The following is a 41,113-nucleotide window of genomic DNA, read 5'->3' as shown; positions in this document are numbered from 1 at the left end:
CTTCTAAAAAGTCCTTTATTATGTTTGCTCCTAATTCATCAGTCATTTTTTTAACTACATCAACAAGTTTTGTTAAATCCCATTCTTTTGATATAGTTTCCTCAACATTTTTTATTAATTTAGTAGTGAAATTTATTAAATGTTGTTGTATAATATTATTCAAAAGAGACACCCCCTTATTGGTTTGTGTGTTTTTTTCACTTTTATTTTATCACAGGGGTTGTCTCTTTTAAATTTTTGTCTTTTTTCGTCCTACAATAATTTTACACTATGATTTTGTTAACAAAATCTTTAAACCCTTGATAAATCTCATTTTCTTTTGTCGTCGATCCCCGGCACTTTTTGCAGGATTGGAGGTCGACGACAAATTAAAAGAATGTAAAAAGGCAGGATAACTCCTGCCTTTTATGTTAAATTTATTTACTTTGTCGGTTTCATTGTTGGGAAGAGGATTACGTCTCTAATTGAATATGAGTCAGTTAAGAACATAATAAGTCTATCCACTCCTATACCTAATCCCCCTGTTGGAGGCATACCTATTTCAAGGGCATTTATAAAGTCTTCGTCCATCATATAAGCTTCATCGTCTCCAAGTTCCCTTTCTCTTAATTGTTGTAGGAATCTTTCCTTTTGATCGATTGGGTCGTTTAATTCTGAATAAGCGTTTGCTATTTCTCTACCATATACATATGCTTCAAATCTTTCTGTAAACATAGGATCGTCAGGTTTTTTCTTTGTAAGCGGTGAAACTTCAACTGGATAATCTAAAATAAATGTAGGCTGAATTAGGTGCTTTTCTGCATATGTTTCAAATACTGCAACTAATATATCGCCCTTAGTGCAATCCTTTAATTCCTTCTTAAGTTCATCTAGAACATTTAACTTCTTTGCAATTTCCCTTGCTTCTTCATCTGTTTTTATTTCATCGAAATCCACATTGGCATACTTCTTTACCGCTTCCTTCATTGTAAGCCTATTCCATGGTGGAGCAAAATCAATTTCTGTTCCTTGGTAGTTTACTTTAGTTGTTCCTAAAACTTCTTGACAAACAAATGCCACAAGGTTTTCTGTAAGCTCCATCATGTCATTATAATCGGCATAGGCTTCGTAAATTTCTATCATATTAAATTCAGGATTATGTCTTATATCTATTCCTTCATTTCTAAAGTTTTTACCCATTTCATAAACTTTTTCAAATCCACCAACGATAAGTCTTTTTAAGTAAAGCTCTGTAGCAATTCTAAGATATAGGTCAATATCAAGGGCGTTGCTATGAGTTATAAATGGTCTTGCTGCAGCACCACTTGCAATTGGTGATAATACTGGTGTTTCAACTTCGATAAAGTCCCTATCATCAAGGAATTTTCTTATAGCTCTAATAATTTGAGTTCTCTTAAAGAAAGTATCTCTTACATCTTGATTCATTATAAGATCAACATATCTTTGTCTGTATCTTAAATCCGGGTCCTTAAGCCCATGCCATTTTTCAGGAAGTGGTCTTAAGGATTTTGTTAGCAATATATAGTCCTTAACATGGATCGAAATTTCTCCAGTTTTAGTTTTAAATACCGTTCCTTCAACTCCTATGATGTCACCAATATCCAAAGTTTTGAATGCCTTTAATTTTTCTTCTCCTATGTCATCAATTTTTACATAAAGCTGAAGCTTACCATACCTGTCATGAATGTCAGCAAAACCAGCTTTACCGTGTATTCTCTTTGTCATCAATCTTCCTGCAACTTTAACATCCTTACCTTCAAGTTCTTCATAGTTGTCTTTTACTTGCTTTGATGTATGAGTTCTATCATATTTTGTTATAAGGAATGGATCCTGACCCTTAGCTCTTAAATCCTCTAGCTTAGCAAGTCTTTGCTTCATTAACTCATTATACTCAGCCTCAAGATTTTGAAGTTCCTGTTGATTAAGTTCCTCATTAGTATTCGCCATAGCTCACCCTCCATTAATGCCTTTTTATTTCTAATATCTCAAAAGATTCAACTCCATCTGGAACTTGAATCTCTACTTTGTCACCAACTTTTTTGCCTAAAAGTCCCCTTCCTATTGGTGCTTCATTAGAAATCTTCATTTTAGCTGGATCTGCCTCTGCTGAACCAACTATTGTAAATTCAAGCTCATCTCCATACTTCAAGTCCTTAACCTTAACTGTTGAACCAATTGAAACAACTTCAGTATTTATTTCGTCCTCATCGATTATCTTTGCATTCTTTAACATGTTTTCCAAAGTTGCAATTCTACCTTCAACAAACGCCTGTTCATTCTTTGCTTCATCATATTCTGAATTTTCGCTTAAGTCTCCAAAGGAAATAGCTGTCTTAATTTTTTGTGAAACTTCCTTTCTTTTAACGGTTTTTAGATATTCAAGTTCTTCCTCTATCTTTTTAACTCCTTCGTATGTTAAAATCACTTGTTTGTTATCGCCCATAAATACTCTCCCCTCTTTTTTGCTTAGGATTTATAGATATTATATGCACATTAATTTATGTAATTCCCCTAATTTTTAAATAACTTAGGAGAAGGCTTAAATAAACTAATAACAAGCACTATAAAGACATCTTTATAGTGCTTGTTAATATTCGTTATATGGTATTATAAATCACACTAATTACTATGTCAACATATTTTGTAATTATATTTCCATTATTAAATTATTCTGTAATTTAAATTTTGAAATTTTAAATCCTTCTTCTTCAGCGTTTTTCCATATCCTTTCATAGCCCTTCATTTCTAAAAAACCCTGCGCTAAAATACTATCGTAAAAGTCCTTCTCATCCAATGTTATATCAACATCATCAAAGCATAATCCATTGTGACAAATTGTTTTATTTAATAAAAGTGTTGGCTTTTTCGGGTCTATCAAAATTTCATACCTCTTATCCGTTATTATCATAGCCTGGCATAAATTAGCTGCCTTTATAGGATCTTCTATTACAGCTACTGATATTCCATAATTTTTTAATGCAAATTCCATATCTTTAATTAAGTTTTCCCTTTTATCTGCAAGCAAAATTATTCGCCGTGCAAAGTTTAATAAATATCTAAAACAAATTTTTCCTAAACTTTTTTCTGCATCAGCAATTAGGACTTCGTTCAGTCTTAAATCGCATCCATGTTTTATCGTAAAAATATCTAAAGCTCTAATCAGGCATGAAATTATAAAATTTAAGTCAATGTTGATCCCTAAATCCTTTGAAAGCACTATGCTTTCTTTACCAAACCTTTTTATTGCTATGTTTAATTTAATATTTTCTAACCCATCAGGTATTTTTACAATTTCCGCTTTAACATCTTTTAATTTATATTCCCTTTCTTTATACGGAAGCAATAACTTATTTATACCAATAATCTTGCTAAAATAAGGATGAACAATATTAATTTCTTCTAAAGATGCCTTATTTAATACCAAAATTTTGTTCAAATATTGCCTCCTAAAATTGTTTTATTAAATTATATTAGCCTTAGCATCTACAAATTCATCGTTTAAATAAACTACTCTTGGTTTGAAGTTAAGTTTTTCAAGTAAAATTTCATAGTCCTTTGGTGTTATATCATCAATGTTCTTTTGCATTATTGAAACCAATACTGCCTCCATGACATTAGTTCCAAAGGATCTTCCATTAAATTCTGGTGTTGTCGTTACAAGCATTTTAGCACCTAAATTTTTCAATTCTTCAATATCATCCTTTGTTACTGTGTTTGTAATAATTATTTTTCCTTCTAAATTATCAGGCATATATCTTTTTATAAAAAGGTAATCCCCAGCTATTATATCAGCCTCATTGAAATATTTTTCATGTTTTGGTGTTCTTTCTTCTTGACTTTTACCTGTAGGATAAAGTTTTTCAAAGGGCATCCTTGTAGCAATAGGTAAAATAACCTTTGCAAGGGCTTGAAATACTTTAACTGATTTTAAAGGTATAGGAATATCAAGGGAAAACATCAAATCCCCAATAATTAGCTCTGCCCCTAATTCATAAAAAGCCTCTAACATTCCGAATCTATCTGTTGCACTAACCATTAAGACCGATTTGTCTTTAATTTTAAATATATTTTTATCTATGTATTTTATTACATTTCTTTCAAGTGTATTTTTAAGACCTGAACCATCCACAATTGGTGTTTTCTTGGCTGCCTCTTTAATAACAATGGCATCCTTTATCTCATATCTTTTTCCTGCAGCATATAAGTATAAATCAATGCCACCCATTCCAAAGGCATCGACTTTACCATCCATTTCCCTTATAAGCTCTAAAACCCTGTTAAAATCACCATCTGTTCCTATTCTCTCTATTATAAAATTTTCACCTAAAAGCTCAGTTTCAACCCTATGATTTCTCTTAGAAGATCCTAAACTTACAGAAACAATATGCTTCATTTTAATCCTCCTACTCTTTTATACTTTCAACAATTTTTAAAACTCTATTAACATCCACATATACATCTTCTTTTAAGGGCGACTTGCCTATATCAATCGTATAAACATGGCAATCTAATAAGGCTGATAAAAGCTTTGATCTTGCATTTGAGGCTAAAATAATACAATGCTGATATTTCCTTACTTTAGAAATAATATCAAAAAGCCCATTAACAAGTTCAAGCCCACTTTGATCCTTTACAAATCTTTGCCTTTCTTCTTCTGTAAGTAAGAAAATAAAATCAACTCCTGTTTTTTTAAGTTCCCTTTCAAGCTCCTCTTTATTTGCAACAGGAAATCCTACAACTGCAATTTTACCTCCCTTTCTCACCTCTCCTATACTCTCTAGCCTTGATATAAACGTCCTATCTATATTAAGTATCTTTGCAACTTCCTGTTGTGAATATCCTTTGCACCTTAATTCTAATATTTCATCAATTGTTGAATTAATTTTTGATATACTAATCACCTTATCTCCTATCCTTACATAGTCCATAAAACCCCTCCCGTGCACATGATGTGCTCAATTACATTTTATACCTTTTTTGCAATTTTTACAACAAAAAAAGATACTACAAAATGTAGTATCTCAGATTGTAGACAAACCTTCTTTGGTGTTCAGACTTTGCAAGAGCCCTGTGAATGGATTTCAAAAAGGCATCTCTCATAAGCTTTAGCAATTCTTGCTTTTCGACTTTTCAAAAGTCCGTAATTCTGCACACGGACGTGCAGAGCCGAGTGGCCGACACGGATGTCGGCTCACGAGGGTAGGACTTTTGAAAACAAAGAAAAGCTTAGAATTGCTTAGCGAAATGAGCGAATGCCATGGAAATCCTTCACAGGGCTTATCAAAAAACAACTTTTTCAACAGTCTGAGATACTACAAAATGTAGTATCTAAACCAAAGTTTTTTTATATTCAATCAAAACTTCTTCAATTTTTTCTCTTTGGTCAAGCCTATTTACCATATCTTTAACATAAGTGGAATTTTTAAGCCCCTTTAAATACCAGGCAATATGTTTTCTCATCTCGATTATTCCCTGTCTTCCTTTAAATTCCTCAGCCATTTTAAGATGTCTTAATATAACATCAAACTTTTCCTCAATTGAAATGTCGGGAATTTTTTGTCCAGTTTCGAAATAGTATATTATCCTTTTAAATATCCAAGGGGTTCCTAAAGCTCCTCTTCCTATAAGGATGGCATCGCATCCAGTCTCATCAAACATTTTTTTTGCACTATCCTCATCCACAACGTCTCCATTTCCTATAACTGGAATTTTAACTGCTTCCTTGACCCTTCTTATTATATCCCAGTCAGCATGTCCTGAATACATCTGCTCCCTTGTTCTGCCGTGAACTGCAATAAAAGATGCCCCTGCTGCCTCCACCATTTTAGCAAATTCAACGGCATTTACTGAATTCTCATCCCATCCCTTTCTAAACTTGACAGAGACAGGTTTTTTAGATTTTGAAACAACTTTTTTAACAATCCTTTCGGCCAGTTCAGGATTTTTCATTAGGGCACTTCCTTCACCATTTTTAACTATTTTAGGTGCAGGACACCCCATGTTTATATCAATAGAAACTACCTTTTCATTCTCGCTTATTTGCTCTGCCATATCAGCCATAATATCAGGATCGCTTCCAAAAATTTGGACAATAACCGGGGCTTCCTTATCATCTATATCTAAAAGTAAATTGGTTTTTTTGCTGCCATAATACAATCCTTTAGAACTTACCATTTCGGTATAAACTAATCCACAACCATATTCTCTGCATAAAATTCTAAAGGCCTTATCCGTTACTCCAGCCATTGGTGCCAAAAATACATTGTTAGGTGTTATGTAATTTCCTATTTTCATCATCATCACCTATTTTTTTCATAAATTATCCTCAAACCCTCTAATGTTAATATTGGATTAACCTCTTGAATAGTCCTGCTTTCTGAGGATATTAATTTTGCAAGACCTCCTGTTGCAACAACATAGGGTTTCTTTTCGCCAAGTTTTATCATTTCATCCATCATCTTATTTACTATATAATCAACCAGACCTACATAACCATATATTATCCCCGCCTGCATGCTACTTACAGTATTTTTACAAATAACAGTTGGTGGCTTTACAAGTTCAATCCTTGGAAGCTTTGCAGCCCTTTCAAATAGTGCATCGCTGGATATTTTAATTCCAGGGGATATACATCCTCCATAATAATCCCCCTTCTCTCCAACCGCACAAAATGTCGTTGCTGTTCCAAAGTCTACTATTATTAAAGATCTTTTATATATCTCCAATGCCGCAACAGCATTAACTATTCTATCCGCCCCAACTTCTTTTGGGTTATCATATTTAATATTAATCCCTGTTTTTACACCTGGTCCTACAACTAATGGTTCAACGCTAAAATACTTTCTTATCATATGTTCCAATGAATACATTATATTTGGAACTACAGATGAAACAACTACGGCATCAACATCTTTATAATTTAAGTTTGCCTTTTCAAACAAATTTATTACAATCATTCCATATTCGTCGGAAGTCCTTGGGGGATTGGTTGATAATCTCCAAACATCCAAAAGTTTTCTATCTTCATATACTCCTAAGACTATATTTGTGTTTCCAACGTCAAAAACTAAAAGCATAGCAACCTCCTAAATACTAAATATCTCCTTCTTCTGGAACTATACAGATAAACTTTAACGTTTCTTTACCCTTATTCATAAACTGGTGTAAAGCATTTGAAGGAACATATGCAAAGGATCCCTTCTTTATCTCATAGTCTTTACCTTCAACATGTAGAATTCCTTCTCCTTCAAGAATATAGTTTATATGTGGCCAAGGATGTGTATGTCTTGGAGTAAATCCACCCTCTGACAATTCAAAAACCCTCATGACATATCCTTCCCAACCTTCCTTAGGTGTTATAAGGACCTTCTTAACAGCATTCTTTACAAGGTCGTTATTGATCTCAATCCCCTTTACATCATCAATATGGGAAACTATCATAACAAACACCTCCTTAAAATATTTTAACTTAAACATTTTAATTTTACAATTAAAATTAAAGGGTGCCAAAGCACCCTATTTAACCTTATTATTTACCCTCTGCATGAACCTATCTACATCTATTATAAATCTTTCGTGGGTTCCTTCCATTATCTTTTCCATCTCATCATAGGCTTCAACCTTGAAAATAAGCCTTTCCCCATCCACCTCAACTAGCTCTGCTATTGCCTTAATCTTCATTCCAATCGGAGTTGCTGCTAGATGCCTTACATCTACCTTTATCCCAACTGTCGAATAACCTGTTGGAAGATGCAGATCAACAGCATTCTTGGCTGCACATTCCAAAAGTCCTATTAGAGATGGAGTCGACAGAACATCTATAAAACCATTTACATAGTTTGCTGCAGAGTCTTTTTCCTGAACTGTAGTTTCTATAACAGAATTAAGTCCGACTTTTATTTTATCAAAAAGCTCCTCCTTCAATTTTCTCCCCCCAATCATATTTAAACCTCGGGAAATCCCGAGGTTTTATGCTTCATTAAAAATCGCTTCAAATTCGTCAGCTTCAAGCTTTTCTTTATCAAGAAGAGCTTCAGCGACTTTATGAAGTTTATTCATATTTTCCTTTAAAAGTTCTTCTGCCCTCTTGTATGCAGTTTCGATTATTCTTTTAATTTCCTTATCTATAAGAGCTGCAACCTCTTCGCTGTAGTTTCTTGTCTTTGCAAAGTCTCTTCCCAAGAATACTTCATCGTGGCCTGTTCCAAACTCAATTGGTCCTAAAACTTCGCTCATACCATATTCCATAACCATTTTTCTTGCTATATTTGTTGCCCTCTCGATATCGTTCTTAGCACCTGTAGATATATCGTTTAAAACAAGCTTTTCTGCTACACGGCCACCTAAAAGACTTACAATTTCTTCTTCTAATTCTGTCTTGGAAGCATAATACTTATCTTCCTGTGGAAGGGCTAAAGTATATCCTCCTGCTCTTCCCCTTGGTATTATGCTGATTTGATGAACAGGGTCAGTATTAGGTAAAAGCTTCATTACAATAGCATGCCCTGCTTCATGATATGCAGTAAGCTTTCTTTCCTTTTCACTCATGATTCTGCTCTTTTTCTCAGGTCCTGCAATTACTCTTGTTATAGCCTCTTCAAGCTCATCCATACCTATAAGCCTTTTTCCCTTTCTTACTGCTAAAAGTGCTGCCTCGTTCATAAGGTTTTCAAGGTCAGCTCCTGTAAAACCAGGTGTTCTTTTAGCTATTATTGACAAATTAACTTCGGCTTCAAGAGGTTTATTCCTTGCATGAACCTTTAATATTTCTTCCCTTCCTTTAACATCGGGAGTATTTACAACAATTTGTCTATCAAATCTTCCTGGTCTTAAAAGGGCAGGGTCTAAAATATCAGGTCTATTTGTCGCAGCAAGAACTATTATACCTTCGTTAGTTCCAAACCCATCCATCTCAACAAGAAGTTGATTTAGAGTTTGCTCCCTTTCATCATGTCCTCCACCAAGCCCAGCACCTCTTTGTCTACCAACAGCGTCAATTTCATCTATAAATACTATACATGGTGAATTTTTCTTTGCATTATCAAAGAGGTCCCTAACTCTTGAAGCACCAACTCCTACAAACATTTCAACGAAGTCAGAACCGCTTATGCTAAAGAAGGGAACTCCAGCTTCTCCAGCAACTGCCTTTGCAAGAAGGGTCTTACCTGTTCCTGGAGGTCCAACAAGAAGTATTCCTTTTGGAATTCTTGCTCCCATCTCAATATATTTTCTTGGATTCTTTAAAAAGTCCACAACCTCTTGAAGCTCAGCCTTTTCTTCGTCTGCTCCTGCAACATCATCAAAGGTTATCCTCTTTTTATCATTTGTAACAAGTTTTGCTCTGCTTTTACCGAAATTCATTACACCTTTTCCTCCACCGCCGCCTTGGGCCTGTTGAAGGAAAATGAACCATATAACAATAAGCATTATTACCATTATTATATTGGGCAGAGCAGAAACCCAAAATGGGAATTTTGAAGGTGGAACATATTTTAACTGAACTTTTTGAGCATGAGTTTTATTATATTCGTTTATTATCTTTTCAAATTCCGTCGTATTTATATTAACTGTGGTAGTAAAGGAGGTTCCATCTCTAAATTCCCCTGAAGCACTACCAGTATCTATGTCAATATATATGCTCTTTACATTCCCTCTCTCAATTTCGTTTATAAGTTCAGTGTAAACTATTTCGCTTTTCTTAGTTGTTCCACCATCTAAAAGAGTCATTGCAACAAAAAAAGCCATTATTATTAGAAGCCATGCACTTGCACTTTTTAAGAAATTTTTATTCATTCTAGGCCCCCCTTTCGCTGTGTGTTACCATAATATTTTAATATACACGATTGTTTACTTTTTGTAAATATCTTCTTTTAATATACCTATATATGGTAAATTTCTAAACATCTCGGCATAATCAAGTCCATACCCCACTACAAATGCATCTGGTATTTTAAAGCCTACATAATCCCCTTCTATATTTACCCTTCTTCTATCGGGCTTATCTAAAAGGCAGCATATTTTTAATGTTCTTGGATGCCTTGCCTTAAGATATTCATATAAGTATTTTAAGGTAGTCCCAGTATCTATTATATCCTCAACGATAATAACATCCCTACCTTCAATATCAAAATCCAGGTCCTTTAATATTCTAACTATACCAGAAGTTTCAGATGAAAGTCCGTAACTGGAAACCGCCATAAAATCCATAGTAACCTTTAAATTAAGGGCCCTCATGAGGTCTGAAACAAAAATAACTGATCCTTTCAAAACTCCAATTAAAATCAAGTCACCATGTGGGAAATCCTTCTCAATCTCCTTTGCAAGTTCATTAACCCTTTTTTTAATTTCTTCTTCTGTTAATAATACTTTTTCAATAGCACCTTCCATCATTTATCCCCTTTCAATTTTTAATTTTAATACATTTTTTGTATTTTCATCGATTTTATAATTTTTAGTATCCCTAATATTATAAACCCATAGGATTTCTTTGCCTAATGCAACAAGAGGAATTTCATCCCTTTTATCCTTTGGGATCTTGCTATCAATAAACAAATCCTTTATTTTCTTTTTTCCATTTAATCCTTTAGGATAAATAAAATCCCCTTCTTTTCTATTTCTAACTATTAATTCACCTTTTATTTTATCATAATCAAAATACTTTATAAAAGCACTATCTTTCAAACTTCCTTCATTTTTTATTAGCTCTGCCGAAATTTTTAAATTTAGCTCATCTATTATAATCGTCCCTGGAATAATAATACTGTATTCAAAGCCATTTTTTTTGATTTGTTTTTCTTTTTTTATATAAAAATTATCATAGGAAATTTCCGCAATTAAATTTTTTGGTAGACTTATTTTTTTACCCGTTTCCCCTTTTTCAATGAGCTTTAAACAATCATCAACATGAATGTTTTCAATGGCATTTAAATCACCTTTAACATCCTTTATCATATTTCTGATAATCCTTCTTTGTATCGCTATGTTAAGTTTTTTAAATTTACTTATGGAAATTCCTTCATCAGCCTTTACTGATTCATAAGCCTTTATTGCCTCCATTTCAATATATTCATCTTCGTCCCTTAAAATTTCCGATGACTTAAAAAGATTGTCTATTATATTTTCGTTTATATTTTCTTTTATATAAGGAATCAATTCTAACCTTATTTTATTTCTTAAATATATTGCTTCTCTATTGGTGCTATCGATGACAGGATTTAAACTGTTTTTGTTGCAATATTCCTCTATTTCTTCCCTTGAACAAATAAGTAAAGGTCTTATAATGTTACCTCTTATAGGTTTTATTCCACTAATTCCTCTAAGCCCTGAGCCCCTTAAAAACTTCATTATCATCGTCTCCGCCTGGTCATTTTTATTATGGGCAAGGGCTATTTTATTTCCTCCAACTTCTTTTAGAACTTTTTCAAAGCATTCATATCTTACTAATCTTCCTGCTTCCTCAGAAGACAATCCTTTATCCTTTGCTAAACTTAAAACATCTATCCTAAATGAATAAAAGGGAACACCAAATTTTTTACAAAAATCCCTCGCAAATTCCTCATCCCTAAAGGCCTCTTCATCTCTTATCATATGATTTATATGAACAGCAAAAATTTCGATATTGAAGATACTCTTTAATTGAATAAGAATATGTAATAGGGCAGTAGAATCGGGGCCACCAGAAAAGCCTACAACAATCTTGTCTCCATCCTTTATCATAGAATATCGTTTTACATAATTTAAAACCTTATCAAGCATAGCATCACCTTTTTCTTTTTATAATAGCAAATACTCAAAAAATAGACAATAATAAAGGAACCAAAAGGTTCCTTTACATCTTCCATATTTTTGATACAATTACCGTTAAATCATCCTTTATATTGTCCCCATATTTTTCCTTGGACCTTTGTAATATATAATCAGCAAGGTCCCTTGGGTTACCCCCACTATATTCCCTTAATAACTTACTTATCCATTTATCCTTTAATTCATTATCAGCATCGATAACACCATCAGAAACCATAATAATCATATCTCCATTTTTAAACTGATAGATTTCGCTCTCTATCTCAATATCCTCAATTATACCTATAGGTAAATTTTTATTTTCTATGATCTCAACATCAAAGCCTGATTTAATAAATGTTGACACCGCGCCAACCTTTATAAATTCTCCTATACCTTCATATAAATCGATAATACCTAAATCCACAGTTGCAAAGGATTCGCTGTTGTTTTTTAATAAAAGAATCGAATTGATTGCCTTCATAGTAGTATTTCTATCAAATCCTGCCTCCATAAACTTCTCAATTAAAGTTATGGTTGTGTTGCTTTCCATAGCAGCTTCAAACCCACTTCCCATTCCATCGCTTATGGCTATGATATATTTACCTGGAGCTACATTCCCAAAATAATAGCTGTCTCCTGAAATTTCTTCCTTAGAAAACCTTGCAACAGCAGATGCAACACCAAAATTTTCCGCCTCAATGAGTTTATAATGGCACATTTTATTGTTTTCATCTAATTTACACATAGCATTTTCTCTAATCATCCTTTTTCCCAACACTTGTGAAACAAGCTTTGGAACATCACTGCTGCAGGATGTTTTACCCTGGCATGGCACTCCATATATAGTTACTTCATATTTATTATTAGAGTTTTTTGTAACCATAACATCGTTATATTTTATTCCATTGATATCAAACACCATTGATATTTTATCTTCCAATTCATTTTTAAATTCCACAGATTTAGTTATATCCTTTACAAGATCTGAAACAACAACAGAAATTCCCTTTATCTGCTCTGCTAATACTATCTTTGAATTTAAAAGTTTTTTATTCCATCTGTTATTTAGTCTTATAATTTCCATTTCAAAATTTATCTGTCTTATTATCTCATTGAGCTTTACGCATTTTAAGTTAAAGGAATTCGGAACTTGTTTTATATCTAATTTACCATTCTTTTCTGCCATTCTTAGCATTTCACAAAAAACATCATAAGTATAATATGTTTCCCTTTGCCAGCAAAAATGCCTTCCTTCACAATTTGAGCAAACTTTGTTTGCTATCTTTTCAACAGTTCCCTTTACTTCGTTGACCTTTGATAGGTTATTTTCATACCTTTCTGCTAAAACACTGGCTAAACCATTTAAGGATTTAGAAATTATATTAAGCTTTCCATTTATATAATCCTTTATTCTTTCAACATATAATTTTTGCGGAACTTCTCTTTTATTTTCAAAATCTAAAGCTAAATTTAGCTTATCCAATATCGAAGAAGGTAATAAAATAAAAATAATTGACGCAAATAGTATATTAACTTCTAAAGTAAATAAAACATCAACCTTATTAGCATACATCATTACTACAACTGAAGTTATCATAAAGGCTACAGATGTAATTATCCTACCTAAATCCTTTAACGCACCAGCAACAAGACCACACAATCCGTATACAGCGACTAAATAAACCGAAATATTTCCTGCAAAACTTGAAACCAATCCAAGCAAAAGGCCAACTGAAGCTGCTACTTGTCCATCTTTTATATAGGCAGATGTCAATATAACTAAAACCGCCAAAACAGATTTTAAAGAAACATATTTATAGCTAATATCCCACAATCCTGCATAGGATATTAAAAATATTAATACAAGGCTAATTAGCTCTTCTTTTAAAAGCTCTACATTTTTCTTGTTGAAAAAATATGCTAAACCATATGTAAACAAATAGGCTGATGAAATAATAATTAAAGATTCAAAAGAAGATATTATAACATCGTATAGAACTAAATTCTTTAAAAAATACTTATGAGCAAAAACAGAAGCCAAAACATTTAATATGGAGGTTGATGCTAAAAGAATAAATAATCTTTTCTTTTCACTCTTTATAAATAGATTTAAAATCATAACCCAAACAGTAAGAAAAATATGTGTCTTGGCAGCTAGAACATTACTTTCCGTTAAATAACCAAGAACAGAAAACAGTCCACAGACCATTATCCATTCCTTATCTAAGATCATAGTTGAAGCAATTAAAAGTGCTATTCCAAAGGGCATTATCTCCCTTAAAAAAAGAACTCTTGAGGTAAAGAAAATAAATATAAGCAGTAATAAATGTTGTGCTTTTAACTTTTCTCTTTTTAACGCCTTTACATCTTTTTTATGTAGAACTTCCCTTTCTATCATAAAACCACCTCACATATTTTTGTGAGGTTATTATATCAAATATATGCTGAATATTTTGTCATTATTCCTTTTATTTCCATACAAAAATATTGACAGATTATTTTATTTTAAGCCAATTATGTTTTCTTCCTCCTTTTTATATAAAAATTCAACTTTGATCTTGTAAAAAAAATAAGAATATTTTCATAGACCATAAAAATACGACGGAAATTTTATTCTAATAACAAATATTTTCAACAAATCAGCTTATGATTTTTTTGATTCTTTTTTTACAAAAAATAAAAAAAGCAGCCTAAGCTGCTTAAGTATGGTGGCGGCGAACGGATTCGAACCGCTGACACATCGGGTATGAACCGATTGCTCTGGCCAACTGAGCTACGCCGCCATGTTGGTTGCGGGGGAAGGACTTGAACCTTCGACCTTCGGGTTATGAGCCCGACGAGCTACCAACTGCTCCACCCCGCGACATTGGTGCCGGAGACCGGGGTCGAACCGGTACGGTCCTTTAGGGACCGCAGGATTTTAAGTCCTGTGCGTCTGCCTGTTCCGCCACTCCGGCATTCAGTTTTGTTATCTCGCATCGACAATACTTATTATATAATGCTATTATTATTTCGTCAATAGTATTTTTAAATTTTTTTTATAAAATTTTTATGGTAATATATTGTAGAAGTAAGTTCTTATTATTTATTATAAAAAGGTGTTTTACGTTTGGTAAAACACCTTGAGTTTCTATCTTCTTGATACTGTTCCATATCTTTTGCCTTCTCTATGCTTAATGTCCTGGATTCTCTCCTCGCTTTCTTTTAAGAATTTAGCAAGCCTTTCCTCAAAAGAAAGTCCATTATTTTTGTTTCTTTCGCTCTGCCAATCAACTTCAATTGGCTTTGATGATTTAGGCATAGCCTGCTTAATTGAAAGGCTTATTTTGCCATCATCATCGATTGCAATAACTTTTACCTTTACTTTGTCCTTTTCCTTAAGATGCTGCCTGATGTCCTTAACGTAAGTATCAGATACCTCGCTGATGTGAACCAAACCTGTTTTACCTGATACATCAACAAATGCTCCAAAATTTGTAATGTTTACTACTGTTCCTTCTAAAATCGTTCCTACCTTTAAGGTCATATTAAAAGAATTCCTCCTTAATATATTTTAATGATATAATTATACAAAATTATATAATCCAAGTCAAATTATCTTCTTTTGTTTTTGTCGATAAATAAGATCTCTCCCGGTTTTACCAAACCAAGTTTTTCCCTGGCTAGCTTCTCTACATGTTCAGGCCTTTTTGCCTCCTTAAGTTGTTCCTTAAGTTGAGAGTTTATAACTTTTACTTTTTGAAGCTGCTCATTATAATGTTTATATTGCTTATTCAATCTATATAATATTATTTGCTGTTTAACGAAAATTGAACCAAACATAATAAATACTAATCCCCAAATAATCTTTTTAATGTTTCTTTTTTTCTTCATAGGCATCCCCTCTTCTTTTGTTCAATATATAATATTCTATAAATAAATTAAATTTCCTGCTTTTTTATAATTTTTTTACCTAAAATTAATCTTCCTGTTCTTCTTATAAGAAAACTGATATTAAAAATCAGTCTCCTTAACAAAACAAAGGGAGTAATAATGAATCTAAAAAATAGCCTTACTGTTTTTATAATAAAGTAAATTATATAACGCAACGAACCAATAAATACCCTTGATATAAATAAGAAATAAAAATATAAACCTAAAAAAAGCCCTAAAAAAGTATAGTATCTTAAGTTGGCGTTATTAGTTATAAGCATAAAAGTAAAAGTTAAGAGGGATGCAAAGATCCAAAAAAGTATATCTGAAATTGCAGTTAATATCTTATTTGGCGTTTTAAATCCCCTTATTACTCTATAAATATCAAATAATAAACCAACAAATATTCCACACAGGACATTTGAAAAAAAATATACAAATTGAGTGTTTATATCTAAAACCATTCACATCACCTTAATTATTTGAAAAGCTTCTTAATAAAGCTCTCACTTCTATTCTCATCCTTAGAGATGTAAGTTAAGGAATTTATTTCTCCTACTATTGAAACCTCTCCTGTATCAACATTTAACTTATTAACCTTAAGGTCCTTACCCCTGATCAATAAGTTTCCCATTATAGTCGATAAACTGACCTGTTCTTCATTAAAGGTATATATAGTATTAACCCCAGTTATATCAATCTTTTTTCTATTATCAATATAAATTTTATGATCCTTAACTATCTTACCATTTTCCATAAAAATACCCCCTTCATATAAATTAATATGAAGGAGGCATACGCTTTATTCCATAATTTATCCACATATTAAATCCTTTTATAAAAAGGTTACAGCTAAAACTGTGGAAATTATGCAAATTAAAATCAACAATTATATCACAACTTATTAACATACTTATCCACAGGTTGTTGATAAGTCATTCTATTTCCTTCCCACTTATTATTCTATACATTTCCTTTGCTGCTTCTTTTGTTACATGTTCTTGAATACTTAAAACTTCTGCCTTTACACTTCCTGAAGCATATTGGATTTCTATTATATCTCCAACTTTTAAATCGGTTCCTGGTTTTGCAACCCTTCCATTCACTAGAACTTTTCCACTATCACAAACTTCCTTTGCTACGGTTCTTCTTTTTATAATCCTTGAAACCTTTAAAAACTTATCAAGCCTCATAATGTCCATCCTTCCAAAAAAAAATCAGGTTTTAAAACCTGATTTTTTTATTTGTTTTATTTGTTAACATTTTCTCTTAATTCTTTTCCTGCTTTAAATACTGGAACCTTTGTAGCTGGAATTACGATTTCTTCCATTGTCTTTGGATTTCTACCTTTTCTTTCTCCTCTTTCTCTTACTTCAAATGTTCCAAATCCAACAAGTTGAACCTTTTCATTTTTTGCAAGTGCCTCTTGAACGCTGTCGATGAAAGCCTTTAAAGCCTTTTCAGCGTCCTTTTTTGTTAAACCACTCTTTTCTGCCATCATTGAAATTAAATCTGCCTTGTTCATTATTTTCCCTCCTTGAAAAATTTAATATATAAAGCAGGATTTAGCTAAATTATATCATGTTTTTATTATTCTTCACAAAATCAAAAAATCCTGCTAATTTTAATATTTTTTTTATATTATTCCTCAAATTTCTTTGATTCTTCCCAAAGCTTATCCATTTCTTCTAAAGTAAGTTCTTCTATCCTTTTGTTGAACTTATGTGAATTTTTTTCTATATATTCAAATCTATTTATAAACTTATTTGCAGTTTTTGTCAAGGCTGTTTCTGGTTCAACTCCTAAAAATCTCGCAACATTTACCACTGCAAATAACAAATCTCCAATTTCTTCTAATATTTTTCCATTTTTTTGCGATTTATATACCTCTAAAAGTTCATTCAATTCCTCTTTTACCTTATCAATGGCACCTTCAACATCATCCCAATCAAATCCAACCTCCGCTGCCTTTTCTTGTATTTTTAAACTCCTCATTAGGGCAGGTAAAGTTTTAGGTATTTTCTTAATATTTTCGGTATAATTTTTTACTCCCTTTTCCTTCATTTTATTCTTTTCCCAAATTTCCATTACATCTTCAGGAGTTTTAGCCTTTGCTCCTCCAAATACATGTGGATGTCTTATTATCATTTTATTTGCAATTCCATCTACTACATCCCAAATTTCAAAATATTCGTTTTCCTTAGCAATCTGTGAATGGAATACCACATGCAAAAGCATATCACCAAGTTCTTCACATAAGCCTTCATAATCCTTTTCATCTATTGCCTCTATTATCTCATAACATTCCTCCAATAAATACCTTTTTAAACTTTCATGGGTTTGTTCCCTATCCCATGGGCATCCCTTTGGCGACCTTAAAAACTCAACAATATCAACTAAATCATTAAAATCCTTTCTTTTTTTATTCTTAGCTGGTGGAATATAAAGGGTTGTCAAATAATCAATAAAATCAAGTCTATCTATCTCATAAAGCTTTACCTTTTCAATTCTCTCAAGCTCCTTTACCCCAGCAGCTCTAACCACATAAACTTCCTGTTCATCATCATAGTATTCCATAAGCTTTATTTTTACTTCCCCCGCTATAAATCTACTATAAACCTGTGTTATGACATTTGAGGTTTTAGGATCCGGTTTATGTTCTTCTAGCATTAACCCGTCTATTAGTTTAAATCCATTTGAAGGATCTATTTTTAAAGAATTAAAAAGGGCATCTATAAAACTTAATGCAGGAACTATTTCTACATCAATATTTTTATCTTTGGCATATTTTAAAATTAGTTCAACGGATTTTTCAGCAACCAACGGATGTCCTGGAACACCATAAACGCATTCCTTTTCCTCTATTATTTTTTTAGCTATTTTCTCATAAACCTCATCAAAATCATTACCCTCATCATAATATTTGTCAAATGTTTCAAATTTTATTCCTATCTCCTTTAAATAATTGACATTTGGATGTTTATGCGTCCTTAAAAATACCTTATCTGCATTTTTCAATGTTTCAATGGTTTTTAAAGTTAAATCATCGATTGAACCTGGTCCTAATCCAACGATTTTAATCATCTTATGTAAACACCTCGCATAAAAAGTTAATCATAAATTAACCTTTAATAAGTTTCACTATATCTTTGAAATTAAATGTATCTGTTATGTGAAGCATAAGAAAGTAGATTACTCCTCCTATAAAAATTGTAATAACAGTTGTCAAATTAACTCCTATATATTTATTGAGCTCTAAATAAGAAAAGATAACAGCAAATATCATAACTAAAGTGCTCAAAAGGGGATAAATAACAACTTCTCTAATGTTTACTATAACATTAGTATATTTTATTACTAAAATAATATCAATAACTGAAATAGCAAAATATGCTATAAGAGTGCTATATGCAGCTCCAAGTATATTTAAATTTGTAGGTATTAACATATATGAAAATATAATCTTAAGTAAAGACCCTATGAGCATAACAAATAAAGGGATATAAGTTTTACCAAGTCCATTTAAGATGCTGGTTGATGTTTGGGATAAAATAATAAAAAAAGCGGATATAGATAAAATCTGTAAAACTTGCCACCCACTATCTAAACCTTGGAATATTAAACTTAAAATAGGTCTTGCAAGGGTATAAAGCCCTGCACAAGAAGGCAAGGCTAAAATCATCGCCATTTTATATGCCATGTTTATATTATGATTTAACTTGATCCTGCTTTTAATTGCATAACTTTCAGAAATGGCCGGGACTGTGCTTTGGGCAATTGCAACTGATATTGTTAGCGGAACATTAATTAAAACAAATGCTTTTCCTGTAAGTTGTCCATAAAGGGATGTTGCAGTCACATCATCAAATCCTGAGGCTTTTAAAAGTCCAACAACTAATGCAGAATCTATAAGAGCCATAATTGAGCCTATGGTCTGGGCAATTGAAATGGGAATTCCAATTTTAATTATTTCAGCTGTTATATGAAAAAAATCCTTACTACATTCATTTTTGTTATAAATTATTTTACTTTTATTAAAATAAATAATCAAAAATATAAGTCCAATAAAACTTCCCATAGTAGCACCAAAGGAGGCACCTGAGGCAGCAAATTCAATCCCATATGGTAAAAGAATATAAGCAAGTCCAACTCCAACCAACACCCTTACAATTTGTTCAATTATTTGACTTAAACCTGCCGGAAACATATTTTGAATTCCTTGATAATATCCTCTAAAGGCTGATAAAACTGTAGTAAAAAGGGGTGCAAGAGCAATTGCTAAAATTGAATAATACACTTTATTATTCCAATTAAATATTCGAATAAAGTCTTTTGCAAAAAAAATTAATATAAAACTTGATAATGAACCAATTAAAAACATCAAAAGTAAAGCGCTTCTAAATATAATATTAGCTTCTTTATTTTTATTCACTGCCAATCTTTCCGAAATCATCTTTGAAAGGGCAATAGGAACGCCAGAGGATATTGCAAGTAAAAAAGTATACAAAGGATATGTTATCTGATAAATTCCTATTCCCTCTTCACCAATTAAATAAATCAATGGTATTCTAAAGAAAAAACCTAAAAATTTAGCAATAATTCCTGTTAAGGATAAGATGATTGTCCCTTTAATGATGCTTTTTTTGGGCATAAAAAATCCCCCTATTTTCATCTTCAATTAAATAATATTTAGGTAATGGTTAAATTAGCACTAACCAACCCATTTTAATTCGGCCATATAAACAAAAGTTTACATGGCCGAATTATGTAAAAATAGGAGGATTCTTATTATGTTAAGATGCCATTTGTTTGCTTAAAAATGCAGCTGCTGTTTCAGCTAGCTTTCTTTCAATCTCACCCATTGCTACATTTGCTTCTTTAGACATTATAATAACAGCTCCAATCGATTCCCCTTCAACAATAATTGGAGCTATAACTTGTGCAGTATAATTTACATCATCTTCCTCATCCTTAGTAAGTGCAAAGGCCCTTCCACCTTCCTTTGCATTATATACTGCCGTTTTTCTTTCGCTCATTATCCTTTCAAGGTCCTCACTTATTCTTTTGTCGATATATTCCTTCTTATTAGCACCTGCAACTGAAATTATTGAATCCTTATCGCAAATTAAAACCGGTCTATTAACCTGACCTTGCAAAGCTTCAGCATATTCCTTTGCAAACTCACTTAACTCACCGATTGGGGAATATTTCTTAAGTATTATTCCGCCTTCTCTATCAGTGAATATCTCAAGAGGGTCTCCTTCTCTAATTCTTAAAGTTCTTCTTATTTCCTTTGGAATAACCACTCTGCCAAGATCATCTATTCTTCTTACAATACCGGTAGCCTTCATTTTCTCCCTCCTTCTTATTATTTTCTATTATTTATAATTTTCTCAAATTTTCAAAAAATATACCAAAAAAATGTATATGGGCAAAAAAAGTTTCAGGGATTTTCCTGAAACTACTTTTTGGGGAGGTATTTTAAATGACAAATATTGCAACTAAACTGGGATGTAGAGGGCTTTGCCTTATATATACAATAGGAACAAGAATTAGGCATATTCCTTTGATTGCTTCTTAAAACGTCCCTTGAATCATTTTCATAGATATATTTCATATTATCACCTCTTATTATATTTATTCATTATTTTTTATAATTATACATTAATTTTAAAAAACAAGCAAGGGTAAAAACCCTTGCTTTAATTGTTTTCGATTATAATCTATCAATATATTTTGTAATTTTAGCTTCTTCCTTCCACTTGTTAAATGTTTCGTCTATTTTGTCCGCCTTCTTTTGTTCCAAAACAACTTCTTTAACTTGATCCTTTACTTCATCAAAAGTTTTTAATCTGTATTCTTCTTTCTTGTTTACTTTTATAATATGATATCCAAATTGTGTCTTCACTATCGGGCTTATTTTCCCAACTGGAAGTGCAATTGCATTAGTTAAAAAGGTCTTATCGTAATTATCATCATTATAATATATATCTCCAAGATTTCCCCCTTTGTCCTTTGAACCGGGATCTATACTGTATTTTTTAGCAAGGTCTTCGAATTTTGCCCCTTTGTTTAGCTCTTCTAAAACCTTCTTTGCAGTGTCCTCAGTTTCAACAAGTATATGGGATACATTCATCTTGTTTGGTTTTTCAGTATAATCATACATGTTTTCGTTATAATATTTTAAAAGTTCATCTTCACTGACTGTTACATCCTTAATTATTTCATCATAAACTTTGTCTATAACTACTCTATTGGCCATGTAATTTTTAAAATCATCAACAGTCATTTTAAAAGCTTCAAGTGTCTTATTAAACTTATCTTCTCCACCTGCCTGCTTAACCGCTTCATCATAAGCCTTAGCAACTTCTTTATCTATCTCCTCCTGTGAAGGCTGAACATTAAGTTCCTTTGCCTTCTGAAGAAGAATTCTTTCATTTATAAGCTCATTTAATAAATCCTCTTTAATATTTTTAATAAGTTCCTCGTTTTCTTTTTTTGTTGCAAAATCCTGTCCATACATCATTTCATATTGAACGAGTTGAGATTGAAATATTTTTTCAAACTCACCCTTTGTTATTTTTTCTCCATTAACCTTTGCAACTACCGTTTTCTTTTCTCCCTCTTCAGTTTTTGATATAAGCTCACATCCCCCCAATAAATTGACAAATAACGTAATTGCTAAAATGATAGAAAGTCTTTTTAAATTCACGCCCATCCTCTCCTTTTTCAAACTTATCAAATATTATATACTATTTTGTAATTTATTGCAAACTGCAAAAATCTTCCATAATGTTGGTCAGAACCTGTAAAAGTTCACTATTTTTATTGATTTTTATTTTTAAAATTGGCTCTTTGACGCTTCCAAAACTAATGATATTATTATACTTCATATTTAATTCCTTTAGAAGTTCTAAACTTAAGACATCCGCATTTTTAAAGTGCAAAAATACATCTTTATCGATTTGCTTTACATTTGTTATCTTTAATTTCCTAGCCAAAGCCTTAATATAGGCAACTTGAATTAAGTTTTCTACGTTCTTTGGAACATCACCAAATCTATCTATAAGCTCATCAATTATATCCATCTTGCTTTCATAATCAAAAATGGAAGCTATCTTTTTATATACCTCGATTTTTAATTTTTCATCTTCTATATATTCCGAAGGAATAAAGGCATTTATCTGAAGTTCTATCTGCGTTTCTATCTCCTCTTCCTTTACCTCCCCTTTAAGTTCCCTTACAGCTTCATCAAGGAGTTTACAATACATGTCATACCCAACAGCTGCCAAATGGCCATGCTGTTTTGTGCCAAAAAGACTTCCGGCACCTCTAATTTCAAGGTCCCTCATGGCAATTTTAAATCCTGAACCAAACTCAGTAAATTCTTTGATAGCCTTAAGCCTTTTTTCTGCAGCCTCAGAAAGAACTTTATCCTTTTTATAGGTAAAGTATGCATATGCAATCCTATTAGATCTTCCAACTCGTCCTCTTAACTGATACAGCTGAGAAAGTCCCATTCGGTCTGCATCATAAACTATTAATGTATTAACATTACGCATATCAATTCCTGTTTCAATTATTGTTGTGCATAATAAAATCTCAGCATCACCATTAATAAAACTTATTATTGCATCTTCGAGTTCTTCTTCGTTCATTTGTCCATGGGCTATTATTATCCTTGCCTCAGGAACCAGCTTTGATATCTCCCTTTGCATATCAATAATAGTTTCCACTCTATTGTAAACAAAAAATACCTGACCACCTCTTGAAATTTCCCTTAAAATTGCCTCTCTAACTATCGCTTCATTATATTCTAGAACATAGGTCTGCACAGGATATCTATCCTCAGGAGGGGTTTCTATTATGCTCATATCTCTAACACCAATTAAGGACATATGCAAGGTCCTTGGAATCGGCGTTGCAGTTAATGTTAAAACATCTATATTCTTTTTTAAGGCTTTTATCTTTTCCTTATGGCTAACTCCAAATCTTTGTTCCTCATCAATAATTAATAGTCCTAAGTCTTTAAATTTTACTTCTTTGTTTAAAAGTTTATGTGTCCCAATAATAATATCTACGTTACCATTTGCAAGTTTCTTTAGGGTTCTTTTCTGTTCCTGCCGATTTCTAAATCTGCTAATCATATCTATGTTGATCGGATAACCTTTAAATCTTTGAAGAAAAGTGTTGTAATGCTGCTCTGCAAGTATAGTCGTAGGAACCAATACAGCAACCTGCTTGCCATCCATCACTGCTTTAAATGCTGCCCTCATAGCAACTTCGGTTTTACCATAGCCTACATCCCCACAGAGAAGCCTATCCATAGGCTTTGGACTTTCCATATCCCTTTTTATCTCTTCTATTGCCCTTAGTTGATCTTCTGTTTCCTGATATGGAAATTCGTCTTCAAACTGTCTTTGCCATGGAGTATCGGGTGAAAAAGCATGTCCTTGAATTTTGCTTCTTTCGGCATAAAGCTTTATAAGGTCCTCCGCCATCTCCTTTAGGGAAGCCTTCACTTTGTTTTTGGTTTTTATCCAATCTGAACTTCCAAGCTTATTAACTTTAGGAGGATTATCATCTGCACCTATATATTTTTGAATGATGTCCAATTGCTCTACAGGAACATACAATGTATCATTACCCTGATATTGAATTACTAAATAATCCCTTTTTATACCTTCAATAACAAGCTCATTTATTCCTTTGAATATTCCTATTCCATGTATTTCATGAACAACATAGTCTCCAACCTTAAGATCAGTAAATACATCAATCTTCTTTGATCTTGATTCCTTTGTTTTTTTCTTTACTTGTTTTTTGCTTGGATGTATTTCCGTATCAGAAACAACCAAAAATTTGATATCAGGAAAGTCCATCCCCTTTGATATGCTTCCTGTTGTTATTGTTATAACATTTTCAATAAGCTCATCTATATCTTCCTTATAAACAGAATTAAAACCTTCTTCCTTTAATGAATTTTTAAGCCTTAGTCCTTTAGCTTCTGTGGGAGTAAATATTAATATTTTGTATCCTCTATTTGATTTTAATCTTAGTTCTTCAATAAGATATTCTAAATTGCCGGCATAGGAATTTAGTCCAATGGCATTAAAGTTTGCTATAGCCTTAGGTTTAAAATCCTCTACAATCCTAGGAAGCATGTTAAAAGAAACCAATTGTTTTCCTTTTAAGTTGGCAAGTATGATTTCAGGATGAATAAAAAATTCTCCCTGTCTTGATAGAGCATTCCCATTTTCAAGCATAGTTTTATACATCTCTTGAAAATCTTCATAAGCAGAAAAAATTCTTTGTGAAATCCTTGAGGATTCATCTAATATGACTATAGGATCATCAAAATAATCTAGTAGGTTTGAATTATATGTGTAAAAATAAGGCAAAAAACTATCTATTCCTTCAAAATATTTTAAATTAGAAAGCTTTTCTAAAATTTCTTCGTATCTTTGTTTTAGTAAATTAGCTTCATCCTTTTTCTTTTTTGAAAAACTTTTAAGTTTTGCTTCTAAATCCTCTTTTATTAATTCATATCCTCTTTTCAAGGCAGCATCATCAAGTAGAATTTCCCTTGCCGGATTTATTATAATTTCACTTATCCTTTGAATACTCCTTTGGCTTAGGACATCAAAAGTCCTTATCGTATCGATTTCATCATCAAAAAATTCAATTCTTATCGGCTCCTCTTTATCAATTGGGAAAATATCAACTATTCCTCCCCTTTGGGCAAATTGTCCCTTCCCTTCAACTATATCAACTCTTTCATAACCCAATTCATATAATTTAGAAACCAAGTCTAAAACCTCAATATTCAAACCTTCATTTATCTTCAAAAAACTGTTTTTTAAAACATCCTTAGGTGGCATTAAAGACATAATAGAGTCAATAGTAGATACAACAATTGCTTTCTCCCCATTTAAAATCTTTTTTAAAATCTTTAATCTTTCTGATTTAATCTCAAAGGATGTAACGTCTATATTAAGGACGAGTTCTTTAGAAGGAAAATAATAGCATTGGTCTGTAAAATTTTTAATATCATCGTAGATTTTTTTAGCTTCTATATCATTGTAAGATAAAATAAGCATCTGCCTATTTAACTTCAAAAAAAGACAATAACAAACCAAGGCCTTTTGAGATTCCGAAAGGCCGTGTGCTTGACATGGGGTATTTTTATTTTCTATAGCCTTTAGGATTTCATTAAATTCTCTATTTTTTAATAATACCTCCAATAACCCCTTATATTTCAAAACTTCACCCCCTTAAGCTTTATTTTTTGCCTGCATCGAAGGAGTTATACTTATTCATGGCACTTTGAATACCATTTTTTATTATTTCCAAGACAGCATCAGAAGCAGCATCAATTACTTTTTCTATTAAAACTTCTTCCTCCTTTGAAAATTTTCCAAGAACGTGGGATATCATATCAAATTTGGGTTTACCTATTCCAATTCTTACCCTTGGGAACTTATTATCCTGCAGATGATATATGATGTTTTTCATTCCATTATGGCCACCGTCACTTCCGCTAGGCCTAATTCTTAACCTTCCAACATCTATATCAACATCGTCATAAACGACAATAATATTTTCAATATTAATTTTATAAAACTCAACAGCTTCTATTAAGCTCTCTCCACTTAAATTCATGAAGGTTGAGGGTTTTAACAGCAATACCTTTTTATTATCAAAAGTTCCTTCCCCGAATAAACCTTTGAACTTTATTTTGTTAACACTTGCTCCTAATTTTTCAGCCAATCTTTCAATAACCTCAAAGCCAACATTATGCCTTGTTTTTTCGTAATCCCTTCCTGGATTTCCTAGTCCAACTACAAGATACATCCTCTCACTCCCTCATCATTTATATTTCCATTAAAAATATTACCATAAATTATTCAAAAAAAACATGGCTGCATATGCAGCCTATCTAATTTGTTCTGTTAGTTTTATTCTAACATCAAAATATCTTCCATCCCTCCATACTTTAGCCTTTACTATGTCCCCAACCTTACGTTTTTCCTTTGCCTCCTGTAGATCTTCAAATTTAGTTAACTTTTTACCATCGAATTCTACGATTATATCTCCAGGTCTTATTCCAGCAAGGTCAGCACCGCTTCCCCTTACAACCTCCTGAACACCAACACCTACAGGAACTCCATATTCTTTTGCCTGTTCTTCGTCAATAAACGTACCTGCGACTCCTATATATGGCCTTGAAACATAGCCATGTTTCATCAATTCTTCGATTATTTTTTTAGCCTCATTTATAGGTATTGCAAAACCCATACCTTCAGCTGATGTTATTTTTAATGTATTAATACCTATAACTTCTCCATTTTCATTGCAAAGGGCACCGCCACTATTGCCTTGATTTATAGAAGCATCTGTCTGAATAACTTTATATTTTCTATCCTCAACTGTAATTTCCCTATTTATAGCACTTATAACTCCCATCGTAACACTTCCTGCAAATTCCTCTCCAAGTGGATTACCTATTGCAATGGCTATATCTCCAACCCTAACGCTTGATGAATCACCAAATTTAGCAACAGGAAGATTAGTGGCATTAACTTTTAATACTGCGATGTCTGTTTCATAATCTGATCCTATAATCCTTGCAGGAAGTTTTCTGCCTCCAGATAAAGTTACAGTAACATCGGTTGCCCCTTCAATTACGTGATAATTAGTAACGATATAACCGTTTTTGTCAAATATAATTCCAGAACCAGAGCCTTGCTTTTGCTTTCCCCAAAACAATGTATCTACATTATTATTAACTCCAACTATAGCAGGTCCAACTAATTCTGCAACTTTATTTATAGAATTTTTAGGTAGCGCGGATGTTGTTTGTTGAGTTAAATTAGGCAGTGTAATTCCTGAAGAATTCGATTCATAATTCTTTTTAACATAATATCCGCCTAGTATTCCTCCTAAAGAAGCAGAAAAAAATACTAAAAGTATAATGCCAACAGCCCTTAAAAACCTTTTAGGTCTTCTTTCTTCCACGAATTTTACTCCACTCCCCCAGTTATTTTCATTAAACTCCATAATTACACCTCCTCACTTTATATTCTATCTTCCAATTTTTAAGAAAGTATGAATAAGATTTGAAATAAATAAAAATTATGAAATTTCTAATGTAAATGTAAATTTTGTTCCCTTTTCACCTGACTCAACCCAAATTGTTTGGTTATGTTTATTTATAATCTGCCTTGCTATAGAAAGTCCAAGCCCTGTTCCTCCGCCCTTTGTCCTTGACTTATCGCCCTTGTGGAATCTATCCCAAATATACTTTATATCTTCTTTAGGAATTGGGGGGCCATCATTAAAGATACTCACTAAAAGTCTATCCTCCTTTATTTCTGTTCGGATTTCAATATTGCCACCCTCATGGACAAACTTAATGGCGTTATCTATTATATTTGTCAACACCTGGTCGATCCTATCCCTATCCCCTTTAACCATCATTCTTTTTTCAATTAAATAAACATTTACATTTATTTTCTTTTTGTTTATTTTATCTTCGAATTTAATAATTCTTTGCCTTATAAGCTCATTTATATCAAATATCCCTATTTTTAATGAAAATTCACCCGATTCTAAGCTTGCAAGATCTAAAAGATCATTAATAAGTCTAATTAATCTTTTTATCTCGTCATGGACTATCTCCAGATATTTTGTCCATTTTTCCATTGGGATAGTTCCATCAAGCATACCAGAGATAAATCCGTTAATGGATGTCATCGGTGATCTTAGTTCATGTGATACATCTGCAATAAAATTTCTTCTCATGTTTTCTAAATTCTTCAATGTATCAGCCATATAGTTAAAAGAATTTGCAAGTTTTCCTATCTCGTCTTCTGAGTCTATGTCAACTCTTTTGTCGAATTCTCCCTTTGATATAGCCTTTGCAGTATCATTTATCTTGCTTAGAGGCCTTATCAATATTTTTTCGGAAATATAGAAAATAATGAAAAGAGAGATGACAGTTGCAAAAAAAGCCGACATCCATATAACAATATATACCTTTTTAAGGGCAAATCTTATTTCATCAAGTGAGGTATGCAAAAAAATTGCACTCAAAACATTATCATCTACATAAACTGGAATGCCCACGGTTAGCATTGGCTTTTTAAATATACCTTTAAAGCTATCCTTTTTTATTACAATTTTCCCAGAAATAACATCTTGGAATTCTGTAAAGGTTAGCTGTTTTTCATAGTCTATCGTTGGTTCAGTATAAGCATAGATATACCCATATTTATCAACCACCCATATTCTTGCATTTACAAGTCTGTCTATTAATAAAAGCTCATCCTTTAGCTTTTTCTTGCTGATTTTTCTATCAAAATAGTCTGAAACAATATCCTTTAATACGGTTCCTTGTTTTAGTAATGTTGCAGCTTTTTGATTAACTGAATAATTATAAAACCATTGCGAAAGAAAAATAGCAACCAAACTAAAGGATATAGCTAAAATTACAAAATAAGTGATTATTAGCTTTGCAAATAAACTTTTTTTCATTATGACTTCACCTCAAATTTATATCCAACGCCCCAAACAGTTTTAATCTGCCATTCATCATGCTCTGGAAGCTTTTCTCTTATTCTCTTTATATGGACATCAACTGTTCTTGAATCTCCCGGATAATCATACCCCCAAACTTCATATAGAAGCTGGTCCCTTGTAAAAACTTTGTTGGGGTTTGACGCAAGGAAATATAAAAGTTCAAACTCTTTTGGAGGAAACTCCATCTCCTGACCCTTATATATAACAATAAATGAATCTGCATCAATTATTAAATCCTTATATTCAAGGGATTTTTTCTGAACTTGAGGTTTATATCTTCTTAATACCGCTCTAATTCTTGCAACAAGTTCCTTAGGTTCAAATGGCTTTACAATATAATCATCTGCACCAAGCTCTAACCCTAAAACTCTGTCAAAGGTTTCTCCTTTTGCTGTAAGCATAACAACAGGAATAGCAGGAGTTTTTCTAATTTCCTTTAATGTTTCATAACCATCAAGACCTGGCATCATAACGTCTAAAACTATTAAATCAAGTTGCCTTTCCCTAAAAATCTTAAGAGCATCAACTCCTGAGTTAGCTTTATAAACTTTATACCCTTCCTTTTCAAGATATATCTCCAAAAGATCGCAAATATTGACATCATCATCAACAATTAGAATTCTATTTTCCATTATATCAACCTCCTTAATTTATTTTCTCATTATTTTAATTTTAATACAATATGCCATTTTTGAACAAAATTTTAATTGATTATTTAAAAAATATTTATAATTTTTTTAACATGTGCTATTATATTTATAGATAATTTTTACATAGGAGGCGCATTTTATGAACGCAAGAGAACATGTTAATCAAGTATTTGAACAAGTGGTAAAGAGAAATCCAAATGAACCTGAATTCCATCAGGCAGTTAAGGAAGTTCTTGACTCCCTTGTTCCAGTTCTCGAAAGAAGACCTGAATATATCGAAGCTGGAATAGTAGAAAGAATTGTCGAACCAGAAAGACAAATTATGTTTAGAGTTCCATGGGTTGATGATAATGGCAAGATTCACGTAAACAGAGGATTTAGAATTCAATTCAACAGCGCAATTGGACCATATAAGGGAGGACTTAGATTCCATCCATCAGTTAACGCAAGCATAATCAAATTCCTTGGTTTCGAACAAATATTTAAAAACTCATTAACTGGCCTTCCAATTGGTGGTGGAAAGGGCGGTTCAGACTTCGATCCTAAGGGAAAATCAGATGCAGAAATAATGAGATTCTGCCAAAGCTTTATGGCTGAATTATATAGACACGTAGGTCCAGACATCGACGTTCCGGCAGGTGATATAGGAGTTGGTGCAAGAGAAATAGGTTACCTCTATGGAATGTATAAAAAAATCACAGGCGCTTATGAAGCTGGTGTTTTAACTGGAAAAGGATTAACATATGGTGGAAGTTTAGTAAGAAAAGAAGCTACAGGTTATGGTCTTGTTTACTTCGTTGAAGAAATGTTAAATGCTAAAGGAAATTCCTTCAAAGGTAAAGTTGTTGTAATTTCAGGTTCAGGAAATGTTGCTATCTATGCTGCTGAAAAGGCTATGCAACTTGGTGCTAAGGTAGTTGCAATGAGCGACTCAAACGGATATGTATATGACAAAGATGGAATTAAGCTTGATACAATAAAGCAAATAAAAGAAGTTGAAAGAAAGAGAATTTCAGAATACATAAAATTCCATCCAAGTGCTGAATATCATGAAGGTCATAAGAATATTTGGAATGTAAAATGCGATATAGCACTTCCATGTGCAACTCAAAACGAAATAGATGCAGAAGCAGCAAAGACATTAGTAAGCAATGGAGTTATTGCTGTTGGTGAAGGTGCAAACATGCCATCAACTCTTGAAGCTACCGAAATATTCTTAAATAATGGCATATTATTTGCACCAGCAAAGGCTGCAAATGCAGGTGGAGTTGCAACTTCCGCCCTTGAAATGTCACAAAACAGCTTAAGATTATCATGGACATTTGAAGAAGTAGATCAAAGACTCCATAACATAATGGTAAATATCTACAAGAATGCTAGCCAAAAGGCTGAAGAATATGGATATAAGGATAACCTTGTTGTTGGAGCAAATATCGCTGGTTTCGTAAAGGTTGCAGATGCAATGCTTGCTCAAGGAATAGTATAATAAAAAGGCTGCCATTAGGCAGCCTTAGTTATTTCACCCAAGTTATAGTAATTATTTTTAAAACTACCCAAAGTATAAACCAAAAGATAAGAACAAGTGGCATTAATATTTCAAACTGAGCAATCATTATGGCCAAAATATCCTTCCATTCAAGCTTTAAATCTTCCTTATCCTTTTCCATATAATCACCTTCCAACTAAATGACATGCAACAAAATGGTTATTACCTATATCCTTATATTCTGGTGCTACCTCTTTACAAATGTCCATCTTATATGGACACCTTGTGTGAAATTTACATCCCTTTGGCGGATTTGCAGGGCTTGGTATATCTCCTTCAAGTATTATCCTTTCCCTTTTCAATGTAGGATCAGGAACTGGAACTGCTGATAAAAGGGCCTTTGTGTAAGGATGAATTGGATTTTTAAAAATTTCTTTTTTATCAGCAAGCTCTACTAATGAACCAAGATACATAACCCCAACCCTATGACTTATATGCTTTACTACACTTAAATCATGAGAAATGAAAAGGTAAGAAAAATTAAACTTTTGTTGAAGCTCACATAGCAAATTAACTATTTGAGACTGTATTGAAACATCCAATGCCGAAACCGGCTCGTCACACACTATAAATTTAGGATTTAGTGCAAGTGCCCTTGCAATTCCAATCCTTTGTCTTTGCCCACCTGAAAATTCATGGGGATATCTTTTTATATAATATGAGCTTAATCCGCACATCTCTAAAACCTCTTCAACCTTTGACTTTACTGTATTTTTATCTGCCATACCATGTTCAATTAAGGCTTCTCCTACTATTTCTCCTACTGTCATCCTTGGATTTAAGGATGAATATGGATCTTGAAATATAATTTGCATATTTGGTCTTAATTTTCTTAATTCTTCTCTACTTAACTTATAAATATCCTTGCCTTCAAACATTACTTCTCCTTCAGTTTTTTCTATAAGCCTTAATATAGTTCTTCCTGTTGTTGATTTTCCGCATCCCGATTCGCCAACAAGACCTAATGTTTCACCTTTTCTTAGCTCAAAAGAAACGTCATCAACAGCCTTTACATGCCCAACAACTTTTTGAAAAACACCGGACCTTATTGGAAAATACTTTTTTAAATTTTTAACACTTAGTATAACTTCATTCATTACTATCACCCCCATAAAGGTGGCAGGCAACCTTATGTCCATTTCCAACTTCCTTTAACGTTGGCATAACTTCCTTACAAATTTCCATCGCTTTTTCACACCTTGGGAAGAAATAACATCCTTTAGGTAAATTAAAGGGATTAGGAACCTGCCCAGGAATAGAATATAGCTTCTCTTTATCAATGTGTATTTGTGGCTTTGATTCTAATAAGCCCAATGTATAAGGATGTTTAGGGTTTTTAAATAGTTCAATAACATCAGCCTCCTCAACAACTTTACCTGCATACATCACTGTTACATATTCTGCCATTTCTGCCACAACACCCAAGTCATGGGTTATAAGCATAATGCTTGTTTTTGTTTCATCCTTTAATTTTCTCATCAAGTCAAGTATTTGGGCCTGAATCGTTACATCAAGGGCTGTTGTTGGTTCATCTGCTATTAAAAGAGTAGGATTACAAACCATAGCCATTGCAATCATAGCCCTTTGTCTCATGCCACCACTAAGTTCATGGGGATATGCATTTATTATTTCTTCTGCTCGTGGTATACCTACAAGTTTTAGAGCCTCAACCGCTTTTTTAGTTGCTTCTTTTTTATCTAGTTTTTGATGAAGCATTATGGCTTCTATTATTTGATTACCTATTGTAAAAACAGGATTTAAAGATGTCATAGGCTCCTGAAATATCATAGAAATTTTATTTCCCCTAATTTCTCTTACTTCATCATCTGAAAGCTTTAAGAGATCTTTACCTTCAAATATTATCTCCCCGCCTTCTATTTTACCAGGTGGATCGGGTATTAATCTTAATATTGACATTGCAGTTATACTTTTCCCACAGCCTGATTCGCCAACTATGCAAAGAGTCTGTCCTCTATTTATCCTTAAACTGACATCGTCAACTGCCTTTACAACCCCCTCATCGGTATAAAAGTATGTTTTCAAATTTTTTATTATTAATAATTCGTCCATTTTGTCCCCCTCCTAGCGTTTTAATTTGGGATCCAATGCATCCCTTAAACCATCACCTAATAAATTTATTGCCATAACTGTTATAAAAATACATATTCCTGGGGGAACCCATCGCCAAGGATAAAACTGAAAAACATAAGCATCTGTGACTGCATTTACCATATTGCCCCATGATGGAGTTGGAGGTGTAACTCCAAGTCCAAGATAGCTCAAAGCCGATTCAGTTAAAATGGCTCCGGCAACCTCCAATGTTGCTGAAACGATAATCGAACTAAAGGTGTTTGGTAAAAGATGCCTAAATATTTTTCTTCTATCCCTTAACCCCAACGCTTCCGCAGCTTGGATAAATTCCTGCTCTCTAAGGGAAAGTATCTGACCTCTTATTATTCTACTAAGTCCAGGCCAACTTAGTATTCCTATAATAAACATAACGACATAAATTCTATAATTAGGATGAATTTTATAATCCGACATAACAGCAGCCACCATCAAAAGAAGTGGCAAAAACGGGAAACACATAAATATATCTACTATTCTCATCAAAACAGCATCAATAATTCCACCATAATAACCAGATATTGCACCTACTATACTCCCTATTAAAACACTTATCAAAACTGCTACTATTCCTACTGATAGAGATATTCTCCCGGCATACATAACTCTTGTTAAAACATCCCTTCCTACCTCATCTGTTCCTAAGGGATGGGACAGAGAAGGAGGTGCAGAAATATTGCTAAGATCTAATGTTTCCATATTATATGGTGATATCATTGGTCCAAAAACTGAAAGAAGCACCATAAATATCAAAATATAAAGTCCAAGCATTGCAAGCTTATTCCTTTTTAATCTAATCCAAGCAAGCTGCCAAGGTCCTAATATTTTCTCTTCTCTTATTTTTGCTTCTACACTTCGAACAGTCTGCATATAAATCCCCCCTATTTTAGCCTTATCCTTGGGTCAACTAAAGCATAAGTAACATCCGCAATTAGATTACCAAGTAAAGTTAACAGAGCAAGAAGCATATTTATACCCATCAAAAGGGGATAATCCCTTGTATTTACTGCCTGAAGTTCAATAGGCCCAATACCAGGCCAATTAAATATTTGCTCCGTAATAATAGCCCCTGAAAAAAGTCCTGGCAAACTCATTCCGAAAATCGTTACAACAGGAATAAGGGCATTCCTTAAGGCATGTTTATATATGACAACCTTTTCCCTTAATCCCTTTGCCCTTGCTGTTCTAATATAATCCTGCCTTATAACCTCCAGCATGCTTGATCTTGTATATCTCATAAGTCCCGCGAGGCTTCCAAGGGTTAAAACTATTAGTGGTAGTGCCATATGATGCATAACTTCTTTAAATAAAGCAAAGCCCGTTGCTGTGCTTCCTGGATTAGTCATTCCTGAAACTGGAAATAACTTTAGGTCGACTGCAAACCACTTTATAAGTAAAAGCCCGAAGAAAAATGAGGGCATCGAAATACCTATCAAGGCAAATATTGTAAATATGTAATCAAATTTTGAATATTGTTTTGTTGCTGATAAAACACCGATTGGAATAGAAAGAATTGCACTTAGCAAAAAAGATGCTAAAGAAAGATAAAAAGAATTCCATATAAAGGAATTTATAACCCTTGAAACAGGTTGCTTATAATAAAAGGATTCTCCCCATTGACCCTTTAAGATATCCATTACCCAATATTTATACTGAACAAGAATCGGTTCATTTAAGTGAAGCTGTTCTCTTAGCTTTGCTTTAGTTTCAGCTGATGTCTTTGGATCAACTATTGCTGACACCGCGTCTCCAGGTGCCAATTGAAAAATAACAAAAATTAGTATAGATATACCTATAAGAACAGGAATCATTTCAAGTAATCTTCGGGTAATATACTGCCTCATCGTCCTACCTCCTAAATATTGCCCGGCGATTGCCGGGCAATTTTTATTTAACATCAACTATTTCAACATTTTGAATATCATATGTCCAATCTATATATGGTGATGGATTTACTCCCTTAACCCTGCAACTTACAGCAACATTATCCTTGTTATAGCTCAAGAAAAGATATGGCAATTCTTCATTTGCAAGCTTATTCCACTGTTTATAAATTTCCTTTCTCTTTTCCTGATTAAATTCAGTAAGACCCTGTTTCATAAGTTTTTCAGATTCTTCGTTTACCCAGCCAACAGAATTGTTTCCTCCAGGAACATCCTGTGCCTTTGAGAATATTCCTGATGGATCTGGGTCAATCGATAGGGACCAAGCCATGTTATACATTTCAAATTCCCTTTTGTCATAAACCTTTTCAACCAATGTTCCAAATTCCATAAGTTCTGGAACAACTTCTATTCCTAGTTTTCCCCAATTATCTTTAACAATAGGTATTAAAGATTCTACATATTTGCTTCCTGTATAGGTCATCCAATGAATTATAAATTTTTTGCCATCTTTATATCTAAACCCATCTTCCTTCTTTACCCAGCCAGCCTCATCTAAGAGTTTATTCGCAAGATCAGGATTATATTCGTATTGGTTTATTTCATCCGTATATGCCCAAGAAACTGGTGAAACCGGTGCATTACATACCTGACCGTTTCCTTTGTAATAAGCGTTTATAAACCCTTTTCTATCAAGTCCATACATTAGTGCTTGTCTTACTCTCTTATCCTTAAATCTTTCATCCCTGAGATTTAATCCTATATACCCATAGGAATTGGAAGGATAGCTATATATGTTGAAAAATCCCGCCTGCTTTATAAGTTCAACCATTTCTGGCTTACCTACAGCATCTATATCTACATTACCAGAGGTTAATTCTTGAACTACTGTATTTGCGTTTGTAACCTTCATAACTATAGTTTTAATCTTTGGCTCGCCCTTCCAATAGTTTGGATTCTTTTCAAATACTACTTCTGCACCTGGTTTGTAATTCTTAAGTGTATATGCTCCCGATCCCATTGGTTTTAAGAAAAGGTCTTTAAGCTTTTTAATATTTCCCTTTTCAAAACCATAATAATGCTTTGGAAGTATTCCATATCCAAAGTTCCAAATAGCAGGTGCTTGAGCCTCTGTTAAAGTAAATTGTATTGTATATGGATCGATAACCTTTATTCCTTTAACTTCCTTTACTTTATTTTCTTTATCCTTATTGTATTCCTCGTATCCCTCTAAATACATAACAGCATCTGTTCTTGGACCATCATAATTAGGATCGCAGATAGCTGTGAAGGTGAAGGCAACGTCTTCAGCTGTAAGTTCCTTTCCATCATGGAATTTAATTCCTTTTTTTATATAGAAGGTATATGTTTTACCATCTTCAGATATATCCCATTTTTCCGCAACATTTGGAATTGGATTACCCTCAGCGTCATTGCTAATAAGTCCATCGAAAATCAAAGAACATACCCATGAATCATATAAACTACCTGAATAAATTGGATTAAAGGTTCCATTTGGTGCAGTAGTTCCAACTATTAAAGTATCCTTTCTATCCCTTGCAACCTGTGGAAGTTTTTCTGGGTTGGTAGCTTGAATTATCTCAATTTGACTCTTGTTTAAAGACTTGTTGTCAGAACTTCCTTGATTTGAAGAAGGCTTTGAACATGCTGAAAATGTCCCCACCATAATCAAAATCCCTAAAAAAACACTTAAGAATTTTTTCATCTTATCCCCCCTAAAATTTAAATTGTTCTTCTTAATATAAATTTTATTAAAAATACATATTTTTTTGGTAACAATATGGTAACAATTTAGAATTTTACAAAAAAGGAAATAAGTAATTTGTTATATTGCAAAAATGAGGTAAGTTTTATTAACTTACCTCATTTTGTGGTAAATATATTGTTACTTTGGTTCCTAATCCTTCATTGCTTTCTATAACAATATCACCTTTATGGAGTCTGATTATCTCGTCGCATATTGCAAGCCCAAGTCCGCTTCCTTCCTTTTTTATATCAATTTTATAGAACTTTTCTTTTACTTTATCTATCTTTTCTATTGGTATACCTATGCCGTCATCTTCCACAATTATCTTTACTGCATGCTTTTCCCTTATAGTTCTTATTAAGATTGACCCGTCTTGCTTTGAAAATTTTACAGCATTATCTATAAGGTTTATTATTACTTGTCTTATTCTAAATTTATCAGCCAAAATAATATCATTTTCATCCAATTCTTCAGTTATTTTTAAACCTTTATTGTTAGCCTTCCCTTTATACAGATTACAAATATCATGAATTTCTTGATTTAAACGAAAGTTTTCAAGGCTTAATTTAATCTTTCCCCCTTCAAGTTTTGAAAAATCAAGAAGATCCTCAACCATGTCTGAAAGCCTATCTACTTCCTTTGTAATAATCTTTAACCCTTGTTTTACCTCTTCTAAGTCATCAAAATCACTTGTCAAAATAGTTTCACTCCATCCCTTAATAGAAGTTAAAGGCGTTCTTAGTTCATGAGATACCGATGATATAAATTCACTTTTTAAATTCTGCATCCTTTTAATCTCGTTTGCCATATAATTTAAAGTTTCTGCCAGCTCTCTAATCTCATCGTTGTATTTGGTGGTTATTTTTACATCGAAATTACCCCTTGCCATTTTTTTTGCAACTTCGTTGATATCCTTTATAGGTTCTATTATGCTTTTACTGAAGGTTAAGCTCAAAATAAATAGAAATATCACTAAAACAAAGCTAATAAAAATAGCAAAGGTTATATAATATTTTATTCTAGAATCCACTTCCCTTAAGGATGTTATTATTCTCAAAACTCCTACTATGGAACCATCCACCTTTATAGGAGCTGATGCTGCTATTAATTTTTCCATTGTTATATTGTTTATGTATATAGAAGAATGAACCTTATCTTGAAGAGCAAGAATATAATCTGATTGAAGATTTTCAGCGTAATTTAATCCGCTAGAACAAAATAGCACTTTCCCTTTAGTATCCCAAACTTGAATAATAAAATCCTCATCAAAGGAATAATCTTCAACATAATTTTTAAGAAGAAAAGTTATTTTTTCTTTATCTGTGAAATATCTATTGAAAAACTCCGTAGATGTATTAACTTTATTTATCAAAAGCTGTCGTAAGCTTGAATAATAATAGTTTCTTATGATAAGGGCAAAGGATAGATTGAAAACTATTAAAATAACTATAATCCCTATAATGTAATCCTTAACCCACCTTTTCTTAATCCCCGTCATGTTAAATCATTCCTTATTTATGAATATATTTTTTTCTATTTCATCCGGATTAAAAATCTTTTTATCATAATTTATGTATACTCTGTAATTCAGATAATCCAATATTTTAATTTTATCCGCCAAATCTATTGTATTTCCTTCCTTAATCCTATATAAAGAAAAAAGATATTTATTTGAATCCTTTAAATAAAAGGATACACTTTCATAGTCCTTCTGATTATATTTAATTATAAAGTTATTTTGTATTTTTTTAGGAATAAGAAAATAATAACTATCATCACCATAGGTAGAACAGGAGTAGATTAAATTTCCCTTTTCATCTATCTTATACCAGTTGTTAATCCAAATATTTTTATTCTGGAAACTGTTATTAATCTCTGGCATCGCAACTTCAATAAATCCATCTCCATCAATATCCTGTGATTTTATATAATAAGCCTTTATTCCATTTTCACATATATGATTTTGGGAGTTTAAAAACAAATTTTTTATCTTTTTTTTATCTAAAACTAATATTTGAGTTAGTGCTAATTCTTCTCCTATTAAACTATCTATAACTATTCCATTTTGGCTCTTATTTAATTTACAATAGGTTATGTTTTTATAGTGTTTTGTTCCTTTGTCTAAAGGAACTACATATAAAGAGTTAAATTTTTCACCCTCAGCCTTTAATATATTTAAAAAGGGAAATTCGTCTTTTCTTATTAGCAATATCTCATCTGTCCCATCCCCATCTATATCATTAATAGCAAAATCCTCATACTCCGACTTAAATACCACCCTTAATATTCCTTCTATTTCCTTTAATATAAAAACTTCCTTCGAATTATTTTTATAGTTCCCTATAATAAACTCCATCTTTTTATCTTGGTCTAAATCGGAATAATAAAATTTATGAATTTCGTCTCCAACAAATCCATAACTAACTGCATTAATAAAACTAGAACTTTTGATAAGCCCTATTTTTAAAGGTGAAAACAAATCCGAAGTTTTTATGAAATAAACTATATCACTATTTTTATCCCCATCAAAATCTAATAAATAAATGGAGTTTTTGTTCTCCCCATCTATTGGAGAAGTTAATTTCGAGTTAGGAGCAACAAAATATTTTATTTTACCGATTGCCATTTCGTATTCTTTAGGAATCATAGGCTTTACAATAATATTTTCTTCACGGAAATTGCAAGATTGAAAAATAAACACAAAAAATAATAAAACAATCCTTTTGATTAAAGATTTCACCTTCTTTAGCCCCCTATTACTTAATTTCCCACCTATATCCATATCCTCTTATAGACTTAATATATTTAGGGCATGTAGGGTCATCTTCTATCTTCTGCCTTAGCCTACTTATATTAACATCAACTATCTTATAACTTCCAATATAGTCTTCGCCCCATATTATGTTTAAAATTTCATCCCTTTTAAAAGCTTTATTAGGATTATTAATGAATAATTTTAAAAGTTCAAATTCAATATAGGTAAGTTCAATTTCTTTGTCTTCTTTAAAAAATTTTCTTGAGTTAAAATCAACTTTAAAAGGATACATAAAAATCTCATTGTTATTTCTTCTAATCATAGAAACCCTTCTAAAAAGCGAATCAACTCTTGCAACTAATTCTTTTGGACTAAAGGGCTTTACAACATAATCATCAGCTCCCTTTGAAAATCCAGCTATCTTATCAGCCTCTTGAGACCTTGCCGTAAGTATAATAATTCCTATAAAAGGATCCTTTTCTCTAATCTTATTGCATACATAAAATCCATCTATCTTAGGAAGCATTAAATCTACAATAGCTATATCAATACCATCATTCTTTTTTAATATATCCAGCGCCTTTTCCCCATCCTCAGCTTCAAGGACATCATACCCTTCTCTTTTTAAATTTATTTTTATAAATCCCCTGATTTCCTCGTGATCCTCAACAATCAAAACCCTCTTCATCAAATCCCCCCAATAAAACTAATATTTACTATAAATTATAATTCTTTACACTAAAATATTAAAGAAGTAACTAAAAAAAGATAGTGTCAAGATATTGTAGGTTAATTTTTATAGACAACCCCTTAAATTAGCTAGTTTCAAGGCGTTTGTTAAATTTAAAAAACTTAAATTATATTTTCATATTTTATTGATTTTAATATCCTGTAAATTGGCGTTACTTTCCCTATGTTCAATATCGTTATATTATTCATAACTTCACGTGAAGATTTATTTATCTTTCTTATCGCTTCTTTTATTTTCTTCTTACTTACCTTGAAGGCTTTTTCATCTTCCTTAAACACACTTATTTCACTTAAATTTCCTCCATTCTTGCTAAATACCCTTATCTTTGCCATTATCTTTAATCCWTACTTGCTCCA

At 32.4% G+C, this 41,113-nt stretch carries 38 protein-coding genes, 3 tRNA genes and 1 pseudogene; 1 reads left to right on the top strand and 41 read right to left on the bottom strand.

All coding sequences use genetic code 11. The features are described from left to right. Positions 1–420: 420 nt before the first annotated feature. From lysS to Q3V94_RS03575, 31 genes are all read right to left on the bottom strand, one after another. Entirely contained in the window at positions 421–1,947 is a 1,527-nt protein-coding gene (gene lysS / locus Q3V94_RS03725; RefSeq protein ID WP_303525242.1) for a lysine--tRNA ligase, read from the bottom strand. A gap of 13 nt (positions 1,948–1,960) precedes the next feature. Further along, positions 1,961–2,443 carry a transcription elongation factor GreA gene (gene greA, locus Q3V94_RS03720; protein WP_008909569.1) on the bottom strand — a complete coding sequence of 161 codons (483 nt, stop codon included), beginning with the start codon at positions 2,441–2,443 and terminating at the stop codon, positions 1,961–1,963. Between the two features lie 204 nt (positions 2,444–2,647). Further along, complete coding sequence (locus Q3V94_RS03715) at positions 2,648–3,436, bottom strand: hypothetical protein (protein ID WP_303525238.1); 789 nt, start codon at positions 3,434–3,436, stop codon at positions 2,648–2,650. Positions 3,437–3,460: 24 nt separating this feature from the next. After that, the gene (locus tag Q3V94_RS03710) at positions 3,461–4,393 is read right to left on the bottom strand and encodes a quinate 5-dehydrogenase (RefSeq protein WP_274766979.1); all 933 of its coding nucleotides are present in this window, start codon (positions 4,391–4,393) and stop codon (positions 3,461–3,463) included. Positions 4,394–4,403: 10 nt separating this feature from the next. Next, on the bottom strand, positions 4,404–4,928 hold the full coding sequence (locus Q3V94_RS03705) for a transcriptional regulator (protein ID WP_303525235.1): 525 nt from the start codon (positions 4,926–4,928) through the stop codon (positions 4,404–4,406). A gap of 400 nt (positions 4,929–5,328) precedes the next feature. Continuing rightward, positions 5,329–6,294, bottom strand: a complete 966-nt coding sequence (gene dusB / locus Q3V94_RS03700) for a tRNA dihydrouridine synthase DusB (RefSeq protein ID WP_303525233.1) — start codon at positions 6,292–6,294, stop codon at positions 5,329–5,331. A 5-nt stretch (positions 6,295–6,299) separates the two neighbouring features. Continuing rightward, a complete protein-coding gene (locus Q3V94_RS03695) occupies positions 6,300–7,076 on the bottom strand; it encodes a type III pantothenate kinase (protein WP_303525232.1) in 777 nt (258 codons plus the stop codon). A 16-nt stretch (positions 7,077–7,092) separates the two neighbouring features. Further along, the gene (locus tag Q3V94_RS03690; protein ID WP_368506505.1) at positions 7,093–7,476 is read right to left on the bottom strand and encodes a cupin domain-containing protein; all 384 of its coding nucleotides are present in this window, start codon (positions 7,474–7,476) and stop codon (positions 7,093–7,095) included. 39 nt (positions 7,477–7,515) lie between these two features. Further along, positions 7,516–7,923, bottom strand: a complete 408-nt coding sequence (locus Q3V94_RS03685) for a thioesterase family protein (protein WP_274766977.1) — start codon at positions 7,921–7,923, stop codon at positions 7,516–7,518. Between the two features lie 45 nt (positions 7,924–7,968). Next, complete coding sequence (ftsH, locus tag Q3V94_RS03680) at positions 7,969–9,792, bottom strand: ATP-dependent zinc metalloprotease FtsH (RefSeq protein WP_303525230.1); 1,824 nt, start codon at positions 9,790–9,792, stop codon at positions 7,969–7,971. A 54-nt stretch (positions 9,793–9,846) separates the two neighbouring features. Further along, positions 9,847–10,386 (bottom strand): hypoxanthine phosphoribosyltransferase, encoded by a 540-nt coding sequence (gene hpt / locus Q3V94_RS03675; RefSeq protein WP_303525229.1) that lies wholly within the window; start codon positions 10,384–10,386, stop codon positions 9,847–9,849. A gap of 3 nt (positions 10,387–10,389) precedes the next feature. After that, positions 10,390–11,754 carry a tRNA lysidine(34) synthetase TilS gene (gene tilS / locus Q3V94_RS03670; RefSeq protein ID WP_303525228.1) on the bottom strand — a complete coding sequence of 455 codons (1,365 nt, stop codon included), beginning with the start codon at positions 11,752–11,754 and terminating at the stop codon, positions 10,390–10,392. 73 nt (positions 11,755–11,827) lie between these two features. Then, positions 11,828–14,182 (bottom strand): stage II sporulation protein E, encoded by a 2,355-nt coding sequence (gene spoIIE / locus Q3V94_RS03665; protein WP_303525227.1) that lies wholly within the window; start codon positions 14,180–14,182, stop codon positions 11,828–11,830. 308 nt (positions 14,183–14,490) lie between these two features. After that, positions 14,491–14,567 (bottom strand) — tRNA-Met (locus Q3V94_RS03660). Between the two features lie 4 nt (positions 14,568–14,571). Next, positions 14,572–14,647, bottom strand: a tRNA-Met gene (locus Q3V94_RS03655). Between the two features lie 4 nt (positions 14,648–14,651). Next, a tRNA-Leu gene (locus Q3V94_RS03650) sits at positions 14,652–14,741 on the bottom strand. A gap of 173 nt (positions 14,742–14,914) precedes the next feature. Beyond that, positions 14,915–15,310 (bottom strand): S1 domain-containing RNA-binding protein, encoded by a 396-nt coding sequence (locus Q3V94_RS03645; protein WP_008909581.1) that lies wholly within the window; start codon positions 15,308–15,310, stop codon positions 14,915–14,917. Between the two features lie 68 nt (positions 15,311–15,378). Further along, positions 15,379–15,657, bottom strand: coding sequence for a septum formation initiator family protein (locus Q3V94_RS03640; RefSeq protein WP_008909582.1), 279 nt, complete (start codon positions 15,655–15,657; stop codon positions 15,379–15,381). A 47-nt stretch (positions 15,658–15,704) separates the two neighbouring features. Further along, positions 15,705–16,160 (bottom strand): spore cortex biosynthesis protein YabQ, encoded by a 456-nt coding sequence (gene yabQ, locus Q3V94_RS03635; protein WP_303525224.1) that lies wholly within the window; start codon positions 16,158–16,160, stop codon positions 15,705–15,707. Positions 16,161–16,174: 14 nt separating this feature from the next. Further along, entirely contained in the window at positions 16,175–16,453 is a 279-nt protein-coding gene (gene yabP, locus Q3V94_RS03630; RefSeq protein WP_008909584.1) for a sporulation protein YabP, read from the bottom strand. A gap of 178 nt (positions 16,454–16,631) precedes the next feature. Next, a complete protein-coding gene (locus Q3V94_RS03625) occupies positions 16,632–16,889 on the bottom strand; it encodes an RNA-binding S4 domain-containing protein (RefSeq protein ID WP_274766972.1) in 258 nt (85 codons plus the stop codon). Between the two features lie 56 nt (positions 16,890–16,945). Beyond that, on the bottom strand, positions 16,946–17,221 hold the full coding sequence (locus tag Q3V94_RS03620; protein ID WP_008907977.1) for an HU family DNA-binding protein: 276 nt from the start codon (positions 17,219–17,221) through the stop codon (positions 16,946–16,948). Positions 17,222–17,337: 116 nt separating this feature from the next. After that, positions 17,338–18,780: a nucleoside triphosphate pyrophosphohydrolase gene (gene mazG / locus Q3V94_RS03615; RefSeq protein ID WP_303525219.1), complete on the bottom strand. Its 1,443-nt coding sequence runs from the start codon at positions 18,778–18,780 to the stop codon at positions 17,338–17,340. Between the two features lie 37 nt (positions 18,781–18,817). Beyond that, complete coding sequence (locus Q3V94_RS03610; RefSeq protein WP_303525217.1) at positions 18,818–20,347, bottom strand: polysaccharide biosynthesis protein; 1,530 nt, start codon at positions 20,345–20,347, stop codon at positions 18,818–18,820. 142 nt (positions 20,348–20,489) lie between these two features. Next, positions 20,490–21,047 (bottom strand): stage V sporulation protein T, encoded by a 558-nt coding sequence (gene spoVT / locus Q3V94_RS03605; protein WP_008907982.1) that lies wholly within the window; start codon positions 21,045–21,047, stop codon positions 20,490–20,492. 365 nt (positions 21,048–21,412) lie between these two features. After that, positions 21,413–22,408, bottom strand: a complete 996-nt coding sequence (locus Q3V94_RS03600; protein ID WP_303525215.1) for a peptidylprolyl isomerase — start codon at positions 22,406–22,408, stop codon at positions 21,413–21,415. A 52-nt stretch (positions 22,409–22,460) separates the two neighbouring features. Beyond that, positions 22,461–25,958 (bottom strand): transcription-repair coupling factor, encoded by a 3,498-nt coding sequence (gene mfd, locus Q3V94_RS03595; protein ID WP_303525214.1) that lies wholly within the window; start codon positions 25,956–25,958, stop codon positions 22,461–22,463. 19 nt (positions 25,959–25,977) lie between these two features. After that, positions 25,978–26,550, bottom strand: a complete 573-nt coding sequence (pth, locus tag Q3V94_RS03590) for an aminoacyl-tRNA hydrolase (RefSeq protein ID WP_008907986.1) — start codon at positions 26,548–26,550, stop codon at positions 25,978–25,980. A gap of 81 nt (positions 26,551–26,631) precedes the next feature. Beyond that, on the bottom strand, positions 26,632–27,756 hold the full coding sequence (locus Q3V94_RS03585) for a S1C family serine protease (RefSeq protein ID WP_303525212.1): 1,125 nt from the start codon (positions 27,754–27,756) through the stop codon (positions 26,632–26,634). 75 nt (positions 27,757–27,831) lie between these two features. Further along, entirely contained in the window at positions 27,832–29,232 is a 1,401-nt protein-coding gene (locus Q3V94_RS03580) for a HAMP domain-containing sensor histidine kinase (RefSeq protein WP_303525210.1), read from the bottom strand. After that, the gene (locus tag Q3V94_RS03575) at positions 29,232–29,909 is read right to left on the bottom strand and encodes a response regulator transcription factor (protein ID WP_303525209.1); all 678 of its coding nucleotides are present in this window, start codon (positions 29,907–29,909) and stop codon (positions 29,232–29,234) included. The genes Q3V94_RS03580 and Q3V94_RS03575 overlap by 1 nt, the downstream gene beginning before the upstream one ends. Positions 29,910–30,066: 157 nt before the next feature. Between Q3V94_RS03575 and gdhA the strand changes: the two genes are divergently transcribed. Then, on the top strand, positions 30,067–31,413 hold the full coding sequence (gene gdhA, locus Q3V94_RS03570) for an NADP-specific glutamate dehydrogenase (RefSeq protein WP_303525208.1): 1,347 nt from the start codon (positions 30,067–30,069) through the stop codon (positions 31,411–31,413). 28 nt (positions 31,414–31,441) lie between these two features. On the opposite strand, the gene Q3V94_RS03565 is transcribed toward gdhA, so the two are convergent. From Q3V94_RS03565 to Q3V94_RS03520, 10 genes and pseudogenes are all read right to left on the bottom strand, one after another. After that, positions 31,442–31,594, bottom strand: coding sequence for a hypothetical protein (locus Q3V94_RS03565; protein ID WP_274766960.1), 153 nt, complete (start codon positions 31,592–31,594; stop codon positions 31,442–31,444). 4 nt (positions 31,595–31,598) lie between these two features. Next, complete coding sequence (locus Q3V94_RS03560; protein ID WP_303525207.1) at positions 31,599–32,570, bottom strand: ABC transporter ATP-binding protein; 972 nt, start codon at positions 32,568–32,570, stop codon at positions 31,599–31,601. Further along, entirely contained in the window at positions 32,563–33,543 is a 981-nt protein-coding gene (locus Q3V94_RS03555) for an ABC transporter ATP-binding protein (RefSeq protein WP_303525206.1), read from the bottom strand. The genes Q3V94_RS03560 and Q3V94_RS03555 overlap by 8 nt, the downstream gene beginning before the upstream one ends. Before the next feature lie 12 nt (positions 33,544–33,555). Continuing rightward, positions 33,556–34,470, bottom strand: coding sequence for an oligopeptide ABC transporter permease (gene opp4C / locus Q3V94_RS03550; RefSeq protein WP_303525204.1), 915 nt, complete (start codon positions 34,468–34,470; stop codon positions 33,556–33,558). Between the two features lie 11 nt (positions 34,471–34,481). Beyond that, a complete protein-coding gene (locus Q3V94_RS03545) occupies positions 34,482–35,444 on the bottom strand; it encodes an ABC transporter permease (RefSeq protein WP_008907995.1) in 963 nt (320 codons plus the stop codon). 43 nt (positions 35,445–35,487) lie between these two features. Continuing rightward, positions 35,488–37,209, bottom strand: a complete 1,722-nt coding sequence (locus tag Q3V94_RS03540) for a peptide-binding protein (protein ID WP_303525202.1) — start codon at positions 37,207–37,209, stop codon at positions 35,488–35,490. A gap of 148 nt (positions 37,210–37,357) precedes the next feature. Next, positions 37,358–38,749, bottom strand: a complete 1,392-nt coding sequence (locus tag Q3V94_RS03535; RefSeq protein WP_303525201.1) for a cell wall metabolism sensor histidine kinase WalK — start codon at positions 38,747–38,749, stop codon at positions 37,358–37,360. 6 nt (positions 38,750–38,755) lie between these two features. After that, positions 38,756–39,991: a hypothetical protein gene (locus tag Q3V94_RS03530; RefSeq protein ID WP_303525200.1), complete on the bottom strand. Its 1,236-nt coding sequence runs from the start codon at positions 39,989–39,991 to the stop codon at positions 38,756–38,758. 16 nt (positions 39,992–40,007) lie between these two features. Next, complete coding sequence (locus tag Q3V94_RS03525) at positions 40,008–40,694, bottom strand: response regulator transcription factor (RefSeq protein WP_008907999.1); 687 nt, start codon at positions 40,692–40,694, stop codon at positions 40,008–40,010. A gap of 164 nt (positions 40,695–40,858) precedes the next feature. Further along, positions 40,859–41,113 (bottom strand): annotated as a pseudogene (locus Q3V94_RS03520) (UPF0236 family protein); the annotation flags it as partial.

Origin of the sequence: Caloramator sp. CAR-1 (genome assembly GCF_030546345.1) — a bacterium.
In the GTDB taxonomy this organism is placed as follows: domain Bacteria; phylum Bacillota; class Clostridia; order Clostridiales; family Caloramatoraceae; genus Caloramator; species Caloramator australicus.
Note: the sequence above shows the minus strand (reverse complement) of the source record. Positions and strands in the feature narration are given on the sequence as shown.

What these genes read in the sequence shown, in the direction of transcription:
- Q3V94_RS03565 (WP_274766960.1), bottom strand. Translation starts at nt 31,594, where the DNA reads ATGGAAAAGGATAAGGAAGATTTAAAGCTTGAATGGAAGGATATTTTG.
- Q3V94_RS03690 (WP_368506505.1), bottom strand. Translation starts at nt 7,476, where the DNA reads ATGTTTAAGTTAAAATATTTTAAGGAGGTGTTTGTTATGATAGTTTCC.
- spoVT (WP_008907982.1), bottom strand. Translation starts at nt 21,047, where the DNA reads ATGAAGGCTACCGGTATTGTAAGAAGAATAGATGATCTTGGCAGAGTG.
- opp4C (WP_303525204.1), bottom strand. Translation starts at nt 34,470, where the DNA reads ATGCAGACTGTTCGAAGTGTAGAAGCAAAAATAAGAGAAGAGAAAATA.
- Q3V94_RS03545 (WP_008907995.1), bottom strand. Translation starts at nt 35,444, where the DNA reads ATGAGGCAGTATATTACCCGAAGATTACTTGAAATGATTCCTGTTCTT.
- lysS (WP_303525242.1), bottom strand. Translation starts at nt 1,947, where the DNA reads ATGGCGAATACTAATGAGGAACTTAATCAACAGGAACTTCAAAATCTT.
- mazG (WP_303525219.1), bottom strand. Translation starts at nt 18,780, where the DNA reads ATGATTAAAATCGTTGGATTAGGACCAGGTTCAATCGATGATTTAACT.
- Q3V94_RS03640 (WP_008909582.1), bottom strand. Translation starts at nt 15,657, where the DNA reads ATGAAGAAAAAAAGAAACATTAAAAAGATTATTTGGGGATTAGTATTT.
- greA (WP_008909569.1), bottom strand. Translation starts at nt 2,443, where the DNA reads ATGGGCGATAACAAACAAGTGATTTTAACATACGAAGGAGTTAAAAAG.
- pth (WP_008907986.1), bottom strand. Translation starts at nt 26,550, where the DNA reads ATGTATCTTGTAGTTGGACTAGGAAATCCAGGAAGGGATTACGAAAAA.
- Q3V94_RS03555 (WP_303525206.1), bottom strand. Translation starts at nt 33,543, where the DNA reads ATGGACGAATTATTAATAATAAAAAATTTGAAAACATACTTTTATACC.
- spoIIE (WP_303525227.1), bottom strand. Translation starts at nt 14,182, where the DNA reads ATGATAGAAAGGGAAGTTCTACATAAAAAAGATGTAAAGGCGTTAAAA.
- Q3V94_RS03705 (WP_303525235.1), bottom strand. Translation starts at nt 4,928, where the DNA reads ATGGACTATGTAAGGATAGGAGATAAGGTGATTAGTATATCAAAAATT.
- yabQ (WP_303525224.1), bottom strand. Translation starts at nt 16,160, where the DNA reads ATGGTTTTAGATATAAACACTCAATTTGTATATTTTTTTTCAAATGTC.
- Q3V94_RS03610 (WP_303525217.1), bottom strand. Translation starts at nt 20,347, where the DNA reads ATGCCCAAAAAAAGCATCATTAAAGGGACAATCATCTTATCCTTAACA.
- Q3V94_RS03645 (WP_008909581.1), bottom strand. Translation starts at nt 15,310, where the DNA reads ATGACCTTAAAGGTAGGAACGATTTTAGAAGGAACAGTAGTAAACATT.
- Q3V94_RS03695 (WP_303525232.1), bottom strand. Translation starts at nt 7,076, where the DNA reads ATGCTTTTAGTTTTTGACGTTGGAAACACAAATATAGTCTTAGGAGTA.
- Q3V94_RS03540 (WP_303525202.1), bottom strand. Translation starts at nt 37,209, where the DNA reads ATGAAAAAATTCTTAAGTGTTTTTTTAGGGATTTTGATTATGGTGGGG.
- Q3V94_RS03525 (WP_008907999.1), bottom strand. Translation starts at nt 40,694, where the DNA reads ATGAAGAGGGTTTTGATTGTTGAGGATCACGAGGAAATCAGGGGATTT.
- Q3V94_RS03575 (WP_303525209.1), bottom strand. Translation starts at nt 29,909, where the DNA reads ATGGAAAATAGAATTCTAATTGTTGATGATGATGTCAATATTTGCGAT.
- gdhA (WP_303525208.1), top strand. Translation starts at nt 30,067, where the DNA reads ATGAACGCAAGAGAACATGTTAATCAAGTATTTGAACAAGTGGTAAAG.
- dusB (WP_303525233.1), bottom strand. Translation starts at nt 6,294, where the DNA reads ATGAAAATAGGAAATTACATAACACCTAACAATGTATTTTTGGCACCA.
- Q3V94_RS03620 (WP_008907977.1), bottom strand. Translation starts at nt 17,221, where the DNA reads ATGAACAAGGCAGATTTAATTTCAATGATGGCAGAAAAGAGTGGTTTA.
- Q3V94_RS03710 (WP_274766979.1), bottom strand. Translation starts at nt 4,393, where the DNA reads ATGAAGCATATTGTTTCTGTAAGTTTAGGATCTTCTAAGAGAAATCAT.
- Q3V94_RS03625 (WP_274766972.1), bottom strand. Translation starts at nt 16,889, where the DNA reads ATGAGGCTTGATAAGTTTTTAAAGGTTTCAAGGATTATAAAAAGAAGA.
- tilS (WP_303525228.1), bottom strand. Translation starts at nt 11,754, where the DNA reads ATGCTTGATAAGGTTTTAAATTATGTAAAACGATATTCTATGATAAAG.
- yabP (WP_008909584.1), bottom strand. Translation starts at nt 16,453, where the DNA reads ATGGAAAATGGTAAGATAGTTAAGGATCATAAAATTTATATTGATAAT.
- hpt (WP_303525229.1), bottom strand. Translation starts at nt 10,386, where the DNA reads ATGGAAGGTGCTATTGAAAAAGTATTATTAACAGAAGAAGAAATTAAA.
- Q3V94_RS03535 (WP_303525201.1), bottom strand. Translation starts at nt 38,749, where the DNA reads ATGACGGGGATTAAGAAAAGGTGGGTTAAGGATTACATTATAGGGATT.
- ftsH (WP_303525230.1), bottom strand. Translation starts at nt 9,792, where the DNA reads ATGAATAAAAATTTCTTAAAAAGTGCAAGTGCATGGCTTCTAATAATA.
- Q3V94_RS03560 (WP_303525207.1), bottom strand. Translation starts at nt 32,570, where the DNA reads ATGAATGAAGTTATACTAAGTGTTAAAAATTTAAAAAAGTATTTTCCA.
- Q3V94_RS03585 (WP_303525212.1), bottom strand. Translation starts at nt 27,756, where the DNA reads ATGGAGTTTAATGAAAATAACTGGGGGAGTGGAGTAAAATTCGTGGAA.
- Q3V94_RS03580 (WP_303525210.1), bottom strand. Translation starts at nt 29,232, where the DNA reads ATGAAAAAAAGTTTATTTGCAAAGCTAATAATCACTTATTTTGTAATT.